Source organism: Halomonas sp. KO116 (assembly GCF_000734975.2).
In the GTDB taxonomy this organism is placed as follows: Bacteria; Pseudomonadota; Gammaproteobacteria; order Pseudomonadales; family Halomonadaceae; genus Vreelandella; species Vreelandella glaciei.
Genome location: NZ_CP011052.1, coordinates 2,010,860 through 2,068,530, shown reverse-complemented (window position 1 = coordinate 2,068,530; position 57,671 = coordinate 2,010,860). Strand labels below are relative to the sequence as shown.

The window sequence follows — 57,671 nt, the reverse complement described above, 5'->3', positions numbered from 1 at the left end:
CGTTTGTTCAGCAACATGATGCCAGTATCATTAAAGAAGCCCTACTGCGCGAGATACTGCGTGGCGGGCAGGTGTATGTGCTGCATAACGAAGTCAAAACCATCGAAAACAGTGCCGAAAAAATTCGTGAGCTGATTCCTGAAGCGCGGGTAGCGGTCGCCCACGGCCAGCTCCCCGAGCGCAGCCTCGAACGCATCATGTCGGACTTCTACCACCGGCGCTTTAACGTGCTGGTGTGTTCGACCATTATTGAAACCGGCATTGATGTGCCCAGCGCCAACACCATTATTATCGAACGTGCCGATAAATTTGGCTTGGCGCAGCTGCACCAACTGCGGGGTCGGGTCGGGCGCAGCCACCATCAGGCGTACGCTTACCTATTAACGCCACCGCCTAAAGCGATGACCCGTGATGCCATCAAACGCCTGGAAGCCATTAGCGCTTCGGACGATCTAGGTGCTGGTTTCACCCTGGCCAGCCACGACATGGAGATTCGCGGAGCAGGCGAGCTACTGGGGGATGAACAGAGCGGCCAGATGGAAACCATTGGCTATACACTTTACATGGAGATGCTTGACCGGGCAGTGAAGGCCATTCGTGCGGGCAAAACACCCAATATCGACGCGCCCTTCAATACCGGCGTGGAAATCAACCTCAACCTGCCCGCGCTGATTCCAAGTGATTATATTCATGATGTTCAGCAGCGCCTGGTGATGTACAAGCGGATTGCCAACACCCAGAGCGATAGCGAACTTACAGAGTTACAGGTTGAGCTAATTGACCGCTTTGGCTTGCTGCCCAATCCGTTGAAAAACCTGATTCGCCAGACCAAGCTGCGCCACCGTGCCGAGCAATTAGGCATCAGCAAAATCGAGGCTGGCGAGAGCCGCGGTAGAGTACTGTTTGATAGCAGCACCCAGGTGGATCCCTTAACCCTGGTGACCCTCATTCAGACGTCACCAAAGCACTTCCGTTTAGATGGCTCTGACACCTTACGATTTGAATTATCAATGGAAAACGTCGACCAACGCTTTCAACAGCTTGAAAACCTACTTAGTACGCTTAATCAAAAAGTAGCGGCGGCGTGACGCTTGGGGCAAACTTGCCAGTAGCCATGCCCTAGTTAACCCACCTTGTGGATTAACATCAGTGACCCAACGACGCGCATCAGCAGTAAATTAACATATTAGGAATGACCATGAACATTCGCGACACCTTTACCCTCTGGGGCCCCACCAGCTTGGCAGTACTACTAGCCGCGAGCTTGGCGAGCCCTGCTTTTGCGCAATCGGCTGACGAGCAAACAGAAAACCCAGTACAAGAACAGTCAGAAGAGCCGACCCAAGAGCAAGCACAGGAAATCAGCATCGATGCTGTGGACAGCGCCGCCCAGGTTGCTGACCAGGACGAGCTGCCCCGTGGCCACTTCCGCCTACCTGAAAAAGGCGATGTCATCGGGGAGCGCTACACCGTCGTTGTCGAAGACCCCAAGCAGACGCTGATCGATATCGCCCGACGCCACAACATTGGCTATGAAGAGATGCGTATGGCCAACCCGGATGTCAGTCTCTGGGTACCCGGCGCAGGTACCGAGGTGGTGATCCCCGCTCAGTACATTCTGCCACCCGCGCCGCGGGAAGGCGTTGTCATTAACCTGTCAGAGCTTCGCCTCTACTACTACCCTGCAGACAAGCCCGGCATTGTCGAAACTTACCCGGTCAGCGTAGGGCGTGAAGAGTTCGCCACTCCCGTGGGCATTACTCGCACCACGGTTAAGGTTAAAGACCCCGCTTGGGCACCGCCATCGTCGATGCGTCGCGAAGCAGCTGAACGAGGTGAGCCGGCACCGTCGGTAGTTCCACCCGGCCCACAGAACCCGCTTGGCGAGCATGCGATTCTACTCGCCATGCCGAGCTACCTGATTCATGGCACCAACCGCCCTGATGGCGTCGGTATGCGCGTCAGCCGAGGCTGTATTCGCATGTACCCGGAAGATATCAAATCGCTCTATGAGCGCTTACCCAGCGGCACTCAGGTCAACCTAATGGATGCACCGTTTAAAGCGGGCTTTGCAGCCGATGGCACCTTGTTTGTCCAGTCTTTCCCGCAGCTGGAAGAGAACGTAGAAGGCTTTGAGCCACTGCTTAATGCCCTTGAACGCGTAACAGCGCTAACTACTGATAGGGACGTTGAAATAGACGCGGATCAGATTCAGCGCGCCGTAGAAGCTCCTGACGGCCAATTTATCGCCCTATATGGCCCTCAGGCTCCCGAGCCAGAACCGGAGCCTGTTGAGCTGATTGACGAGCTTAAGCTCAGCGCCGCCACTGACCCCGATAAAGACGCGTGACCAACCACCTGGCAACAAAAAACCCCGCCAAGGCGGGGTTTTTTGCGTAGCTAGTATCAAAAACTGCTGTTCTGACGCCTCTGCTTACGGCGCCTTGCTTACTACAGAATATTAATTAACTAACTACAGCTTTCATCCAGCAGCTGCTGAGAGAGCCTAGTGACACCCTCGGCAGCCCAAGCAGAATTACTTCTGCATGGAACGCTGGAACATGCGGTTCATTTCTTCACGGTTCTGCTCAGACATCTGCAGAGCAGCCTGCGCATCGCGCTGGGCTTGGTTTGCAGTGTTCATAGCCTGTGAAGCCATGCTGCGTGCTTCTGCAGCGTCAGCTTGTGCAGATTCTGCAGTCATGCGAACTTCTTCCAGCGCGCTGGTAGAAGCACAACCTGCAAGAATTGCCAGAGAAGCGGCAGCAGCAGTCATCTTCAGAGTAGTTTTCAAAGTCATAATGTTCTCCTTGAGTCGTCCTTGGGTACTACATTAAGGGTATGACAAAAATAAGGCTACGCATTTTACTAACGTACTTAGCTTAAATTTGTCTACCTGCGGTGCAGGTTCTTTACAGTGACTTGTTTTGCGATGCTCGCAAGTCAAACGCTGTTTTATAATAGACTACAGCGGTTGTCTATAGCCACTTGTTTAAAACCTCGAACTTCCTTCAACGGCATTAGCTTAACGGATCACTACACGGGTGCCAACACCCACTAGCGATGCCAAGCGATCAATTTGCTCGTTGGTAACGGCGACACACCCTTGAGTCCAATGATAGCGACCATGAATATCGGGGTCCGCGCTACCCAAGCCATGAATCCCAATCGCCCCACCCAGGGCAGTATTTTGCGGTGGATGACCGTTACGTCGGTAGTAGTCGAAGTAATCTTCATAATCGGTTTGGGAATAAATCCCTTTTTCAAGCGCCATGCGTGCATGGGCTGGCGTTGGGAAATCAATCCCCATAAAGGTACGCCACTGGCTTTCGTAATTAAAACGATTGATACGAAACTCACCCTTAGGAGTCACGTTATCGCCACGAACACGCTGAGTCTTCGCCCCTGCACGCCCTAGGGATATGGGTGCATAGCGCTCTACAAGCGCATTACCACGGAACACACTGAGTGTAGCCTCTTGATCATCAATCAGTACCCACAGCTCATTGCTATGGCGCGGCATATGGGCGCGCGTTAGCACTGTTTCGATAAGGTCAGAGGGAGCAGCCTGGCTAGGTGCAGTGACAGCAGCGCTAGCAACCGCTGGCAAGCTCAGCGCCATAGCTAAAAACCGACGGCGATTGATTAAAAACATGGCAGCTCTCGAAACATAGTAGCCTGTGGTTGACCAACTAAACGCATAGAATGGCTGTTATACCTTATTCCCGCATCCGCCGTTAGTAATTTCGTCATAGTGCCGCTTTGGGTCGTCCCGACGCGATGATGCATTCGGCAGTGGCACATACTCATTAAACGCCCTGTAACTCTTCCATACTCGCCATCATGTGGCGTATTTCAGAATTATGCCCTTCCGCTAGCGAATCAAAGAACTCTGCTTCGGGTTCAATTCTCGAACGTGCGGCACGATGCTTATACAACGCCTGCAAACGCTCATGGGCAGTTGTGGCTGTTTTCATGGCATCTTCTATAGAGCCTGTAACGGTTTGCTCCGCAATTTGATCCAGTTCTGGTGGCTCAGGGAATTCGCTCGACTCGTCGAACCACGTCTCCAGCACCTCAGAATGATCCATACCATCATGGAACAAGTCTTCAAGACCCGTTTTCATCTTCAATTCACGGCTGGCGAGATAATCTAATCCCATTTTTAAGCGTTCATTGTCGGCTTTATCAGCGGCCTCGCTGTATTGACGCGCCATTCGCGCGTGAAAGCCTGCCGCCCATTCGACTAAATCTTTAACTTGGTTATAGCGCATCATGATCTCCTTTTCGTGGTGCTTACTTGACCAGCGGGTAAAATCGAGCCTTTTACCACTCCAGGCTGGTTTCACGCAGAGCAGCTATTTCGCGCTTCGCCGCCTGAAGGTTATCCAGCAATTGCTGAGGCAAACTCGCTTGACTATCCACCTTAATCATAGCGGGATTATGAGTAGTACGCCGCGCAGCACCTTCATCGCTATGTAGGCGTTCAAGCTGGCCCGTCAGCCAATTCAACCAACTTTCCGGCTGAGCGTTTAAGTCGCGCAAGCGCTGTAGCTCTGCCAAAGCTGGGCCTTGCTGAGATAACAATACACGCCAGCGATGCTCTGGCAAGCGAGCGTGCTCAGTGACTTCACGTAAAAGCGACTCTAACGCCAGCTCAAAGAGCGCCAACGCGCTCTCCTCCAGTGCCATCTGCCGCGCGGGGGCATGCTCATCCTCCCCTGCGGGTATAATAGCTAACAGCTCCGCTTGGTAGAGCAACTGATTGGTTCGCGAGCGTGCATTCACTTGCGCTTATCCTCCACGTGCCATTTACCAGCCTCAAACATGGCCTTCCAGCCAGTGGCTTTGCCCTCTTCGTCAGTCATCACAAACTGCTCTTTCGTCTTACGCGAATAACGGATTTGAGCGGGGCGACCATCGGGGTCTTCGCTAGGCGCTTTGAGAATAAAATGGTACTTCTCAGGCAGCTCTTCGGCATGCGCTTTCAGCTCTTTCACCAGCGGCGGCCGCGTTTCGCGATTTTTAGGAAATTTGCTCGCCGCCAAAAATAGGCCACTCGCGCCATCGCGCAGCACGTAATGGTCGTCCACTTTTTGACACGCCAGCTCCGGCATCGGGATTGGATCCATTTTTGGCGGTGCCACTTCGCCGCTCTTTAATAATTTGCGAGTGTTTTTACACTCGCTATTGGTGCAGCCAAAATACTTACCGAAGCGACCTGATTTCAACTGCATCTCAGCGCCACACTTATCGCACTCAATCACAGGCCCTTCATAGCCCTTAATCTTGAATTTTCCGCTCTCCACCTCATACCCATCACAATCAGGGCTGTTGCCACAAATGTGCAATTTACGCGTTTCATCAATCAGGTAGTTGTCCATCGCCGTGCCACACTTGGTGCAGCGACGCTTAGCACGCAGCGCATTAGTTTCAGCCTCTTCGCCCGCGTCTTCCGCTACCGCTTCTTCACCTGGGATCAGATCGATGGTGGTCTTGCAGCGCTCTTTTGGCGGCAAATTGTAGCCGCTACAGCCCAGGAACACGCCTGTTGAAGCGGTGCGAATTTGCATATGGCGGCCACATTTCGGACAGTCAATATTGGTGGGCACCGGCTGATTGGGCCGCATACCATCTTCGCTCTCCGCCTTGGCTAGCTCTTCACGAAACTCGCCGTAGAAATCATCTAGCAAAGCCTGCCAGTTACGCTCGCCTTCGGCGACTTCATCAAGACTATCTTCCATGCGCGCAGTGAACGAGAAATCCATCAAATCAGGGAAGGACTCTTTCAGCCGCTCGGTCACGATATCGCCAAGCTTCTCGGCATAAAAGCGGCGGTTTTCAAGCTTCACATAGCCGCGATCCTGGATCGTAGAGATAATCGATGCATAGGTAGAAGGACGACCAATCCCCTGCTTCTCAAGCTCTTTCACCAGGCTTGCTTCGGTGTAACGCGGTGCAGGCTTGGTAAAGTGCTGCTGAGGATCGAGTGCCTCCAACCCCATCGGCGTGCCTTTAGGCAAGTCAGGCAGGCTCTGATCTTCATTTTTACCGCTGGGCTTCATCACCCGTGTATAACCATCAAATTTAAGCACGCGTCCTTTAGCACGCAGCTCATACCCATCAACCTCGACGCTAAGCGTGCTGGACAGGTACTCAGCAGGCGTCATTTGGCAAGCCACAAACTGGCGCCAGATCAGCTCGTAAAGGCGCTCTGCATCGCGCTCCATGCCGGACAGGTCTGATGCTTTGCGTTCAACGCTGGAGGGACGAATCGCTTCGTGGGCTTCTTGAGCACTCTCTTTACTGCTGTAACGATTAGGCGCTTCAGGCAGATAGCGTTCGCCAAACTCTTCGCCGATATAACTGCGCACGCCTTCCACTGCATCTTTTGAAAGATTGGTGGAGTCAGTACGCATATAGGTAATATAGCCCGCTTCATACAGACGCTGGGCCATGGTCATGGTCTTCTTAACAGAAAATCCTAACCGGCCACTCGCGGCCTGCTGTAGCGTAGAGGTAATAAAGGGCGCTGTCGGCTTGGAACTGGTGGGCTTGTCTTCCCGCGAAGTAATCGCAAGTTTGGCTTTTCTAAGCTGCTCAATACGCGCCAGGGTGTCTCTTTCAGAGGTAGGCTTAAAGGCTTTGCCATCCTGACGAACCAGAGCAAAACGCACCAGCTCACCTTCGGGAGAAGCCAAATCCGCGTGCACATCCCAAAACTCTTCAGGAATAAAGGCACGAATTTCGCGCTCGCGCTCAACAATTAGACGCACCGCGACGGACTGTACACGGCCAGCCGAAAGCCCACGCGCCACTTTAGCCCACAGCAAAGGTGAAAGCATAAAGCCCACCACGCGATCCAGGAAACGCCTAGCTTGCTGTGCTTCCACCCGAGGGATATTTAGCGCGCCCGGCGCTTTGAACGCGTCCTGAATGGCATTTTTGGTGATTTCATTAAACACCACGCGCTTATAGCGGCTGTCGTCTCCACCGATAGTCTCACGCAGGTGCCAGGCAATGGCTTCCCCTTCGCGATCCAAATCCGTTGCGAGATAGACAGCGTCAGCTTTCTCAGCCAGCTTCTTTAGCTCGGCAACGACTTTCTCTTTTCCGGGCAGCACCTCATAGCGGGCTTCCCAGCCGTTGTTAGGGTCAATCCCCATCCGCCGAATTAGCTGATCTTGGCTCTTACGCTTCTTATATTCCACCTTCTCTTCCGCCGACATCTTGCGTGTCGCTGCGGCCTGGCGTGCGCGCTCCTTAGGGTCGGAGGCTGCCTTACCTGAGCCGCTGGTCGGCAGGTCACGAATGTGACCCACGCTCGACTTCACGATGAAATCGTTGCCGAGATATTTGTTAATCGTCTTCGCTTTAGCTGGCGACTCGACGATGACCAGTGACTTGCCCATAGTGCTCCACTTTCCTAATGCACGGGCTGTCTAGCACGTGCTCTAAATTCGGTGCCGTATCGCCGGGATGAAACAGCCCATTAACAAAGATACGGATGAAAAAATGCGCCTACCCTACCCCAGCCCTTGGCTAAGCGCCAGTAGCAACCAAGCCGTAGGAAGAATCCGTAGATTTCAGACAAAGAGTAGCTAGACACTAGACTGCCACTGGCATTACGGCAACCCAAAAGGCACACAGACAAACAAAGCGCCCCCACCATATAGGCGGGGGCGCTGTGAGCTAACATACTGTTTTAGCGTTTGTCAGATGGCTTATTACCTTCGTTAGCGCTGTCAGATTTCACTGTTGACTTGGTGCTTTCCTCATCGGCTGCAGAGGGTTTAGTGGCTTTTCCCTCTGCTTTGTCAGGCGCAGCCGAGGGCTCAACAGAAGTTAGCTTAGCTGCTTTTGGCTTAGCTTCTTCTGCATTAGCTTTTGCCTGACTAGCTCCTTCCGATTTAACAGCTTTACCAACCACGCCAGTCGTAGCCGTTTGTGACTTTGTAGATGTTTTCGCCTTTGCCTTGGCAGCGTTAGGAGTAGCAGGTGCTTCCTTTTTGCTAGGCCGCGCCTGATCAAAAAGCGCCTTTATCTGAACAAAGCGATTTGCAGCATGCTCCGAAAGCTCGCCACTGGCGGCAAACACGTGCTCAAGATGGCTAATATAACCATCGATATCGTCGTTGCTATTACCCTTGAGCAAAATAGGCAGTGCATTCAGCGCTTGCTCACGATCCAGCTTCAAGATAAAGAACTGCTCACGCACTAGGCGTTTAAATTCACTCAGCTCTATGCCTGGTTCAAGCTCGGCACGGGAGGCGCGTAACCGCTTAAAGTTACGCTCATCCGTGGCTGGAGCACCGCCGAGCACGTAGATCAGCGAGCGCATCACCGCTTCGTGCGCACCGCCGTGGGTAATCTTCTCGCGCAGCGCTTCCTGACGCTGCTCCATGAAGCGGTGGTGCTCGGGCTCAGCCCCGGGGCGGCGGCGATGCACATGGGCATCGCCATAAAGGCCTACGGCGGCCTGCAACAGCGGCTGGCCGTAAATATCCATAAACATTTTTTCGGTGCTACTATCGCGTAAGTCGCGCACCGCATTGAGGCTTGCAACCAACTGGTCAGAGCCCATGGTTTCAAGTGCTTTAAAAAGATTATCTTGAGACACAGGGTGACGATTTTTACGCACCGCTTCTGCCATTACCGGTAACGGCACGGAAAGCGGGTTACGGTCGGAAAGCAGTTTGTAGCCCAGCCGGATCGGGTGCATACGACGAATAAAGCGGGCAGCTTCCGGCGTCATAATAGCTTTTAGCCAGGGCTGCATAAAAATCCGATACAGCCCCAAATTAATTTCTGATATACGCGCCACGGTGGCAAAGCGACGATCATCCTCAGGCTTGTGCATCACTGCCTGATCTAACTCTTCAAAGTTACGCGGCATAAATTCGAGCAGATAATCACGCTCGAACAGCTCGGCATCTTCGCCCTTTTCCGCCGGGGATATGGAGGTTTCGTACAGCCCAGGCGGGAGTACGTCGATGTAATCCATATTGGCAGTGAATTCGGTATGCTCTTTACGCGACACGCTACCCGAAACAAATATACCTAGGTGGCCGGTAGTATCATGCTGGCAATAGACGATAGTTTGCTCGTTGGCGATGATGTCATCTGTGTTTTCATATAAATCACGAATCCAGCCCAACGCTTGCGGCGGCGGGGTAATATCGTCCCCACGAGAACAGAACACCACGATCGGTGAGCGCACATTCCGTAGGTCGATTCGGCGCCCATCACGAGTCACCAACTGCGCGGTAGAAAGTCGATTGCCCACAAACAGATTATCGACAATATATTGAATTTCTTCACCGCCCAACAGGACGTGACCGCCCCACCAGCGTTCAAAGTCGAGGTATCGGCCCGCTTCTGTATCGATGTTATCGTAAAGGTGATACTGTTTTTTCCAGTACGTATTAGCAGGGTTGAGGCGCTCAAAATTCTGCACCAACCACGCCCCGTCAAACAGGCCATTGCCAATGTCGCTAGTGAGTGCCGTAATCCAACTACCCCCGGTCATACCGCCCGTATAACGCATTGGGGCTTTACCATGCTCGCCCGCCCAATAAGAAAGCGGCGCACCGGCAATAAGGATCGGCCCAAACACATCTGGCTCTAGTGCGGCCGCCATCATGATTTGCCAGCCTGCTTGGCAATTGCCCACCACCATTGGCTTTTCGGTGGTTTCGGGGTGAAGCTCAATTACATGGCGTAGAAATGCAATTTCTGAATCAACTACGTCCTCGACGGTTTGACCCGGCTCAGGAAATGGTAAAAAACCAATAAAGTAGCAGGGATGCCCCGCTTTTAGCGCCACCCCCAACTCGCTGTCTGGCTTAAAGCCACCAATCCCTGGCCCATGCCCCGCTCGCGGGTCGATCACTACGAAAGGACGTTTTTGTAGGTCAGTTTCAGTCCCTTCATGGGGCAGTACGCGCAGCAGTTCATAGTTAGTTGGCCGCGGTAGCGTCCGCCCATCCAGCAGCACTTCGGTATCAAACCCCAACACACTGGGCTTGGTTTGCTCCATATGTTCAAGGTACTGATTACCACGCTCGCGCATAACGTCCAGGTACAAAACGCTACGCTCCATGCTATCGCGCCAGTAACCGAAGGCCGCCCGTCCAAACCCAAATGGGTCGAATAAGGAAGCGATCGGTTCACTACTTGGCAACGCTGTGGAGCCATTTTGTTGCTTTAGCCAGGCGTCAGTAAAAGCGCTGGTGGTTAGCAAAGGATTGGCGAGAAAGTTCATAGGTTCTCCCATGGGGTTGATGCGCCGGCATCAAACCGGGCAGCAATGAGGATGCTGCAATGCAATATAGTTTAGGCCACTACATGCGCGACGTCGATCTTTACCCCTAATATTTACGACCAAGGGGCGACATAACGCTCTTTCAGCAGCGCCAAAGATTCAGTGTTAGCATGCGTTGCGCTGGCGATAAAGCCTGTATTGGGCATTAGTCCTAGCGACATTAAAGAGTGTTCACTACGAGGTTGCTATGTCATCCCCTACTCTGCTCAATCGCCTTACATTTCGGCAACTACAGGTCTTCCAGGCGGTGCACCGGCAACGCTCTTATTCTCGCGCAGCTGAGCAGCTAGGGCTTACCCAGCCCGCGGTGAGCGCACAAATACGCCAGCTTGAGCTGGCGTTGGGGCAGCCACTTTTTAACTACGCGGGCAAAACGCTCCACACGCTTCCCGCCGCAGATACGCTCGCCCATTCGACACGAGAAATTTTTGGTCAGCTTTCACGCCTGGAAATGAACCTATCGGACATTAACGGCAAAATAAGCGGTGAACTTAATATTGCGGCAGTATCCTCTGCGCAATATGTCGTACCTTACTTACTCGCCCGTTTCCGCGCTCACTACCCAGAGGTGCACGTTCGCTTAAAGGTATGCAATCGCAGCCAAGCCCTAGAGCGGTTGACTGAGCAGCAGGATGATCTCGTTATTATGGCGATGGTGCCAGAGGATGATCGCTTAGTAGTGATGCCGATTCTTGATAATGAATTAATCGCTGTGGTTTGGCCGGAACACCCCCTGCTCTCCATGCCGGAGCCCTCCCTGGCAGACTTCGCACGCCACTACGTGTTAATGCGTGAGCCGGGTTCTGGCGTGCGCAATGCCTTTGAACAAATGGCCGCCAATCAGCAGGTCGCCCTTCCCCACTGTATTGAGCTGGGCACCAATGAAGCCATTAAAGGCGGAGTAATGGCCCACTTAGGCGTTGCCGTTCTCCCCCGCTTGGCGGTACAGCTTGAACTTGAGCAAGGGTTACTTTTTGAGCTTGGGCTTCCCGATTTTCCGATCCACCGATCCTGGTGCACGGTGTATGCGCGGGAACGTTTTCCCACACCGGTGGCAGAGCTTTTCTTAAGCTTTATCCGTGAGCACTTACCCGATTATCGCCGCCATTTTCAAGCGCCTTCAAGCCCGTTACCGAGCCACGGCGTCGCTTGCCTGCCAATGCTTGCGCCCTAGGGTCATGCGGTGTCCTGTTGACAGTGAAATATGTTACATTAGTAGCTATTAGCACGATGAAATATCGGATGCACTTCGTATTAATTAATCAGGTATCAATTGGCAGGTCTTGTAAGGGCTTAACGCCCGCAAACGTACTTGGCCTACCGCACAAAAGAGAGGCTCTGTCCCTATGAGCAATATCCCTCCGCAACGCGTGTCTAGCGGTGAAAAATTCCGTAATGAACATGGCATGTCGGTGATCAAGGATGGCATGAAGCAGCGCAAAGCGCAGGCAGAAGCCCCTTCTCTTGAACGCAAGCCCAAGTGGCTGCGCGCACAGATCCCTGGAGGGGAGCGTTTTGAGGCGGTCAAGAAAAACGTCGCCACTCACCGACTGAGCACCGTTTGCGCTGAATCTCATTGCCCCAATATGGGCGAGTGCTGGAGCAACGGTACGGCGACCATCATGCTTATGGGGTCAGTATGCACCCGCGCCTGTCGATTCTGCGCGGTAGATACCGGCAACCCACAAGGCTGGCTCGATCATGAAGAACCTGAAAACACCGCGAAGTCAGTGGAGTTAATGGGCCTTCGTTACATCGTGCTCACCTCGGTAGACCGTGACGATCTCGACGATGGCGGTGCATCGCACTATGCCAACTGTATTAGTGCCATTAAAGCGCGCACGCCTGAAGTAGTCGTGGAAGCCTTAACGCCTGACTTCGATGGCGAGCTGAGTGCTATTGAGCGCGTTGTTGATTCTGGGTTACAAGTATTTGCCCAAAATGTTGAAACCGTTGAACGATTAACAGGCCGTGTACGCGATCGGCGAGCCGGTTATCGTAAAACGCTTGATGTGCTTGCCCATGCCAAGCGCTACCGTCCTGACATCATCACCAAAACCAGTTTGATGCTGGGGCTGGGGGAAACTGACGAAGAGATTTTGCAGACTTTTGATGATCTGCGTGAAATCGGTGTCGATATCGTCACGCTTGGTCAATATCTGCGTCCAACCAAAAATCACTTGTCGGTAGAGCGCTGGGTAACGCCAGAAGAGTTTGACCGCTACCGCGTGATCGGTTTGGAGAAAGGCTTTATGGAAGTGCCTTCGGGCCCGCTGGTGCGCTCCAGCTATCGCGCTGATCGCGTGTTTGAAAAGAACAACCTGGGGCTCGCCTCACCCGCTGCAATTCCTGGTCAGGAACAAGAAGCGAATCCCAACATTATTCCAGCGCTAAACGTAGGATAGGCCTAACTCTAGCGCTATAGAGTTTGCTGAAACGGGGAGCCAGTGGCTCCCTTTTTACAGGGGCTAGCTATCTACACTGACTAATTCACGATTTAGCCGTTTGGCTAGCGCTTTCGCCAACTGCTCTCCGACCCGATGATCACTTGGCAGTGCCGTAAAATCGGCCAACCTCACCATGGGCATACCTGCATAACCGCAGGGGTTAATTCGTAAAAAAGGCGCTAGATCGCCATCGACATTTAATGCCACGCCATGAAAGCTTGCACCACGCCGAATACGTAGACCTAATGAGGCAATTTTGGCCTCACCCGCCGCTGTCATGACATAGACCCCTGGCGCATCGGGGCGCGCACGCGCGCTTACCCCATAGCTGCTTAAAACATCAATTACCGCATTCTCCAATGCAGTAACTAAATCGCGCACGCCAATTTTACCTCGTCGTACATCCAGCAACGGATACAGCACCACTTGCCCAGGGCCGTGGTAGGTCACCTGCCCGCCCCTATCGGTATGTACGACTGGAATGTCACCGGGCAGAAGTAAGTGCTCTGGCTTACCTGCCTGCCCTTGAGTAAACACCGGATCGTGCTCAACCAACCAGAACTGATCAGGGGTATTAGCATCGCGCGTATCGGTCAGCGCACGCATTGCCTCCCAAACCGGAAGATAGGGTTGGCGCCCTAAGGAATGCAGCTTGATTGGCTCGGCGTCGCTCACGCTTACACCACCATATGCACACGACCGGTGGCTTTTAACGCCTCAAACAGCTCTTTAATGTGCTGCTCTCCAGTCGCTCTAATCACCACACGAACCGATTGGAAACGACCATTACGGCTATCAACTACCTGCATTGTCGTGGCGTCGAAATCAGGCGCATGGCGCACAATGACCTGACACACACAGGCAGGAAAGTCTTCGGCGGCATCGCCGACGACTTTTAACGAGTAATCACAGGGAAAAGTGATTTTAGGCGGCTCTTGAACCGCCGGTTGGCGCAAATCACGCAGTCCTTGTGGCGTACCTTTTTTCATAGCAACCCCATCATTGCAAAAAACAAAACCAACGGCTTAAACCTAATCAAACTTTAGTCGGTAAAGTTGCTGATTAGGCCACTAAAGAAGCGCTGCACCTGATCAAACAAACGCTTGAAGAGACCGCCCTCTTCAATGTTTTCCAAGGCCACCAAGCGACGCTCACCGACCACCTCGTCGCCCAGATGAACCTCAAGGGTGCCGACCTCATCACCAATAGCAATCGGGGCCTGAAGATCCGGGTTCAGATTAAGGCGCGCGCGCAGTTCTTCATTACGGTTACGCGGCAAGGTCATAAAGACCTCTTCATCGACCCCCACGCGTAATTCGTTAATATCGCCACCCCACACACGCGGCGTGGCCAAAACAGCACCACGCTCGTAAAGCTTCATGGTCTCGAAAAAGCGGAAACCATAGCTGAGTAGCTTTTGCGTTTCCTGAGCACGCGCCTCATCGGAGGTGGTCCCCATCACAACGGAAATCAAGCGCATATCGTCACGCTTAGCCGACGAGACTAGGCAAAAACCAGCCTCTGTGGTCCAGCCGGTTTTTAGGCCGTCGACCGAAGGGTCACGCCACAGCAAACGGTTGCGGTTGGGCTGGTCGATGCCGCCATAAGAGAAGGTACGCTGGGAGTAAATTTCATAATGTTCGGGATAATCATTAATAATGTGCTGCGATAAGCGTGCCATATCATGGGCAGTTGAGTAGTGCTGCTCGCCCGGCAAGCCCGTGGCATTTTGGAAATTTGTATTATTCATGCCCAGCCGAGTGGCATGCTGATTCATTAGGTCCGCAAAGGGCGTTTCTCCACCGGCTAAATGCTCGGCCATGGCGACACTGGCATCGTTGCCCGACACAATAATAATTCCATGAAGAAGGTCATCTACTGAAACTTGATCACCCACCTCGATAAACATTTTAGAGCCGCCGGTACGCCACGCGTTCTCACTAATATTAATCATGTCAGTCAGATTAATAGTGCCTCGATCAAGCTCACGCTCAACCAAATAGGCTGTCATCAACTTGGTCAAACTGGCCGGCGGAAGGCGTTCATCCGAATTATGCTCCGCCAAAATGCGACCACTGTTGGCATCCATGAGTATCCACGAACTCGCCGCTAACTGAGGGGCCGCAGGAATAATGGTTTGCGGCTGCGGAATTACCGGTTGAGGAACTTGCTGTGCACTGGCAGGCACAGCAACCGTCGCCATTGCAGCAAAAAGGCATAGGCGTGCAGAGCGGCCAATGGATGTAAACACGTTCATAACGTCAGTCTCACTTACTTGAAAGCTTACTTGTAAAGCTTTTTTTAAAAACAAGGCGGCGCGTAAAACGCGCCACAAGAAATAAATAGGGTGCTAATTATCGCACAACAAAGACCTGGGGGAACCCTGCTTGACGCAGCGTTTCACGTGCTTGAGTCTCCTGCCCCGGCCTAATCGGACCTACTTGCACACGGTAGACGTCAGCATCACTCATAATACGCACGTCGTGAGGCTGCTCCCCCTGTAAACGCTGCTGTAACTGCTGAGCGCCTTCTGGATTCCCTAACGCGGCAATTTGTAGATAAACTTCGCCATCTGATTCGCCTTGGCTTGGCGTCGGCTGAGATACCGATTCTCGAGAGGACGCAGCAGGCGCTGAAGCAGTAGGCACTGAGGAATTAGATACTGAAATATTAGACGCCGTTTGCCGGGCAACAGCCGACGGAGCGTTTGAAGCAACTTGCCTCGGCTCTGGAGTGCTTGCTTGTTGGGAAGAACCACTTCCCCCTCGACCACGCTCGGCTAGCCACTGTTCCGGGTTGATCGCTTCAACTTTAACGGAGCCGGTGCCATTGTCGAGAAAGCCCAATCGTGCCGCTGCCGCATACGAGAGATCTATTTCACGGTCACTATGAAACGGGCCGCGATCATTTACCCTGACAATCACCGATTGCCCGTTATCCAAGCTGGTTACCCGAGCAAACGTGGGTAAGGGCAACGAACGGTGAGCTGCCGACATTTTATACATATCGTAAATTTCGCCGTTTGAGGTCGCATAGCCGTGGAATTTTTCACCATACCAAGAGGCCGTACCGCGTTTTTCGTAGCCTGTGGCATCAGGCAGTACATGGTAGGTTTTTCCCCACACCTCATAGGTTGAGCGGTTGCCACCTCGGGAGGGCTGCTCAACGCGCGGCTCTGCATCGGGCACTTTGGTAACATCCGGCGGTTCAAGTGGGTAGGCATCTCCGCTCATGGCGTAACGACCGTCACTCGTAGCGGCCGACGAACTAGGGGCAGCTGCTTGATTGGCCGAGCTAGGCACATCAATACGCTGGGTATCATTGCTAGCACAACCACTGACCAGCGCCAGCAAGGCGATTACCCCGCCAGCACGCCTGGTTATCGTCAGTTTGCTATTCATGCCTCGTCCTCATGCAGCTTATCGTGCAATGTGGCGATCTCTTCCGCCAACTCGGCTACAGCCATGGCATACAGGTGACTATGGTTATAGCGAGTAATCACATAAAAATTATACTCGCCGAACCGATAGTGGGTCTCGCCATCAGCGAACTCAAGCGCCAACGGCGCGACTAACAATTCACTATCTAGAGAATCCTCAGGCATCAGTCCATGCGCGGCCAGTTGAGCGACACTCACTGCAGGAGGCGACGCTTGGTTAAACGAGAACTCCTGTAATAGCTCCCTAGACAATTCGTCTGGCCCACTGGCCTGGTGATAAATATCAGCCCCTGGTTTCCAGTTATGTTCGGCAAAGTAATTAGCGACACTACCAATCGCATCGACTGGGTTTTCCCACAGATCGCGGCGGCCATCGTCATCAAAATCTACCGCATAGGCTTGGTAACTGGTGGGGATAAACTGCGGATAGCCCATAGCACCTGCATAAGAGCCGCGCAGCCCAGTAGGGTCGACCTGCTGCTCGTACGCAATACGTAAAAATGCTGCCAGCTCACCCCGAAAAAAAGCGCCTCTCACCGGATGATGAAACGCCAGCGTGGCTAGCGAATCCAATACACGGTGCTGGCCTTTATGACGGCCGTAGTAAGTTTCAACGCCAATAATAGCGGTAATTATTTCAGCGGGAACACCATAGGTACTTTCGGCTCGCGCCAAGGCGTCAGCATGCGCATCGATAAATTCAACGCCCTCCTCAATGCGCTGCTGGGTCATGAAAATAGCGCGATACTCATGCCACTTTAAACGTCGCTCGGCGGCCCCTTCCATAGCGTCCAATACACTTTGGGTATAATTAGCCTGCCCGAGCGCCTCTTCCAGCCATGTTTGTGGCACCCCTTGCTCAACTAGCTCTTCCATCAGCGCTTGGCTGTCAGCATTTTGCTGAGGTGCAAAGTGCTGTGGGGTAGCTTCATCCTGAGAAGGCTCATCAGCAATTGATATGGGCGTTACCCAGCACATCATGGCTGCCAAAAAATAGCGGCTCGTCTTCCCTTGAACCTTGTTCATTAACTCTCCACTCCTGAGCTCTTTATCCCAAAACGATTAATTCCAGAACCATCTATTCCTGAGTTCTCCATTGCCGAGCAACACAGGCGTCTGAACTATATGTTTGGGCTGGGCAACTTTGCTAGCGCGACAGCAGCCGACGATGAGCATGTATGGACATGAGAATACCGAAACCCGCCAACAAGGTCACGCTTGAGGTGCCGCCAAAGCTAACCAATGGTAGCGGCACACCCACGACAGGCAGAATGCCACTCACCATGCCCATATTGACAAATACATAGATAAAAAAGGTGAGGATGATACTGCCTGCGACTAAGCGGCCAAAGGTATCCTGGGCAGCGCTTGCCATCCATACACCACGACTCACGATTAATAGATACAGGCACAAAAGCACCAGCATACCCACTAAACCAAACTCTTCGCCTAAAACGGCAATAATGAAATCCGTATGCCGTTCTGGCAAAAACTCTAACTGGGACTGGGTACCCTGCAGCCACCCTTTCCCCCACAATCCACCGCTACCTATGGCGGTGGTTGACTGAATGATATTCCAGCCAGAGCCCAGCGGGTCGCTTTCAGGGTTCAAAAAAGTCAACACGCGCTGACGCTGATAGTTATGCATATTCATCCATAACACCGGCACCCCGGCGGCCCCCAGCGCCGCAATAAATCCGATCAAACGCCACGACAAACCTGCCAGCAGAACCACGATAAGAGCAGCACTGGCTACCAGCAATGAGGTTCCCAAGTCAGGCTGAATAGCCGTCAGCACGACGGGTACGCCGATGATAACCCCACACACCAGTATATCGCGCAGACGCGGCGGCAACTCACAGCGATTAAGATAGGCCGCCACCATTAACGGGGCCGCCAGTTTCATCATTTCCGAGGGTTGAAAACGTATGACGCCAGGAATGACCAACCAGCGCTTAGCGCCCATCCCCACATCACCGAATACATCAACGGCCACCAGCATGGCAACCCCAATGCCATAGGCAAGCGGAGCGAAGCGCAAAAAAGTAGAAGGTGAAAATTGGGCGATGGTGACCATCGCCACCAGGGCGATGCAAAACCGTACGCTCTGAGCAATCACGGCATCAATGGATTGCCCAGAAGCGCTATAAAGAACGATTAAACCACTGCTCATCAATACCAGTAGCAAGCCAAGCAGCCAGGGGTCTAGATGGATTCGCTCCCAAATACTTTTACGCCGGGCGATGCCGCTTTCGGGCGGGCGAACAGGGTAACCACGCATAGAGCGCGCTAGATAGTGCCAAGGCATGGGTTAGTTACCCTCCACGTTGGCGTTATCTTCTTCTAACACTTCGCGTACTTCTTCTGCGTCCGGCGCCTCATCCTCGAGTAACCAGGCATCCGTCATAGCGCGCGCCAAATGAGCCGCATGCGTACTGCCGCCGCCTGCGTTTTCAACAATAACGGATACCGCAATCTGAGGATCTTCCAGTGGCGCGAAGGCCATAAACAGCGCGTGGTCACGTAACCGCTCCGCTAACTCATCAGCGTTATAACGTTGATCCTGACCCAGCGAAAACACCTGTGCCGTGCCTGACTTACCGCCCATGCGATACTCAAGGCCCACGCCAGTTCGACGCGCGGTCCCTTCGGTGCCACTAATCACCTTCTCCATACCGCTGAATACTCGATTCCACCAGTTATCATTGGCTAACTGAATGTCATCCAAGGTATCGGGCAGGTCGCGGGGGACAGGGGTATCGCCAATCTGGCGTGCCAAGCGAGGTTTCACCCAGTGGCCGCGATTGGCCAGCGTGGCAGTGGCACTGGCTAACTGCAAAGGCGTCACCTGCCAGTAGCCTTGCCCAATCCCCACGGATAGGGTCTCACCGGGATACCAGGGCTGGTTAAAGCGTCCTCGTTTCCAATCACGTGAGGGCATCAAAGCGCTGCTTTCTCCTTGTACGTCATGGGCCACACGCTGACCAAAGCCAAAATTACTCATCTGTTCATGGAGATTATCGATGCCTAAATCATGTGCCAAGGTGTAGTAGTAAGTGTTATTGGAAACGGCTAGGGAACGCTCCATATCGACACGGCCATGCCCCCAGCGCAACCAGTTGCGGTAACGCCGGGAGTCGTTAGGTAACTGATAATAACCAGGATCATTAATCGTGCTATCCGGGGTAATGACGCCCTCCACCAACCCGGCCAGCGCTAGAAAGGGCTTAATGGTAGAGCCAGGAGGATAATGGCCGCGGATAGCGCGATTAAAGAGCGGTAAATCGAGATCCTCCTGCAAACCACGATAAGAAGCCACATCAATGCCGGTGACAAACTGATTACTGTCAAACCCCGGCGTCGAGACCATAGCAAGAATCTCACCTGTGGCTGGCACGATAGCGACGATAGAACCGCGACGGCCATCTAACAGTTCATAAGCCAGCATCTGGAGCGACTTATCCAGCGTTAATGTCAAATTCTTCCCAGGTACCGGGTCAGTGCGCCCTAGTTCTCGTAATACTCTTCCGCGGGCGTTCGTTTCCACTTTGCGTAAACCCGCCTCACCATGAAGCTCTTCTTCGTAAAAACGTTCAATACCGGTTTTACCGATAAAGTGAGTACCGGCGTAACGACCTGCATCCAGCGTTTCCATCTCTTCAGCATTAATGCGGCCAACGTAACCTAGCGCATGGGCCATTATCTCGGCATCAGGATAAAACCGCAGCGGCTGAGCCTCTATCTCCACCCCTGGTAGGCGGTGGCGGTTAACTGCCAAACGGGCAATTTGGTCTTCACTTAGATCACTGGTAAGCAGCGCTGGTTGGAAAGGTCGCTGGCGCTGGCGTGAGCGCACGTTAAACGCTTCAATCTCTTCTTCAGGCAACTCAAGAAGCTCTACCAGCAACGCCAGCGTTTCATCCAGATTATCGACGCGCTCGCGAACGAGGGTCAGGTTATAGGTTGGACGGTTTTCAGCTAACAGTACGCCATTACGATCGTAAATTAACCCCCGGTTAGGCGGCAGCGGTTCGACGCGAACCCGGTTATTTTCAGAGCGCGTGCTATACATGTCGTGCTGGACGATCTGTAAATAAATAAGCCGCCCCGTTAGCAAGCTGGCAAGGGTCAATACCACCAACACGGCGAGCAGCGCTCTAACACGAAAAATACGCAGTTCTTGCTCGGAGTTTTTTAGCGTGTTGGGGCGCTTGAGCATGGCAACGAAGACTCTCAAATCAAACAAAAGGCGCAACAGGACACAAACAGTAATGGCTTACCATTCAGCCGTTAACGGTGATAAGGGTGACCCACTAATAGTGTCCAGGCACGATAGAGCTGCTCGGCCAGCATAATTCGTACCAGTGGATGTGGTAGCGTCAGTGGTGAGATTGACCAGGTTTTGTCGGCTGCGGCTGAGAGCGAAGGCTCAAGCCCGTCTGGACCACCTACAAGCAGAGCAATATCCCGCCTGCCCATGCGCCAAGCGTCAGCTTCTTGTGCCAACTGCTCGGTGGTCCATGGTTTACCTTTCACTTCCAGTGCTACCACGTATTCGTCGCCACGCAACTTATCGCGAATACGCTGCGCCTCCTGGGCGCGCGCTTTCGCGATATCTGCATTTTTGCCACGCTGGCCGAGGGTAATTTCTTCGATCTCGAGATTGAAATCTCTCGGAAGCCGCTTACGGTAAGTCTCCACGCCCTCTTCTACCCACCCAGGCATTTTACTTCCCACCGCTAACAGCCGGATTTTCATGACATGCCAGCTCGCTCTTGAAAGCGTTCAAGCGACTCACCAATCGCGCCCGAATCCGTCGGCAGATCGGCCCATAGCCGCTCCAAATCATAGAGCGTGCGCGCCTCAGGCATCATGACATGAACCACAATGTCACCCAGGTCGACCAGCACCCAGTCGGCGTTATCACCACCTTCTACGCCCAGAGGACCTAGCCCTGCTGCCTTGGCTTTTTCCACTACGTTTTGCGCCAGAGCAGCGACGTGACGGGTCGACGTACCACTTGCAATCAACATGAGGTCGGTGACCTCGGTTAATTTAGCAACATCTAATTGCGTAATGTCGCGTGCTTTCAGTTCTTCTAGCGCGTCAACCGCTAGATTTTTCAATGTATCGATGTGCATGACTCCTAAAGACAACCTCATGGGGTAATCGGTCAATAAAGCCGGCCATTGTAACGGCTTATTTGACGACTGCCAGCGCTATTCACACTGCTGGTAAAGTCCGTAACGCGCAATAGCCTGTTCAACGGGGGGTGGCACCAAATAGCGCACGCTTTTACCCGCTTCCAGCCGCTTTCGAATATAGGTCGCTGAAATAGCCATTAACGAAGGCAATTCAAGCGACAAAAAGCCCCCACATGACCGCTGCATTAATTCCTCTACGCTATCGACTACCCGATGCTCTACCAGTTCCATTAATGGCGCTGGCAATGGATCGCCATAGCCTGGGCGAGCAATAACCACCAAATGGGCAAACTCAAATATGCGCGCCGGTTGATGCCATTGTGTAAGCCGCAAAAATGCATCGAAACCAATCACCATGACCAGACGCGTATTCTCACCATACTCCGCACGCAGCTCGGCAAGCGTATCGGTGCTGTAGGAGGGGCCGTCACGCAGAAGCTCACGATCATCAGCCAACAAGCCAGGCGTGTCACCGACACCCGCCTTTAAGAGCGCCAACCGCTGCCGCGCTGATACCTGCGGCTGATCCCGCAAGGGGGGCTGCTGAGCAGGTATCATATGTAGCTGATCAAGCGACAGCGCCTCATGCAACTCCACAGCACTGCGTAAATGCCCCAAGTGAATGGGGTCAAAAGTGCCCCCCAACATTCCAATACGCTGAAACTTTAGACTCACACCACCCCCTTATTCACGCACTTGGCCATCACCGAATACGACGTACTTCTGGGTGGTTAAGCCCTCTAACCCTACCGGCCCGCGGGCATGCAGCTTGTCGGTTGAAATCCCAATCTCAGCGCCCAGGCCATACTCAAAACCGTCGGCAAAGCGAGTCGAGGCATTAACGATGACCGAACTCGAATCAACTTCCGCCATAAAGCGTCGCGCCAGTGAATAATCTTGGGTCACAATCGCATCGGTGTGGTGTGAGCCATACTGCTCGATATGGGCGATCGCCTCATCAACACCATCGACCACTTTAATCGCCAGCACCGGGGCTAAGTACTCGGCGTACCAGTCCGCCTCATCGGCTGCGATAGCCTGAGGTAACAGTGCCTGAGTACGCTCACAACCACGCAGCTCCACCTCATGTTCAGCATAGGCACGTGCCAGCTCGGGTAACAGTAAGTCAGCAATCGGGGCATCGACCAGCAGCGTCTCCATGGTGTTACAAGTGCCGTAGCGATGGGTTTTCGCATTGACGGCGATGGCTAAGGCCTTGGCAGGGTCAGCACTAGTATCGATGTAAACATGACAAACCCCGTCAAGGTGTTTGATGACCGGCACGCGCGACTCACGGGTAATACGCTCAATCAGCGATTTGCCACCACGGGGAATAATGACATCGACATATTCCGGCATGCTAATCATTGCGCCCACTGCCGCCCGGTCGGTGGTTGCTACCACCTGAACACTACCCGCTGGCAGCCCTACATCCGCAAGCCCTGCTTGAATACAGGCGCTAATCGCAGCATTTGAGGCGCTGGCTTCTGAACCACCCCGCAAAATACAGGCATTACCCGATTTTAAACAAAGGCTAGCGGCTTCCAGCGTCACGTTAGGGCGCGACTCATAAATAATGCCAATAACGCCTAGTGGCACACGCATTTTGCCAACCTGAATCCCACTGGGCCGGTAACGCATATCACTAATCTCGCCCACTGGGTCTGGCAAGTTCGCCACTTGCTGAAGCCCTTCAATCATGGCGTCAATTCGAGCATCGTTTAACGCTAAACGGTCTAACAGCGCGCTCTCTAAGCCATTCTGGCGACCACGCTGCAAATCCTCAGCATTGGCGTCTAGAATGCAGCCGCGCGCTTCTGCCAAACGCTGCGCCATTGCCATCAGGGCACTGTTTTTCAATCCCGTATCCGCCCGGCGTAGCTCACTGGCTGCGCGGCGTGCCGCCTGCCCCAAAACCTTGACATAGGCGGGCACATCTCCGTCTGATAGGTGCTGATGGGCCTCTTCTTGGAACGGTGTTGAAACGCTCATACTGTCTCCGTACGTCATCGCGCGTGCTAAGGTGAATGATGCCCTAAAATGGTGTCCTGAACAGTGCCAGGGTAACGTGTGCAGCGGTGATGAATCCATAAGCGCCCTGCTGTTAGCTGACGTAAGCGCACAGCCATTTCACGTTTGTACTTATGTTACGCCATTTCAACGTTATACTGAGGATAATGAAGGCGCTAATGTGTGCGTTGTACGTTCTCCGTTATACGCTCACCCGCTTGCTCAGATACTTCTGGTTATTCAGGACGAATAGTAAGTCACCATGCAAAGCAAGTACAAAATACGCCTACTACGTGCCAATCTTTTAGCGGCAGCCGTTGCTTTGGCGCTATGGACGCCCTCTACGCCGCCCGCTGCAGCACTCGTGCTGTGGCTTTCAGTCGGCTGGCTATTTATTACCGCTCTAATGCTCGACTTCAGTCACCGACGCTCGCGAGGGTTGCCATGGCAGCTTGTGCCGGGCGTGCTGCTGGTCGCGTTAATTGCGGCTACTCCTGAACGGCACAGCATTTTGATTTGGGCCTGGGCCGCCATGCTGATGCTGCCACAAAATAATTGGGTGGCGGCGTTTCACCTCAGCGCCGCATTGGTTAGCTCTGTTCTGGTGGCGCCCCAACTGGAAAAGTCTGAATTTATTCTGCTGCTCTGCTGCCTGTTCGTGCTTGGCTTGCTGGCCCTCTCCAGAGCACAGCAGCTTATTGATATGAACGGCTCTATTCGCCAACGCTTACGCTTGATTCCAGGGCTCAATTTATGGGCCGGTGAACAATTACTGCGCGACATTGCCCGCGAACAAACGCGCTGTGAGCGTGAAGGCATTCATGCAGAAGTATTTATACTGCACGTCAAACGTCATCAACTTTGGCCAACCGCACAAAAACTGTGTGAATTAACGCATGATTTTGAAAACGTGTACCGTTTAAGCAGTACGACGCTGGTCACCCTGCTTCTCGCACGTTCACCGAAAGAAGCCACTCAACGACGCAGCTTGCTGCTCGCCGATTTACCCGACAATATCACGAGTGAATACCTTGAATTGATCGATATCGAACCGGCAACCCTATCGGTATGTGAGATGAGTAAGTTACCGGCTGAGCGAGCACGAGAGACGATATGACCGAGCACCATATTCCCAAGCGGTTGATGACGCTCGCCTACGCCGCCAGCATTGCGCTAATGGCGGGTTATGCGCTTTGGCTATATGCCATGGGTGACTACCGCGACCTGCTGATCCCTACGTTCATGACCCTGCTGCTCATGTCAGCGTTACTCATGCATATCGGGCAAGGGCTGAAAAGTTATCTGCCGCGCATCATATTGCTTTGCAGTACTTACTCGGTGGTACTTAGTGCTTTTTACTACCACCCTGGGGCATCGCCCATTTGGCTTGGCCTGCCCGTTACCGCCACTTTTTTATTGTTACCGTTGTGGGCTGCGTTACTGATCAATGTTGCTATTGGCCCCTTATGGTGGCTGCTTCCCTCCGTCGCCGCTGCGCCACCCGCGATTATTGTCGGCTATGCCGCCTTAACGCTGCTCCTTGCGCTACCTCGCTGGGAACACGCCCGTCGCCGTGCTTTACTTCGGGCGACTGACCCAAACGATAGCGACTGCAACGCCTATCACATTGATACGCTGAAAGAACGCTTAAATAGCGAATTCCAGCGTGCGGCCATGCTCAATCAACAGCTAGCGGTGCTAGTAGTGCACTTGCCGCAGCTGGATATGGCCGCAGAGCAATTTGGCCATCGCGCCCAGACGGCTCTATTAGGCGCACTATGTAGCGAAGTGAATAGCCGCTGCCGTGACCATGATGTCCTGGGTCGCGCCGATAACGCTACGTTTTGGCTGGTTCTGCCAGACACCAGTGAAAGCGGGGCACTATTGGTTCGCGAGCGCTTACAGCGAGCTCTTTCTGAGCGCGTGCTGGTGGAAACTGGCCAGCTTGAAGCACGTATTGCGGCCTGCTTACCCAGTCGAGCAGAAAGCTTTGAGCGCTATTTAAAGCGCCTGGAAGCACGCGGCGCGTCACTCTCCAACGTTTAATTTATTGTTAGCCCCCCTCATTTGTCGCCGGAGAAGTATGTGCCGCTAGCCGATATGCTCCTCTCATTAACGCCATCGCCCCTACTACTACTTTGCTTGGTGCTGGTCATTGCATTAGTGGAATCGCTTGCACTTGTGGGCTTGCTAGTACCTGGCGTGGTGTTAATTACCTCAACGGCTTCTATGGCAGGACATCAGGATATTACCTTGGCATGGCTGATTGGTGCGGCCTTTATCGGGGCTGTAATAGGTGACGGCATCAGCTTTTTGCTCGGCTACAGGCATCGCGAACACGTTACCCAGCGGTGGCCACTGTCTCAGCATCCCGAGTGGCTGGGAAGAGGGTCACGCTTCTTTGAGCGCTACGGTATATGGTCGGTTTTTATCGGCCGCTTTGTAGGCCCTGTAAGACCCATTATCCCTTTAGTGGCAGGCATGATGCGCATGCCGCCGCACACTTTTATTTGGGCCAACCTAACCTCGGCGGCCCTGTGGGCACCTGCTTATATTCTGCCCGGCTACTTACTAGGCCGCACTTGGCAGCACCATTTGAATCTACCTCCAGGCCTTGAAGCCGCTTTACTGATACTGGCCGTTATTGTTGTCGCTCTCGCGGTTATTTTTTCATGGGGCCGCCATCAAGCCACACGGCATGGGCGACTTTACCGGATGATCGCCGGTACTGCTCGCCAGCTGCCACTGCTACGGCGCCCCTGGCTTGCAATGAGCCAATCTGGAGATGTCCCATTAGCCTCCCTGCTACTGCTGGTCATAGCACTTGGTAGCCTCTCGGGCTGGACGCTAATGGTTATCGGCGAAAACGGCCCACTGGATATGGATATTTTTATTCATCGGCTGTTTACAGGGCTGCACGGCGATATTGTTTACAGCGTAGGGAATATTTTTGCAAAAATTGGCGACACCTTTGGCGTTATCGCGTTCGCACTGCCGTGGGCGGTGTGGTTACTGTTAGGCAAACGCTGGGATGCCCTACGGCACTGGGGCGGCGCCTTTGCAGGGGTCGCACTGCTTAACATTATTGGTAAAGGGTTGTTTGGACGTGCCCGCCCTGACACACCGGACTACCTGATGGGCTCTTTTTCCTACCCAAGCGCGCATACATCCACCGCTGTGGTGCTATTTGGTCTGACAGCAGCGTTTATTGCAGCCGAAATGCCTCGCCATAAGCGCTTTTTGGCCTATTGGTGTGCGCTTGCGCTTGCACTGCCTATGGCATTATCGAGACTGGTGGTGGGCGTGCACTGGTTTAGCGACCTGGTGGGAGGCGCGCTGTTAGGCTTAGTTGTCTGCGCACTAACCCTGCTGCATTGGCAGCAGCAGCCCCGGCCAAGCCTACGGCCATGCCCCTGGCCTCTACTCAGCGTGGCATCATTGGTACTTCTCAGCGCCCGCGTCGGGCTTTTGCCGCCGGTTTAAAGCACTAACACCGTTTTGTTCAACCAAGGGCAAGCCAGAGCCCAACCCCTATCATCAACGTGCCAGCGATTCGGTTAAGTAAGCGCACATTGCCGCTCTTGCCGAGCACATTACGTAGCGTTTTACCCCCAGTGGCATAGACCAGCATGCTAGCGAACTCAATAGTTAAAATGACCGCAATCAGCAGGCTGAGCTGGCCTGGCAATGGGCGATTACTGTCTAAAAAAGGTGGCAGCAGTACCATAAAAAACGCCCATCCCTTGGGGTTTGCTACCGCGGTCACAAAGCCTTGTGTCGCTAGCTGTAACCGACTGGCTGGTGGGCCAGTATCCAGCTCGCTAGGTATTGCCATTCGTCCGCGGGAACGCCACATCATAATGCCCAAATAGCCTAAATAGGCGCCGCCCACCCATTTGAACAGCACAAATAGTTCTGGCTGACGCAGCATTAGCGCCGCCACCCCAGCACCCGCCGCTGCCGCGACCAAACCGACGCCGAGCAGCTCGCCAATCATCATCCACAGCGTACGCTTAACGCCTTGAGTCATACCCAGCACCATAGCAAGAGTCATACACATGCCTGGGGTAAGCGAGACAAACAAAAACGTTGGTACAAAAACCGAGAGCGTCGCCCACGACATCATAGATTAGTTATCCTTAGTTGATGAGGGGTTAGCAGTGTTTTCTACCTCACCCCAGCGAGGCACCAGCGAATGCTCGATTCCCAGCTGGTTTAGGATACGCGCCACAATAAAATCGATTAGATCCTCAATACTTTGTGGGCGATGATAAAACCCCGGTGCCGCTGGTAAGATGACCACGCCCAGGCGGCTTAACGCCAGCATGTGCTCAAAATGAATGGGGGAAAACGGACTTTCACGAGGCACTAACACCAGCGTACGGCGCTCCTTAATCGCAACATCGGCCGCCCGCTCAATCAGATTATTGCTTGCTCCGGTGGCTACCGCCGACAGTGTTCCCGTTGAGCACGGGCACACCACCATTGCCGATGGCGCACCGGAGCCTGAAGCCACGGGCGCCATCCAATCTTCGCGCCCAAAGCAGCGAATCTGCCCCGGCTGGGCACCACTGCGCTCACTTAGCGCCTGAGCTAACCGCTGAGGCTGCGCTGGCAGTTCGATATCCGTTTCGGTGGCAATCACCATGTGTGCAGCTTTGGAAATCATCACCCACACTTCATGCCCCGCTGCGACCAGCACATCAATCAGACGTAGGCCGTACTGCGCCCCAGAGGCACCGGTAAGTGCGACGGTAACTGGCTTTTTGAATAGCGGTTCAGTTTGATTGGTCACACATGCCCCTCTTTTGCAGCAGCTTCATGGGCAGTCTTCAACGCGGCCAGCAAACGCTCATGCACGCCCTCAAAACCACCATTAGACATCACTACAATACGGTCCAATGGTGACGCTTGCGTGACCACCGCCGCCACCAATGTATCAATGTCATTATGCAGCTGCGCACGCGCCCCCTGAGTGGCTACTAGCTCCTCCATGGACCAATCCAGCCCAACGGGCTGAAACCAAAACACACTATCAGCATCAGCCACGCTCTCAACCAAACGTTCGCGCAGCGCGCCCAAGCGCATTGTATTGGAGCGCGGCTCAATCACTGCCAGCAGCCGCCCCTTGGTGGTCGCCGCGCGTAACCCTTTGAGCGTGGCGGCAATCGCCGTGGGGTGATGGGCAAAATCATCAATGACCTGAATACCATTGATTTCACCGCGCACTTCCTGCCGCCTTCTGGGGGTTTCAAAACGCGCCAGCGCTGCACAGCCACGGACTAAATCAACCCCACACACGTTGGCTGCCGCCAACGCTGCCAACGCATTACGAGCGTTATGCTCACCGGTAAGCGCCCATTCAACGACACCATCTTCGTCTTGGCCGCTTTTATCCTGGCCGGGCTCGCCACCACAATGAAGCACCTGGAAACGGCTGGCATCGTCACGCTCAAGGGTAAGCTGCCATTCACTCGTGGTTTGATCACCAAAATGGGCGACCGGGGTCCAAGCGCCCTGGGCAAGCACACGCTCTAGAGCGGGCTGCTCATCAGCCACTAAGAGTTGGCCTTGGCTTGGCACGGTACGCACTAAATGATGGAACTGGCGCTCAATCGCGGCCAGATCAGGGAATATATCCGCGTGATCAAACTCAAGGTTATTGAGTATCGCGATATGCGGGCGGTAATGAACGAACTTGGACCGCTTATCGAAGAAGGCCGTGTCGTACTCGTCAGCTTCCACTACAAACGGTGCCCGCGGATCGCCTAAACGCGCCGATACACCAAAATTACGAGGGACACCGCCGATCAAAAACCCTGGTGTTAATCCGCCGCTTTCCAATAACCACGCCAGTATGCTCGCAGTGGTCGTCTTTCCATGGGTACCTGCTACCGCAATCACTCGTCGACCAGGCAATACGTGCTCTGCCAACCACTGCGCGCCGGAGGTGTATGGCAGGCCACTATTAAGTAGTGCCTCCACCTCTTCATTACCGCGCGACATAGCGTTACCGACTACCACAAGGTCGGGCACAATACCCGGTGCTAGCGAGAGATTATCCGCGTGGTAACCCTCTTTCAAAATAATACCCGCATCAACCAATTGGGTACTCATGGGCGGATAGACATGCTGGTCAGAGCCACTTACCTGATGACCTAACTCACGCGCCAGCAGCGCTAGGCTTCCCATAAAGGTGCCGCAGATACCAATAATATGCAGATGCATGGCTTTCGCCCCGTTATTCGCCAATAAACTATTCGCAAAGACGTTTAATTAAAAAGCCAAAATATGGCGTAAAAATAGCCAAATAGCCTAGCATGCTGACTCAATTTGCTCATCTACTCATCACTATAAACTGCGATTAACGGGGTCAAAACACCCTTCAAGTGACAAATCCTTTTAGTTGTTGCAGGATGCGGCCACTGTTTATCAATGTTCACCATCACTCTCTTTCCACTCGGCACGCTGACATGAGCCTAATCATCAGCGAAAGGAGCCTTTAGATGCGCATTTTAATCCGCTATTTTTTTCGTGGCGTTCGCTTAGTGCTTGCCCCGTTTATGCTGATTTCTGAAAAGCTCTCTACGCCTAAGTCAGTTGAACGCTCGCCTGAAGAGCAAGCCACTATTGATCAGACATGCCAGCGGCTGGCCCTGTATCAATTTCGCACCTGCCCGTTTTGCATCAAGGTACGCAAAGAGATAGCGCGGTTGGGATTGAACATTGAACTGCGCGATGTCCAGCTTGACCCTGACCATAAGCAAGCGCTCTTGGAAGGCGGGGGAAAAGTTAAAGTGCCCTGCCTCAAAATTATCCATGATGATGGCCGGGAAGAGTGGATGTACGAATCTGACACAATCAATGCCTGGTTACATAAGCAGTTTGACTAACTAACTGCGTTACACCGTCATGTATTACCCGAAACGGGCAGATGTCGGTTTCGGGTATCAAAACTCGATTTTTTGCGCCTCCACATCAAACGCCACATCAATCTCAATGGTCTCTTCCTGACTCGGAGGCTCATCCAGCTGTATTTGTAGCGCCAGTACGCCCTGTATCTTGCCAGCCACGTGAACTCGTTGACTGGCCCGCTCATAGTGCGTCAGCGTTACTTCTACATCGCCCCCTTCAGAGGTGTAGAGCGGCGGTGAGGTCGAGTCCCCCAGCGGGTGTAACACCACGGCGCTGATCAGCTCCCCTTCGTTTATCGTCAGGCTAATAGACAGCGCTTCTTGAGTCTCCCAGGCCTCATCATCAACAAATCCCGTAATATCGATAGTGATATGGTCATCACTTGACTCAATAAATGATGCGTTTGAATCATTGCCATGGCTCAAAATAAACCATTCTCGTAATTCACCATCTAACAAGCCTTTGATCTGAGCCGCCGTTTCCGAGTTGGGTGGCAAATCATGCTCAGAGCCCTGCTCTGCATTGGTTCCAGGCGTTGGTTCAACGGCGACAGCTAGGGTAGGAAGGTACCAAGCCATGGCTGCGACTATGATTTTTTTCCACATACGGCTTCTCCGACTATTCTGGCGTATCTTTTTTCTTACTACTTTCGTCTAATGACAAGCACGTAATGTGCCGCTATTAGCCACGTCATGTAGCAGATGAATGATGCCTGTCATTATTTCGATTGTATGACGCAACAGGCAGTCTCTATGTTGTTAGCCTATGTTATTAAGATAGCTTACAAGCTGACCGTGTCTGTTTTACGGGTATTTCCGCTCTTTAGCGAGGGAAAGCATCTGTAAAACGAACAATAAACAATGACCCAAGGGAACAATTATGACGTTCAAGAAAACCCTACTGGCTTCTGTTATTGGTGCAGTGGTTGCAGGTACGACATTGCTGCCGATGACGGCAAGTGCTGAAACCCTCCGTATTGGTTACTCTGCCGACCCTGAAACGCTCGATTTACATGAACAACTCTCTGGCGGCGTGCTGCGTTTCTCTCACCTTGCGTTTGATCCTCTTGTTCGCTGGACCAAAGACTTCCAGTTTGAGCCGCGCTTAGCCACCGAGTGGGAATAAGTAGACGACACCACTATGCGCATGACGCTGCGTGAAGGCGTTACCTTCCACTCTGGTAACGAATTCACCGCTAAAGATGTGGTATGGACGATTGAACGTCTGAAAGAAAGCCCTGACTACCGCGCTATTTTTGAGCCGGTTGCCAGTGCCGAAGCGGTCGACGACTACACCGTTGAAATCGTTACCACTGAACCTTACCCGCTGTTGCTCAACCTGGCTACGTACATCTTCCCGATGGATAGCGAGTTCTATACGGGTGAAACCGACGACGGTAGCGACAAAGCTGAAATCGTTAAAGCGGGCAATTCCTTCGCTTCGCGCAACGTTTCAGGCACCGGCCCGTTCGTTGTGACTGACCGTCGGCAAGGCGTTCGGGTCGATTTCGAACGTTTCGAAGATTACTGGGATACTGAGAGCGAAGGCAACGTATCCAATATCGTCATGACGCCTATTGCTGAAAACGCCTCTCGCGTTGCGGCACTGCTTTCTGGCGGCGTTGACTTTATTGATGCCGTTCCGCCCAACGATTTAGACCGTGTCCGTGAAGCAGATGGCGTCAATCTGATTGAGATCGACGGTACCCGCATCATTGGCTTCCAAATGAACGAAGAGCGCGTAGAAGCCTTCCAAGACGCCCGCGTTCGCCAAGCGGTTGATCTGGCCATTAATCAGGAAGGCATTGCCGACCGGTTGATGCGTGGCTTCGCTAACCCGGCGGGTCAGTTCTCGCCAGAGGGTTACTCAGGCCACAATCCTGACTTAACGCCACGCTACGATATCGAACGTGCCAAAGAGTTAATGGCGGAAGCAGGTTATGAAGGGGGCTTCAGCGTTGAGATGATCGCCCCCAATAACCGCTACGTGAACGATGCCCAGATCGCTCAGGCAGTCGCCAACATGCTGGCGCAAATCAACATTGACGTTGATCTACGCACCATGCCGCTCGCCCAGTACTGGCCTGAATACGATACCCGTGAATCCGATATGGCAATGATCGGCTGGCACGCCGATACGGAAGACAGCGCCAACTTCTTCCAATACCTCTCTTTCTGTATCGATGAAGAAACCGGCGCGGGTCAGTACAACTACGGCAGCTACTGCAACGAAGAGATTGATGCATTGGTCACCGAAGCGGATAGCGAAACGGATCTGGAAAAACGCAACGAAATGCTGCGTGAAGCCGAAGCCATGCTTTACGAAGACGTTGGCTTCATCATGCTTCACTGGCAGAACCTTGCCTATGCCGCGGCGGATGGTGTTGAGGTTGAGCCGGTAGTGAACGCTATCGACTTCCCTTACCTAGGTGACTTGGTCGTTAAAAGCAGCGACGACTAATCATTTCCATCGCTCACTAGTTGCATAGCGCTAAAAGAGTCACTGCACTATTAACTGCCAGTATGCTTCGCTCCCTAAACATTTAGGGAGCGAAGCCTTTTGTTTGGCAGTTCGAACCTGCAAGCACTTTGAATAACCATGCCCCTACTCTCTTTGATGAACCCTTCACATAGGTGGCGTACGCCATGATTGCCTTTTTAATCAAGCGGCTGATGCACGCGATTTTGGTGATGTTTGTCATCAGCGTGCTGGCCTTCGCCATTCAGGACAACCTGGGTGACCCCGTACAGCAGATGGTCGGCCAGTCAGTGCCGGAAAGCGAACGCGAAGAAATTCGTGAGCGCTTAGGCCTGAATGACCCCTTCCTGGTGCAATACGCGCGCTTCGCTAAAAATGCCGTTCAAGGTGATTTTGGCTACTCCTACTTTTACCGCGAACCAGCATTAGAAGTTATCGCCCGTCACTTACCCGCCACCTTGGAGCTGGTATTTGCGTCGACGCTGATAATTGTGCTGTTTTCAGTCCCTATCGGGGTATATAGCGCCATTAAGCCGCGATCACCGATATCGCGCTTATTTATGGGAGTATCGATCATCGGTATTTCAATCCCCGTGTTTCTTACCGCGATCGTGCTTATTCAAATTTTCGCGATTGGCGTTACCGTAACGCTATTCCCAGAAAGTACCGGCTGGGGCGCCTGGCTGAATGACTTCTTCTCTACCGAAGGCAATATGCCCTCCTTTGGCCGAGGCTATGATCTGGTGAATGTGGTGGGTGACTGGGACACCAATTTAGCCACCTGGAACGGCTTACAGCATCTAGTATTACCGGCCGTCTCCTTGGCCTCTATCATGCTGCCGTTGTTTATTCGCCTTATCCGCGCCGAAATGATGGAAGTCCTGCAGTCGGAGTACGTTAAATACGCCCGCGCCAAGGGTATCTCTATGCGCCGCGTGTATTTTGTTCACGCGCTTAAAAACACCATGCTACCGGTGATTACCGTTGGTGGTGTTCAGATCGGCACCATGGTGGCCTATACCATCCTGACCGAGACCGTTTTCCAATGGCCGGGCATGGGCCTGATGTTTTTGGATGCGATCAACCGCGCTGATATTCCGCTAATCGTGACCTACCTGATGATTGTCGGCGTTATTTTTGTCGTCACCAATACGATTGTGGATCTGATCTACGGTCTAGTGAACCCCACCGTTAAACTGACTGGGAAGCCCGCATGAGCACCACACGTAATTCTTCACAAGCGAGCGCTTCACCCGGCCGCTGGGAGCGCATGCGTGACTCCTATATGTGGTACAGCTTCAAGCGTGACCGCACCGCACAGCTCTGCCTGGCCGTGTTTATTTGTATGGTTATCGCCGCCTTTGCTTCACCGCTGTTGGCGCCGACGGACCCTTACGACCTTGCTCAGATCGATATTATGGCTTCAGAGCTGCCGCCCTTCTGGATTGAGGGGGCCGATGAGCGCTACTCCTTAGGCACCGACGCCCAGGGCCGCGATTTATGGTCAATTGTGCTGTACGGCACACGCGTTTCACTGCTAATCGGCTTTGGCGCGGTCATTTTGCAAGCGCTGCTAGGGGTCACTTTCGGCCTAATGGCGGGCTATCTTGGCGGGCGTATCGACACCCTCTTGATGCGGCTGGCGGATATTCAGCTCTCCTTCTCGACGTTAATGGTCGCGATAGTGGTAGGCGCCTTGGTTAAAGCGACCATGGGCAGCGCCTTCTATAGCCAATACGCAGTGATGATGCTGATCCTGATTATCGGCCTGGCCGAATGGCCGCAGTATGCCCGCACCGTGCGCGCCTCAGTGTTGGCAGAGAAAAACAAAGAGTACGTAGATGCTGCCCGCGTAATGGGGCTGCGCAGCAAGCGGATTATGTTCCGCCACGTGCTGCCCAACACCATGTCGCCGATCTTCGTTATTTCGACCGTACAGATTGCCAATGCGATTATTTCTGAAGCGGCGCTGTCGTTTCTAGGGCTGGGCATGCCGGAAACGCACCCCTCATTGGGCTCGTTGATTAAATCAGGCTTTGACTATATCCAGTCCGGCTCCTGGTGGATCACACTCATTCCTGGTGCGGTACTGGTCGTGCTGGTGCTGTCGATCAATCTACTCGGTGATTGGCTGCGTGATGTCATGAACCCACGACTCTACAAAGGCTGAGGACACCATGGCACTACTTGAAGTCAATAATCTTGATGTCCGCTTTGCGCTGCGCCAGGGTGAAGTCCACGCCTTGCGGGACATTAGTTTCAGCCTTGAGCGCGGTGAGCGTTTGGGCATTGTCGGTGAATCTGGCGCAGGTAAATCCGTTGCGGCTTTTTCGCTGCTTAACTTAATTTCCAAGCCAGGCTTTATTGCCGGCGGCACCGTCAACTTTGACGGCCAAGTGCTCAACCATATGTCTGAGCGCGGCCTGCGTAAAGTGCGCGGCAACCGTGTTTCAATGATCTTCCAAGACCCAATGATGACGCTTAATCCGGTGCTTTCTATTGGCGAGCAGATGGTCGAGTGTTTGAAAGCACACCGGCGCATCTCCTCTAAAGAAGCCCGCGCAATCGCCTTGGATAAGCTGCAACAGGTGCAAATTCCCTCACCGGAAACGCGTTTGGATCAGTACCCTCACGAGCTATCCGGCGGTATGCGCCAGCGGATTATTATCGCCATTGCGCTGCTGCTCGATCCTGACATCATTATCGCCGACGAGCCCACTACGGCGCTTGACGTGACCATTCAAGCCGAGATCATGGCGCTGCTGCTTGATCTCTGCGAGCAGCACAATGTGGGGCTTATTCTGATCACCCACGACCTGGGCGTGGTCAGCCAGGTCACCCAGCGCATGCTGGTCATGTACGCTGGACGCGTCATTGAGCAAGGGCCGACACGGGAAATCATTAATGACCCGCAACACCCCTATACCCAAGGGCTAATCAACGCCTTGCCACAGATGGCAACGCCGGGTGAAAAGCTCAACCAGATTCGTGGCAGTATGCCATCGCTTTCTAACCTGCCAAGCGGCTGCGCGTTTCACCCACGCTGCGATTTTATCAATCGCGTCGATGGTCAGCCCCGCCCCGCCTGCACCCAGCAAGTGCCCGAATTTGTCGAGTCCGGCAATTGCCGCGTGGCGTGCCATATGGTGGCTGAAATGCTTGAAGATCGCCGTTTGAAGGAGGAAACCTCATGAATGCGCACGCTGAGGCCATGACGGAAAACCCTATGCCCACTCCTCGTCAGAACGAAGAGAGTGCTGATTCGTTGCTGCAGATCCGCGATTTGAAAAAGCGCTTCTCCCTCTCGGGTGATTTCCTTGATCAACTGCGCTTCAAGGGCGGCAAGCTGGTACGGCATCAAGAGTATGTCCATGCTATTAACGGCGTGAATCTGGATATCAAACGCGGTGAAGCACTGTGTGTGGTGGGCGAATCCGGCTGCGGTAAGTCCACCGTGGCGCGTACGGTGATGGGGCTTTTGACACCCTCTGAAGGCGAGATTCGCTACGATGGCCAACGTATCGATAATTTAAGCTCGCGTCAGTTGCTGCCGTATCGCAAGCGTATGCAGATGATTTTCCAGAACCCTTATGCATCGCTTAACCCGCGCATGACTATTCAGCAAACCTTGGAAGAGCCGCTGCGCCTGCACCACCCTGACTGGAAGCGGCCAAAAATTCTCGAAAAAGTTGAAGAAGTGATGCACTCAGTGGGTATTGATCCCGACTGGGGCAAGCGTTTTGGCCACGAGTTCTCGGGTGGTCAACGTCAGCGTATCGCGATTGCCCGTGCCCTGGCCGTGGACCCTGAATTCATCGTCGCCGATGAGCCTATTTCTGCCCTCGACGTTTCGATTCAAGCCCAGGTGCTCAACCTGCTGATGGAAGCCCAGCAAGAGCGCAACCTGACCTATCTGTTCATCACTCACGATTTAGCCGTGGTCGAGCATTTTGGCACCCGTGTGGCGGTGATGTACTTGGGTACAGTGTGTGAAATTGCCACGACGGCCACGCTGTTTGAAAAGCCGCGCCACCCTTACACCCAGGCGCTGCTCTCGGCGATCCCGCGCTTAAAGGATGACCGCCCTCAGCATATTCGCTTATCCGGTGAAGTGCCGACCCCGGTTAATTTGCCCAGCGGCTGCGTGTTTCATGGTCGCTGCCCGCATGCAAATGCACGCTGTAAGCAAGAGATCCCCCTTTTGCAAACACAGGATGACGGAACCCGTGTCGCATGCCACGCTGTTGAAGAGGGGCGCCTATGAGTAGGCTCCCCGTTAATATACAGCGAGCCAAGGCGCTGAGAGGTAGAGCATGGAAATTCGCTGGCTAGAAGATTTTATTGCCCTGGCCAGAACGCGGCACTTCTCCCGCGCAGCAGATGATCAACACGTTACCCAGCCCACCTTCTCCCGGCGGATTAAGTTGCTTGAAGAGGAGATGGGCGTAACGCTGATTAATCGTCAAACGCTACCCCTCTCGCTCACGCCCGCTGGTGAGGAGTTTTTAACCCTGTGTGAACAGGTGACCGAACGAGTGCGGCTTACGCGAGACCGGGTGCGTGAAATCAATGCTGGCCAGCAGCGGCGTATTATGGTGGCGGCGCCGCAGAGCCTATTACCGCATTTTTTGCCTGAATGGCTTGCCTCTACAGGCTGGCAAGACCGCGTACAGCCCTATTTGCGGGCTACCGGCTGGGTAGCTAACGACTATTTTCAAGCGTTAGCGCGGGCCGAGTGCGACCTTGCCATCTGCTACTGGCCAATTGGGCGCTGCGATCTGGATATTGATACCAGTGCCTGCACCTACCGGGTAATCGGTCATGAAAGGCTGATTCCGGTGACTGGGTTAAATGCAGAGGGAGAGCCTTGTGCGTTGCTACCAGGGTCGCGCCATCAACCTGCACCTTGGCTTGCTTACCCAAAGCGCGGCTTGCTTGGCTCAGCGGTTAAAGCCCATTTGGCTAGGTTGCCACAGAGCACTTACTTAACGGCGCAGAGTGAAAATCTCTACGCGGCGGGCATTAAAGAGCTGGTGCTGCTTGGCTACGGCATGAGCTGGTTGCCTGAGCGCAACGTGGCCGCAGAGCTTGCTCAAGGTACGCTGGTAAGAGCAGGCGATAGCCGTTGGGATGTGCCGATGGAGCTACGGCTCTATCGCCATCAAAGCCACCACCACGCTGAACTCGACGGTTTCTGGAGTGAACTCGTCACTCCACGCACTTGAAGCCGTCTTTGAGAAAGCTTAATTGAGAAAGGACACGGTTTGCATGTCGAGCACTCTTTTTAACTTGCAACTCGATCACATAGCCCACCTTCAGCGCGCCTATGCGTCGATGTTGACCGAACATGGATTTGATAGCCTAGCGATTTACAGTGGTCATGCCAGCATGCATTTTGCTGATGATCATACGCCCCCCTTTCAGACTTACGGCCATTTCATGCACTGGGTGGGCTTAGCCGATGTACAGCATAGCTGGCTGATTATTCAGCCAGAAAAGCGCCCACAGCTATACTTGTATGCGCCCGCCGATTTTTGGCATTTACCCACTCATCTTCCCGAAGAACCTTGGGTGGCCGCCTTCGATGTTCACTTTTGCAACGACAAAATCACGCCACCCTTGATCGGTAATGCTGCCATTATCGGCGATACTGACCAACTCGAAGCCAGTCATCAGCAGACGATGCAAGCCGAACGTCAGCCTGAGCAGCTGGTGAATTCACTGGATGAATTACGGCTATTTAAAACGCCCTATGAGATCGCCTGTATCCGTGAAGCCAACCGCCTAGCGATAGCGGGCCATCAAGCAGCGCAAGCAGCGTTTATTGGCGCCTCCGGTGAATTGGATATTCAATTGGCTTACTTAGGTGCCAGTCGTCAGCGCGAATCGAACGTACCTTACCAAAATATCATCGGTTTGAATGAGCACGCGGGTGTATTGCACTACCAGCATTACGACCTGAACGCGCCTAAACGGCGTTACAGCCTGCTAGTAGATGCTGGTCGACGGTTTCGTGGTTACTGCGCTGATATTACTCGCGCCTACGCTGGCCCCGATGCCCCCGTTGCGTTTGGCGAACTGATCACAGCCATGCATGATTTAAAAGATGAGCTTGTGAAAGGCGTTGCACCAGGCGTTAGCTTTATTGCCCTACATGAGCAAATGCATCAACAGCTAGCTGAGATATTGGTGGCCCACGGTTTATTCAAAGGCACCGCAGATCAAGCGGTTGCCGAGGGCGTTACGCGGCTATTCTGCCCTCATGGACTGGGCCACTCGCTGGGCCTTCAAGTGCATGATGTTGCCGGGTTACGTCACTCGGATGGGACACCCGCCCCTGCGCCAGAGCAGCACCCAGCGCTACGGCTTACGCGCACTCTGCGCCCTGGCATGGTCGTTACCATTGAACCCGGGCTCTATTTTATCGCCATGCTGCTCGACCCGTTGCGCAACACCTCACTGCCCGTTAACTGGCGGCTGGTCGACCAACTCTCATCCTGTGGCGGTATTCGTATCGAAGATAACGTAGCAGTGACAGAGAGCGGTTTTGATAACTTAACGCCATAAGCCCTCTATAACTTTTTTTGCATCGTCTTGCTAATCGCCTCTCTACAACGCACTACGCCCGGCTCAAAGCCGGGCGTAGTGCTATTTCAGAAGGCTTAGCAAAGCTAAAATCTAGGCAAAGCTAAAATCTAGGTAAAGCTTAGAAGCGGTAAGTAACACCACCGCCAATGGTGACGGGTTCGATGTCAACTTCACCACCGACGTTGATATCTGCGTTCACGTCAGCGTAGCTTGCGTAACCATTGAGCATAATATTATCAGTCACGGCCAGATCAACCCCTACTTGCCCAATAGCGCCGTAGCTTTCATCAACGTTCACACCACTCGGCTCGCCAGAGAAGCGTGTGTAGTTAAGGCCAGCACCAACGTAAGGCTGTACACGTGAATCCAAGCCACCCATCGGGTAGTAATTCACAAGTAGATTAACAGGCAGACGATCAACACTACCCACATCGCCTAAAGCAGAGGTGTTCAGATCGTGCTCGAACTTCTCAGAGCTGTTGAGTTCAACGCCAACCTTATCAGTAAACAGGTAACCTGCACCAAAGGTGAAGCCGCGAGCGCTCTGCACGTTCAGTGAATCACCATTCAGATTGCCATTACCTGACCCCGTATCCGTTTGGGCAACACCACCACGAACGAATACATCGCCAGCGTTATAAGCGAGAGCCGCTTGGCTTGCCAGTGCGAAACCGGCAGCGATTACAGCAGCAGAAATCAGTTTCATATTACTCATAAGGGTCGTCCTCTATGCAGCGCGCAGTTCCTTGCGCTTGCGGATTGCGGTAGTTGCTATCCAACTTTCCTATACAGAGTGTAGTATACGAACACTGTTTCCAAATGTCTTGTGAAATATTGTTATAAGAAAGTGCGCCCTGATAGTTTTTCTATTTATAAAACTCGGTCATAAAGCTCAAACATGAAACTAAGACATAAAATACAGGCATAAAAAAAGTCCCCCGAAGGGGACCCAGGTGGAGCACGCCAGCTCACTCGGTGTGTTGCTACCAGGTGGTAACAACGTGGATGAAGAAGGCAGAGAAGCTAGATAGTGAATGGTGCCTCTCTATTCAATCACCCTTTGCCATATATATTGCGATCTGCGTGCCACTTTTTAAAAAATAACCATAAAACAACAGCTTAATATAATACCACTTGATTCGCATTGATCTTTCTCGCACTGCAACAAATAAAGTGCACCACCATTGCGCAATTTTCAGCCTTTGTGCATCACAAAGAATCATGTGAGTTCGTTAGCGCTTAAAAATCCTCAAGATAGTGGCTAGGGTGTCACGATAATTTTCACTTGGGCTTTGTCGTTTAGCAGCGCCTCAAAGCCCTCCTCCACGATATCCGCCAGTGGAATGCGCTGGGTCACCATGTCCTCGGCGCGGAAGTAGCCTCGCTGCATCAGTGCCATTACCGCGGGGTAAACATGGCGATAGGCAATAATGCCCTTCATGGTGCGCTCTTGGATGACTAGGTCGTTAGGCTGAAAGCTGGCCTCTCCTTCCCAAATACTCACCACCACCACTTCACCCCCTTCGTGGGTGCTATGCAGCGCCTGATTCAGCACGGCAGGAATGCCGGTGACTTCAAACGCCACGTCTACCCCGCCACCACTCAAGACTTGTAGCTTCGCAACCGCATCCTCCTGTTGCGGGTCAACCACAATAGCCCCTAACGCTTCGGCTTTGGCTTTCCGTGAAGGCGCGACCTCAACGGCATATATTTGAGCAGCGCCTGCGGCCTTGAGAGCCTCAATCGTCATCAAGCCAATCGGCCCAGCGCCAAATACTACCGCGCTATCCCCCGCTTTCAGGCAGCTTTGGCGCACCGCATGCAACGCTACCGCCGCAGGCTCGACCAGCGCGCCTTGCTCGTAGCTAAGATCATCCGGCAGCTTATGCACCATATGTTCACCCATGACGGTGAACTCCGAAAAGCCACCGCCCCCGCCAGAGAGGCCATGAAAGCCCAATAGCGGTGTTAAGTTATAGCGCTCCATTAAGTAGGCGCCATCCTTATTGGGTGAGAGAATCGGCTCAATGGCCACGCGGTCGCCTACCTTCACCCGCGTGACTTTCTCGCCGACCTCGACCACTTCCCCAGCGAACTCATGGCCCATGATGATCGGCGCCTGCTCGCCACTGATCGGGTGCGGCTTACCTACCGGAATAAAAATCGGCCCGGCAGCATACTCATGTAAATCACTGCCGCAAATACCACAGGCAGCCACTTTCACCTTCACTTCATGGGAGTCGCTGATAGTGGGAACCGGCACTTGCTCAACGCGTAAATCTTTTGCTGCATACCAAACCGCGGCCTGCATCGTTTGCTGACTGATGGACTGACTCATGGGTTACCCTTCCTTGTTAAGACGTGTGGTGAACCGGCTGCAGGCCATAGACAGGCGTTTCCAGCCCCTCCATGCGTGCCTTTAACTGCAGCGCCAAATAGTGTGAGTAGTGCCGCGACTGGTGCAGGTTGCCGCCGTGGAACCACAGCGCCTCCTGCTGGGTAGGTTTCCACATATTGCGCAGCTCGCCCTCCCAAGGGCCGGGGTCTTTGGTGGTGTCAGAGCCCAAGCCCCAGCACTTGCCCACTTTATCCGCCACTTCCTGGGAGATAAGCCGCGCCGCCCAGCCATTCATGGAGCCATAACCGGTGGCGTAGACGATCAAATCTGCTTCTAGCTCGCTGCCATCGGTGAGTGTGATGGAGTGAGGGTTGATACGCTCGATCCCTACGCCGCTGCGCAGTTTTATATCGCCACTGGCGACCAGATCACAGGCGCCCACATCGATGTAGTAACCCGAGCCCCGGCGCAGGTACTTCAAGAACAACCCAGACTCATCATCACCGAAGTCGAGTAGAAAGCCTGCGTCTTCCAGCTTCTGATAGAACTCGGCGTCGCGCTGTTTGATTGCCTCAAACGCCGGACGCTGAAAATCTGGCAGCACCTTGTAGGGAATCGAGGCAAAAATCAGATCAGCCTTCTCGTGGGTTAAGCCATTAGCCACCGCTTCTTCGGAGTAGAGCGGCCCCAGCACTTCCTCCATCAAAGAGTCCGACTTCACAATATGGGTGGATGAGCGCTGCAGCATGGTCACATCGGCGTCGTGCTCCCAGAGTGCCGCGGCAATATCGTGAGCGGAATTATTGGAGCCCACGATTACGCACTTTTTGCCCGCGTAAGCATCTGGCCCCGGGTGCTGGCTGGAGTGCTGCTGCTCACCTGCAAAGCTTTCCGCGCCGGGAAATGTCGGCACATTGGGCATACCCGACATCCCGGTGGCCATTACCAGCTGTTTCGGGCGTAGCGTGATCTCTTCGCCGTTGCGCTTAACGTTAACCACCCACTCGCCTGCGGCGTCGTCATAGCGTGCATTCTGACACTCAGTGGAGCTCCAATAATTGAGCTCCATCACCTTTGTGTACATTTCCAGCCAATCGCCCACCTTGTCTTTCGGTGCAAACACCGGCCAGTTCTCCGGGAAGGGAATATAGGGTAGGTGGTCGTACCACACCGGGTCGTGCAGGCAGAGAGATTTATAGCGCTTGCGCCAGGAGTCACCGGCTCGCTCGTTGCGCTCGATAATAATGGTCGGCACGCCCATCTGCTTCAGCCGCGCGCCCAAACCAATACCGCCCTGGCCGCCGCCAATAACAACGCAATACGGCTGCTGCGTGTAGCCAAGCTCTGCCTCTTCGCGCTCCCGTGACTCTAACCAGGTTTCACGCTGCTTATTGGCCCCGTGCTCGGCCCCTTTTGGGCGGTTGTGGTTACGCGGCTCGGGAAAGTCGTGCAGTGACTGCATGGTGGTTAACAGCGTCCAACATTTGCCGTCTTTAAGGCGCAAGTAGCCTTTGCCGCTGGCGACCGCTGTCTCAAAGGTAAACCACGCCTCACTGGTGTCGCCGTTCTGGGCAGCTTCGCCTTCTAGCTGCCAGTTCGAAGGACGCACGTTCTCCAGGGTGGCATTGAGCATGGCCTGAATAGCGTCTTTTCCCTCACAGGTTTTTAAATTCCAGGTAAAGGTTACAAAGTCGCGCCAGTAACACTCCTCATTAAATAGCGACAAAACACGCTGAATATCCTGGCCTTGCAGCGCTTTATCAAAATCACTCAGCCACCCTTGAACAGTGGCCGTGGCGGTTTGCTGGGTTTGTGCCGATATCTCGGACATAGCGAGAACTCCATCGTTTGTTATTGTTGAATTGCTGGTGAGACACTCAACTCTAAGCACCCGCCGTGCCAATCATTTCAGATAAACCACAAGCATATGAAAAATATGAATAAATTTAAAAAAACAGTTGTCGATTAGGCGTTGCCTAAGGCGTACACCTGTCACATCTAGTTGTAAACAACGTTACAGGTGTAACGCACGACTAACGGCGTAATAGCGCTGCGTTGACACCCACGCCAGAGCGCATAGGCTGGAAGGACAATAACAAGCCCCACGGTGAACCACGCCATGCCCACTCAATCGTCCCAGCCCGCACGGCTGCCATCCGTCCAACGCCAGCATATCGAGCATATTTTCCAGCTCGGCGAAGGCTTGGAAATGCCACAGCTACCCGCCCAGCAGACTATTCGACGCTCCTGGCTGCGCTGCCTAAACGAGTACCAACTCGATCCCACTCAGCCACGCCCAGCCCGGGTGGTGCCTCAACAAATCCTGATCGAGCACCGGGAATCCGTGGATGAACTACTGCACGTGGCAAGAGCCGGGGTTGACCAGCTTTATCAGCAAATTGCGCAACTAGGCTACGTGCTACTGCTCACCGACCACCGCGGGATAACCGTCGAGTTTCGTGGCGACCCCAACCAAGACCAGCAATTGCGCAAAGCGGGCCTTTATCTCGGTGCCGACTGGGACGAACGCTTCGCGGGTACCTGTGCCGTGGGCACTTGCCTGCACGACCGCCAAGCGATTATTTGCCACCGCCAGGAGCACTTCGACGCCTCGCATATTTCGCTTACCTGTACTGCCGCGCCCATCGCCGACCCCCAGGGCAACGTCATGGCCGTGCTGGATATCTCTGCGCTGCAATCGCCTACCCAGCATGAGAGTCAGAACTTCAGCCTTTCGCTGGTGACGCTCTACGCACGAATGATCGAGGACGCCTATTTTCTCCAGCGCTACCGTGACTGCCTAATGGTGCGCCTGGATACCTCGCGAGAGTTTGTGCATGTAAATGGACGCGGACTCATCGCTATTGAAGAGAACGGGCAAGTGATTGCTGCCAACGCAGTGGGCCGTGATCTGATAAGTGAACACCAGCGCCGTTGGCCACCCTGGTCAGCCCATCACACCCCAATGCTGGGGGAGCTATTCGAGTGCGAGATCGCCGATGTGCTCAGCATTAATAGCGCCACCGACGATCAACTGCGTGCTTTTCGCGCCAGGGTCGACAACACGATTTACTTTATTGGCTTGTTGGAGCCACGCCGTCCTCGACTTGCTCAGCAAGCGCAATCGCTCCCCTCCAGCCTGCCGGAAGCACTGGTACGCCTCGGTGCCGACGACCCAGCCATGCGCAAAGTGCAGAAGCTGGCTGAGCGGCTGCGCAACGAAGCCAGCGTCAATGTACTGATTAGCGGTGAAACCGGCACCGGCAAAGAGGTCGTTGCCCGTGCCCTGCATGACAGCGGCAACCGATCTAAAGGCCCCTTTATCGCGGTAAACTGTGCCGCCATTCCCGAAGCGCTGATCGAAAGCGAGCTGTTTGGTTACGAGCCCGGCGCCTTTACCGGCGGGCGCGCCAAAGGTATGCGCGGGCTGATCCCCCAGGCCCACGGCGGCACACTGTTTTTAGATGAAATCGGCGATATGCCGCTGGCCCTGCAAACCCGCTTGCTGCGCGTGCTGGCAGAACGGGAAGTCATGCCACTGGGTGCCAATACGCCCGAGAAGGTCGATATTCGGGTGATTACCGCCACTCATCGCAATATCGATGCGATGATCCAGCAAGGTGAGTTCCGCGAAGATCTCTATTACCGCCTTAACGGGGCCCAACTGCGCCTGCCCGCGCTACGCGACCGCGCCGATAAGCTCTACGTTATCCGCCGTGTATTTGACGACATCATCCAAGAGCGAGCCTCCAACCAATCACCGCGCCTGCGGGCCGATGCCATCAGCGCCCTGCTCGCCTATGCCTGGCCCGGTAATATCCGCCAGCTAAAGAATGCGCTGGCGTTTGCACTGGCCACCTCAGAAAGCGACGAAATCACCGTACATGACCTACCCGAGCAGTGCCTAAGCCAGCGCATCACGCGGCAGGCAACTTTCCAGCCTGCAGACGCTGGTCGCGACACTGATCACACATTGCTGGAAATGCTCAAGGAGCAGCACTGGAACATTAGCGCGGTAGCCCGCGCTCTCGGGGTTTCGCGGCCTACCGTGTACCGGCAAATGCAGCGCCAAGGCATAGTGCCGCCAAATTGGCAGGGCTAAGCGCAAATGTGTTAATCCGCTAGTTGGCCTTGGGGTTTACCCTCACGTACACTTGTTTGAACTCGTTTATCCATTTATAAACCCGCTTTCGACAAGCCGAGGCTCTCCCATGGCGTTTGACTCCACTTCTTCCTATATCGCAACCGATGCGCTTAAGCAGGCGGTGAATGCTGCCGTGGTGCTCGAACGACCGCTATTGATCAAAGGCGAGCCGGGCACCGGCAAAACCCTGCTGGCCGAAGAACTGGCCGAGTCTCTTGATACCCAGTTGATTACCTGGCATATCAAATCCAGCACCAAGGCGGCCCAGGGTTTATACGAGTACGATGCCGTCAGCCGCCTGCGTGACTCTCAGCTAGGCGTTGAAGGTGTAGAGAATGTCGCTAACTACATCAAGCCCGGCAAGCTGTGGGAAGCCTTTACCGCCAACGAGCGCGTGGTGTTATTGATCGACGAGATCGACAAGGCCGATATCGAATTTCCCAACGACCTGCTCCAAGAGCTGGATCGTATGGAGTTTCACGTTTACGAAACTGGCGAAACCATCCGCGCCGAGCAGCGCCCGATTATCATCATCACCTCGAATAATGAAAAAGAGCTGCCGGATGCGTTCCTGCGCCGCTGTTTTTTCCACTACATCGAGTTCCCCGACCGCGAGACCATGCAGGCGATTGTCGATGTGCACTTCCCGGATATCGCCTCCCGGCTTGTCAGCGAAGCCCTAGAGGTATTTTTCGAGCTGCGTAAAGCGCCAGGCCTTAAGAAAAAGCCGTCAACGTCTGAACTGGTCGATTGGCTCAAGCTACTGATGGCTGACGATATTGCTCAAGAAGCGCTCTACAACCGCGACCCGGCCAAAGCGCTGCCGCCGATGGCCGGCGCCCTGGTCAAAAACGAGCAGGACACCCAGTTGCTCGAGCGCTTGGCGTTTATGATCCGTCGTCAGAAAGGCACAGGCCGCTAAGCCATGTTTATCGGCCTATTCGAAACGTTAAAGCGCGCGGGCGTGCCCGCCTCACTGCGCGAGCTTTTAGATCTTCATGCTGTAGTGGAACGCGGCGTGGTGTTCGCCGACATGGAGGCCTTCTATCAGGTGGCCCGCACGGTGATGGTCAAAGACGAGCGCCACTTTGACCGCTTTGATCGTGCCTTCGCCGCCTGGTTTAAAGGCCTCGAGGACATGGACGCCGCTATTGAAGCGCTAATCCCCGATGACTGGCTGCGACGGGAGTTTGAGAAGCAGCTGACCGACGAAGAGAAAGCCAAGATTGAATCTCTGGGTGGCCTTGAAGAACTCATCGAAACGTTTAAAAAACGCCTGGAGGAGCAAAAAGAGCGCCACGCGGGGGGCAATAAATGGATCGGCACCGGTGGCACTAGCCCTTTCGGGGCCTACGGCTACAACCCAGAGGGCATTCGTATTGGTCAGGATGGCTCGCGCCACCGCCGCGCCACCAAGGTCTGGGACGAGCGACGCTTTCGGGATTACGATGATTCGCTGGAGCTAGGCACCCGCAATATCAAGATGGCGCTGCGGCGGCTGCGCAAGTTTGCCCGCCAGGGCGCGCAGGACGAGTTCGATGTGGATAGTACCATCCGCGAAACCGCCAAAGATGCCGGGCTACTCAACGTGCAGATGCGCCCAGAGCGCCATAACGCGGTGAAGGTGCTGCTGTTTTTGGATGTGGGCGGCTCGATGGATGACCATATTCGCGTCTGCGAAGAACTGTTCTCTGCCGCCCGCTCAGAGTTCAAGCATCTGGAGCACTACTACTTCCATAACTGCCTTTACGAAGGGGTTTGGCGAAACAATATGCGTCGGGGTAACGAGCGGATCCCGACCATGGATGTATTGCACACCTACGGTGCGGATTACCAGGTAGTGATTGTCGGTGACGCGGCCATGTCGCCCTATGAAGTCACACACCCCGGCGGTAGCGTAGAGCACTTTAACGACGAAGCGGGCGGCGTGTGGCTTAAGCGTTTATGCGAAACGTTTCCTCGCCTGGCGTGGCTTAACCCGATGCCGCCCCGGGCCTGGGAGTACACCTACTCGACCCAACTGATCCGCGAGATCATCGATGACCGCATGTACCCCATGACCATGGAGGGCCTGGAAACCGCCATGCGCGAGCTAGCAAAGAAGTAGTCTAATTATCCGGCTATTATCTGGCCATGCGCGTCAGCACATCGTGGTGAGTCAGCTTGCGATGCAAAATGGCCATCACGATGTGCCCTACTATCAGCGCCAGCAGTGTCCAGCCCAGCTCACCGTGGAGCAAACCGCCGAGATCCGTCATCCAGGTGATCTCCTCGCCCTCAAAACCTGACATCAGATTAATTCCAAACATCTCAAGCGAACGGCCCGAACCGTACTGGCGAATAAGTGCAATCGTCGGAATCGCGATCATCAAGCCGTAGAGTGCAAGATGGCCCAGCTTTGCCATAACGCTCACCGATGGCGGGCGACGCGACGCATTGGCTAACGCCCATATCGTTCTCAGTACGACTAAGGTCAGTAGCAATACACCCACTGGGTAATGGGTTCCCCAGAAGAACGCTTCAAAGGGTGTGTCCGGAAAAAGCCAGTGCGCCGTGGCACTCGTAAACTGCCAAGCAAACAGTAGCGTCATCCCCCAATGCAACAAGCGGCTAATCGCACCGTAACGTTGACTGTTATCCATTATCGGTAATGCCACGCAGCTTCTCCCTTCTTTTAATAAGCTAGTCGTGATGCTTATTTTATTGGGGCAACACGTAAATAACATGGCAACAACGTGCAACTTGGTTGCACAAACTGGAACGCAACGTTTCCTAAGGGCTATTAAAGCGACTGCGGGAAATCGTTTAAGCCCTTCAAAAAGGCCTGCTTGGCAGCCTCAAACGCCTTAGGGTCATGTTTAAAGCGACGCAGGATAAGCGCTTCATCCAACACCAGGGTAGGCGCCAATTCGCGAATACTCTTGGCAGGATGGCGAGCGCCCAAGCCAATACGCTTTCCATCCACCCCGCCGAACCAGCGCTTAATGCCACTTTTTTGATAGAACGCTTCTTGTTCGGCGTTATCCACTTCGACACGTAGCGGCGCTTTCAGAGTAAGTTCGCTGATTAACCGCTGCTGAGCATCTGCCTGGTCAAGCGCGCAGGCGTGAGTCACCGCCATGCCCTCACCCTCCTCGTCCAGCACTAGCAGCGCCAGCGCTTGAGGTTTACCCTGCCCATCAACAGCAGCAAACAGCCGCGCTGCTTCTTGCGGAAAAAACACACTGCAGGTCCCGGTGAACACGACCAGCGGCGTAAGACCCGCCTCTTGTCCGTAAACCTCAGCGCATAATCGCGCCAGACAGGCGTTGCGCTGGGCTTCTGCGTTAACGTGTACGACCTTCATTTGAATCATCCTCACCGACTAAAAACCCGCAAGCCTAGAGCAAACATCACCGTTTTGACAGCGCGACGTGCCTCACCACAACGTCCATTCATTTTTACTGATACTGAACACTACTGTTAACAATCTGTCGAAGAGAATTGTAAGCGTGAACATCACTTAGAAGGAGCTAGTATGCCCACTTTTATGAATGACCCTACCATGCCCACACCAAGCTTTCCCGGTAGCCACATGGTAGTCGATGATCACTATGTGTTTATTTCAGGACTGACCGTTGACGATCTCTCTAACGGCCACGCCGTCAAAGGCGACGTTAAAGAAGAGACCCGCCTTGTGATGCGCGCGCTATCGCGCATGCTTGAAATGGAAGGCGGCAGCTTAGCGGACATAGTGCGGGTGGATATCCACCTCACGGATCTACACGCTATCCAAGACATGGACAGTGTTTACGCGGAGTACTTTGAACCTGGACGCTACCCTGCCCGCACCTGCACCGAATCCCCTAACCTCTACGGTGGAAGCAGTATTGAAATCACTGTGATGGCGAAGCGCCAGCTTCAATCAGAGCAATAACCGCCTCAATATCAATGTGGGCTTCCAGCATATCGGCTAAACGATCAAGCTCACGTTCACGGTGAGCCTGATAATCGCTCTGCTCCCCATTAACCAGGCCCAACTGTTTCAGTAGGGCTTGGCAGGCCTCTCGGTGATCAAATAAGCCATGCAGATAAGTACCCATGATTTGGCCATCCTCACTAACCGCACCTTCAGGTAGACCGTTTATCTCAAATAGCGGCGAACTAAGCGCCTGACCTTCACTAACGCCGTTATGAATTTCATAGCCAGTAACTGAAGCGCCATCGGCTACCACTATCCCGCTCACGTTGCGCAACTGCTTGCCAGCGACCATGCGCGTTGTGAGAGCTAGAAATCCCAATCCTGCTACGGTTCCTGGTTTTCCCTCCAAACCTTCTGGGTCATCTACCCATTCGCCCAGCATCTGAAAGCCACCGCAAATACCCAGCACTTTGCCGCCATAGCGCAAATGACGCTGGATTGCCTTATCCCAGCCCTGGCGTTTCAGCCAGTCAAGATCACTGGCAGTACTTTTACTTCCGGGCAGAATGATCACATCGGCGGCGGGTATTGGTTGCTCGGCCCGGATAAACGACAACGAGACCTGGGGGTGTAGCCGCAGAGGGTCAAAGTCAGTGTGATTACTGATGCGCGGTAGCGCGGGAACGATCACGTTAAGCGTTTCATTGGCCTTTTTAGCGTGGGTTAAACCAATGCTGTCTTCGGCATCGAGTACCAGCCCCTGCAGATAAGGCAATGTTCCAAACACGGGTTTTCCCGTGCGTTCCTCCAACCACTCAAGTCCAGGATTTAAGAGCGCAATATCTCCCCGAAAGCGGTTGATAATAAAACCCTTGGTGCGCGCCTGTTCGCTCTCACTCAACAGCGCCAGCGTACCTACCAGTTGGGCAAATACACCACCGCGGTCAATATCGCCTACTAACAAAACCGGGCAGTTAACCGCTTCGGCAAAGCCCATATTGGCGATATCGCCCTCGCGTAGATTGATTTCAGCGGGGCTGCCAGCGCCTTCAGCAATAATCACGTCAAAACGACTTTCTAACGCTTGCCACGCGGCCATTACGCTCTCTTGAGCGGTACGTTTGAAAGCGTGGTAATCCAGCGCGTCCATATGGCCATGTACCTTGCCACGTAAAATCACCTGGGCGCCGCGATCGGTTTCCGGCTTTAGCAGTACCGGATTCATATCGCTGTGGGGTGCTAAATAGCAGGCTTGTGCTTGTAAGGCCGTGGAGCGACCAATCTCGCCACCATCGCTGGTCACGGCGCTATTCAGCGCCATGTTCTGGGGTTTGAACGGCGCCACTGATATACCACGCCTTGCCAGCGCGCGGCAGAGCGCAGCCACCACAGTGCTTTTACCTGCATCCGAGGTGGTGCCTTGAATCATCAGTGTGGCCATAAAGAGTCTCGCCCAGGTGAACAAGGTCGAGACTGTAGCGGGAGGTGATAAACGGCGCAATGTGTCTATCCGTTTCCAGACATATCGATCATCGTACGACCACTATCTAGCTCTACCCATGCCCTTTTCCGTTTTACGTCACTAATCGGTTAATTGATTAAGACACGCGTGATAAACCGCCAAATCATCAGCCGAAAAACAGCAGAATGTCACCGACTCAACGCTTGGGTACTTCTTCAACACCGTTTTAACCGTTGAGACGGCTATCGCCGCGGCCTGCTGGATGGGAAAACGGTACACGCCGGTGCTGATACTTGGGAAAGCCACTGTGTCAGCATTCACGGTAGCCGCCAACGCTAAAGACTGCCGATAGCAGGAGGCAAGCAGTGCCTCCTCGCCTTGTTCTCCGCCCTTCCACACCGGGCCAACCGTATGGATGACATAGCGGGCCGGTAACTCAAAACCATCCGTCAGCTTGGCTTCTCCTGTCGCGCAGCCGCCTAGCTCCTTGCAGGCTGTCAGCAGTTCAGGCCCCGCAGCGCGATGGATAGCGCCGTCAACACCGCCACCCCCAAGTAGTGAGGTATTCGCGGCGTTCACAACTGCATCGACCTTCAGGCGTGTTATATCCGCTTGAATGGCGTTGATGTTCATAAAAATCTCCTTCTTTACTTCATCTTTACTTCGCGACTGCGTTAGAGAGAAAGTTCTACTTCAGGGGTTGAAGCACTCAATTGCGCCAGCTCCCAGGCTTGCACCATCCGCTTTTTCTCAACACCCCACCGGTAGCCACCAAGCGCACCGCTTTGCTGAATCACCCGGTGGCAGGGAATCCACAGCGCGATCGGGTTAGCGCCTACGGCATTACCTACTGCACGGGAGGATTTTGGCGTGCCTAATGCCCTAGCGATATGCGAGTAACTGGCCAGCTGGCCTTCGGGAATAGTGAGTAGTGCCCGCCACACGGCAATTTGAAAATTGGTGCCCGTCACGTGCAATGACAAAGCAGCCGGCGCCTCTTCTGACTTGGCAAAAATCGCCTCCACCGCATAGCGCGTGGCAACTCGGTTAGGGTGGAAGGTGCTGCGCGGCCACTCCATGGCTAGCTTTGTCAGCAGTTCTTCTTCACTGGTGGTATCGATAAAGCCCATGCGACAAATACCACGGGGCGTCATTGCCACAAACATGCTGCCAAGAGGCGTTTCATGAACCCCATAAGTAATCTCAACGCCCTCACCCTGGCGCTTATACTCCCCAGGCGTAACGGCCTCTAGCTGAACAAAGTGATCATAAAGCCGTGAGCCGCCGCTGAGCCCCAGGGTATGAGCAATATCCAGCAACGAAGTAGAGGAGTGCATCAACTGTTTACCCCGCTCCAGCGTTAGCGCCTGTAAAAATCGTTTAGGGCTAATCCCCACATAACGACAAAACAGCCGCTGGAAATGGAAGGCACTAATATGAACGTGAGCGGCCACTGTTTCCAAATCAGGCTGCTCAGTGGCATTGGCAACCATGTAGGTCATGGCCTTTTCGATACGCGCATAATCGTTCATGTTTATCTCTCTAGCCGTTTCAGGCTAATTATGGGCTTATCATGGCAGCCTAAGCGCTCAAGGCCCCGTTGCCGACCCGTATCTTGCTCAATGCATAGTGGGCAAATACCTATTGTTTTAGCGTTATTATTTCGGTGATGCAAAAAAGACAATCTACTTGTTTTCCGCTAGGGTGAGGCCCCGCCTCTATTGACAGTGCACACTAAGCCCATGCAAGACTTAATTGATGACATTGCCGCCGCCATGGCGAAAGCAGAGGAACGTGGCAAGGTCGCAGACTATATTCCCGAACTTGGCCATGTTGACCCACAACAATTTGCCATTTCGCTCGCCACCGTCGATGGCCAAGTATATTCGGCGGGCTGCGCGACCACCCCCTTCTCAATCCAAAGCATTTCCAAAGTTTTTACGCTGACGATCGCGCTAGGCCAGATGGGCGACTCACTTTGGACAAAAGTGGGCCGTGAACCCTCGGGCGACCCCTTCAACTCTATCGTGCAGCTTGAACACGAAAGCGGCAAACCGCGTAACCCGTTTATCAATGCCGGTGCCATTGCGGTGGTTGATGCGATCATGATGGGCCATGAACCCAAAGAGACGCTGGGTGAAATTCTCAGCTTTGTGCGCTATATCGCCGATGACGACAGCATTTGCTTTGACCATGCGGTAGCCGCCTCAGAAATGGCACACCGCGACCGTAATGCTTCATTAGCGCATTTCATGAAAGCCTTTGGTCACCTTCGCCACGACGTCGATAAGGTGCTAGGCACCTACTTTCATCAGTGTGCTATTGCGATGAGCTGTGAGCAGCTCGCTCATGCTGGCCTGTTCCTGGCTTCGGATGGCGTCAATAAACCCAGCAACATTCGGGTCGTCGCCCCTCAGCGGGCACGGCGTATCAATTCACTGATGATGATGTGTGGGCACTACGACGCCTCAGGGGAGTTCGCCTTTCGGGTGGGCCTGCCCGGCAAAAGTGGTGTGGGCGGCGGCATACTGGCCATCGCCCCAGGCCACGGCGCCATTGCCGTTTGGTCACCAGGATTAGACGCCTACGGCAACAGCTTGCTAGGCACCCAGGCGCTTGAAATGTTTGTACAGCACACAGGCTGGTCGGTATTTGGGCATTAAAAGCAAAGAGTTAAAGGCAATGGTTTAATCATTCACCTCAATTTTGTTCAATACCGCCAACAGGAACCATTACAAACTCCTTGCACTACCAAGGAGAATGACAATGAGCGCTACACTACTGCTGCCTACACTTCTGCCCATGACTGCATTTGCTCTTGCTGCGTCTATTTCGCCGGGGCCGGTCAACATCGTTTGTTTGAGTAGCGGTACGCATTACCCTATCGCTAAAGGGCTTGTTTTTGTAACCGGCGCCACGCTGGGTTTTGTCGCACTGTTTTTAGCCATCGGCGCTGGCCTTTACTCCCTGCTGAGTGTGGTGCCACTGCTGGAAACGTTTTCACGCTGGGCAGGCATTCTGTTTTTACTCTATCTCAGCTATCAACTTTTACAGCACGATGGGCGCTTGCAGGAGCGAGCCGGCGTCAAAGCCCCAGGGTTTATGACAGGCGCCATGATGCAGTGGCTCAACCCCAAGGCGTGGCTGGCGTCTGCCGCTGGCATTGGTGCCTACACCAGTGCTGATGCCCCCTATCAGCTATGGCTGTTTGCCGGTCTCTATTTGCCTATTTGTTGGATATCGCTAGCCAGTTGGGTATACGCAGGCGCTTTTCTGAAACCCTATGTTCATCGTCCTATCATCTTACTAACGGTTAACCGCGCACTCGCTATCTGCCTGGCGGCTAGCGCTATTGTCTTACTGGTTGAGTAGCGGGTAGCGGTACTGGTTGGGTGTCGCTCCTACCAGCCGCTTAAACGTTCTTTGAAAGTGTGGCTGATCATTAAAGCCAGTGTTCATAGCTGCTTGAACAATAGGCTGCCCGTGCTTTAGCGCTATCTGTCCCTTCTGGATCCGCTGGTTAATCAGGTAGGCATGAGGCGTTAGTCCGAAGTGCTGTTTGAAGGCGCGAATCAGGTGCCCAGCGCTATAGCCCGACTGCTGACATAGCCGCTCAAGCGATATATCGGAAGCATAATTGGCACGTAAATAAGCCGCGACATACTCTAGCGTGCTGGGCGCTTGAGGCAATGCGGCGGGGGATTCTTGAGCAAGTACTTGCAGCGTGGCAGACAAGTACTCGACTAACGCCGTTTGCTTATCGCCAATGTCGCGTTGTTCGTCCAGCAAACAAGCGGCCATATCGCAGTACCCGGCATAAAGCGCTGGCTGGGTAATGACGGCGGTAGCGATATCTTGCCAGTACGGCGTATTCAACAGGCCCAGTTGGTAACGCAATTCACTCAGCCACTCGGTATCGACGTAGAGCATCATGTACGCCCAGGGCTGGTTCTCGACGGGGTTGCAGGCATGCACCCAATGGGGATTCATCATAACGATATCTCCCGCACTAATCTGATGTGTCGCATCGCGATAGCAAAAGGTGCTTTGACCAGAGGTAACCGCCCCCAGCGACCAATGCGTATGGCTATGAGGTGCATAGCAAACTTGTCGCGCGTCGCTGATCTTGCGCAGTTCCACATATGGCATCCGTATATCGCGCCAAAAGACAGGTGTCGATGTATTAGATGTGGTAGCTGACGACTTGTTAATTGACAAAGGTGCACTCATGGTTTGCTCGTATTAATAAAAATAGCGACTCGTCTTTTTTGCAGAAACTACACTGGACAATAGCACAGCACACGCACAGTATGGGCCGCCAAAAAGCTCGAGATGAACTAGTTTGCATAGGAATTCGCAACGCCATATCAAGTCAGGAGGACACCATGGCTAATAGTATGAAAAACCCCGATCACCGTGATGCGATTACGCTTTTCGCCCGCATGGGCTACGCCTCCCGCGGCATCGTTTATGTGTTAGTGGGTGGCCTTGCCGCGCTGGCAGCCTTTGGCCAAGGTGGCCAAACAGAAGGCAGCCGCGGTGCATTAGAAAGAGTCCTCACCGCCCCCTTTGGAAAAATACTATTAGGTGTCATCGCAGTGGGTTTGGTTGGCTACGCCATGTGGCGCACCATTCAAGCGGTCAAAGACGCCGACCATCACGGCAACGGTGCTAAAGGCTTAGCTATTCGTGCAGGCTTATTAGCGAGTGCGATTACCCATACGCTATTGGCCTTTTTTGCCGCCACGCTCATCTTCCAATTTACGGGCTCTTCCGGGGGGTCAGGCGGTGGCTCACAGGGCGTGGCAGGCTGGTTGATGCAGCAGCCTTTTGGCCGTTGGCTGGTAGGGGCCGTTGGCTTGGTCATGATTGGTGTCGGCATCTCCCATGCCTTCAAGGGTTATAAGGCCAAATTTGACAAGCACTTTGCGATGCCACCCCAAACCCAAAAGTGGGCTTATCCCATCTGCCGTTTTGGCTTAGTCATTCGCGGGATTGTATTTGTCATCGTAGGTAGTTTCTTTCTGATTGCCGCTTATCAGTTTAACCCTGACCAAGCAGGCGGTACGGCTGAAGTATTTAGTGCGCTGCGCAGCCAAGCATACGGTCAATGGTTGCTGGCCATTGTCGCTATCGGGCTCTTCGCGTTTGGCCTATACAGCCTATTAGCGGCTATTTATCGCCGCATTAATCCAGAGATGTAGCGCCCCCTAATGGCCAATACAACGCGAACCAAGCAGTGGTTTGAGCGTATTAACGGCTCAAAGAACATGCTGTGGTTACTCGGCACCCTCTCCTTTTTGGAAACGATTATCCTGCCCATTCCGCTTGAGCTGGTGCTGATCCCGCTGATGGCAGCCAACAAACAACGTATCTGGCTTTTAGCGACGGTCACTACCGCAGGTTGCTTAATTGCATCGCTGGTCGGCTATGGCGTTGGCATGCTGCTTTTTCAGTCGATAGGTACTTGGTTTATTGAATTCATGGGCATGGAACAGAGCTATCAGTCGTTCCAAACCTTCTTCGATCAGTATGGTTTTGCCGCGATTTTAGCCATTGGTATTCTGCCCATTCCCTTTCAGGTCGCGATGATTACCGCAGGCCTTTCCGGCTACCCAGTCCTACTCTTCGCGCTAGCGGCGTTAATTGCCCGCGGCCTGCGTTACTTCGGCCTCGCCTGGCTCGTTCACCGCTTTGGCAGCCGAGTGCTGCTGTTATGGAAGCAACAAGCCCTAGTAACCAGCCTAGTGGCGGGTGTAGTGGTGCTGGCGGTGGCGCTGGGAATGCAGGCTTTGGCGGGGCTGATTGCTTAACCGGCGGTTGAAATATCCAGCCCCACCTTAGCAATGCGCGTTTGGCATTGGCTTACGCATCATCCTGCGTCTTACCAGGCGTTGCTGCCGTATGCTTGGCCTTCATATCTTTGAAGGCCTCCATGATGTCCATGGGTAGCGGGAACACAATCGTCGAGGCGTTTTTGTTGCTCATGTCGCTCATGGTTTGCAGGTAGCGAAGCTGTAGCGCGGCCGAGTTTTCCTGCATCACGTTGGCGGCCTCCACCAGCTTTTTAGACGCCTGAAGCTCCCCTTCGGCGTGTATCACCTTGGCGCGACGCTCGCGCTCCGCTTCGGCTTGGCGGGCAATGGCGCGAATCATGCTCTCATCCAAATCCACATGCTTGATTTCAACATTGGCCACTTTGATACCCCAGGCTTCAGTTTGGGTATGAATGATTTCCTGGATATCGTCGTTGAGTTTATCCCGCTCGGAGAGCATCTCATCCAGGTCATGCTTACCCAGCACGGAACGCAGCGTGGTCTGCGCCAACTGGCTGGTCGCTTGGGTGAAATTCTCGACTTGAATGATCGCCTTTTCAGGGTCGACCACGCGGAAGTAAAGCACCGCGTTGACCTTAACGGTG

At 53.7% G+C, this 57,671-nt stretch carries 53 protein-coding genes and 1 pseudogene (2 of these 54 running past the window's edge); 23 read left to right on the top strand and 31 right to left on the bottom strand.

Annotated elements, in window-relative coordinates; all coding sequences use genetic code 11:
• Both mfd and KO116_RS09555 read left to right on the top strand, forming a co-directional pair.
• On the top strand, window positions 1-1,088 hold the end of the coding sequence (gene mfd, locus KO116_RS09560; protein WP_200897143.1) for a transcription-repair coupling factor. The gene continues 2,362 nt to the left of window position 1, outside the view; the window shows 1,088 of its 3,450 coding nt (coding positions 2,363-3,450); its start codon lies off the left edge, out of view; it ends in the stop codon at window positions 1,086-1,088.
• 110 nt (window positions 1,089-1,198) lie between these two features.
• Window positions 1,199-2,350, top strand: coding sequence for a L,D-transpeptidase family protein (locus KO116_RS09555; RefSeq protein WP_035557264.1), 1,152 nt, complete (start codon window positions 1,199-1,201; stop codon window positions 2,348-2,350).
• Window positions 2,351-2,536: 186 nt separating this feature from the next.
• On the opposite strand, the gene KO116_RS09550 is transcribed toward KO116_RS09555, so the two are convergent.
• From KO116_RS09550 to KO116_RS09525, 6 genes are all read right to left on the bottom strand, one after another.
• Complete coding sequence (locus KO116_RS09550) at window positions 2,537-2,800, bottom strand: Lpp/OprI family alanine-zipper lipoprotein (protein WP_022523170.1); 264 nt, start codon at window positions 2,798-2,800, stop codon at window positions 2,537-2,539.
• 225 nt (window positions 2,801-3,025) lie between these two features.
• On the bottom strand, window positions 3,026-3,655 hold the full coding sequence (locus KO116_RS09545; protein WP_035557261.1) for a L,D-transpeptidase family protein: 630 nt from the start codon (window positions 3,653-3,655) through the stop codon (window positions 3,026-3,028).
• Between the two features lie 154 nt (window positions 3,656-3,809).
• On the bottom strand, window positions 3,810-4,274 hold the full coding sequence (locus KO116_RS09540) for a hypothetical protein (protein WP_035557258.1): 465 nt from the start codon (window positions 4,272-4,274) through the stop codon (window positions 3,810-3,812).
• Window positions 4,275-4,326: 52 nt separating this feature from the next.
• Entirely contained in the window at window positions 4,327-4,788 is a 462-nt protein-coding gene (locus KO116_RS09535; RefSeq protein WP_035557255.1) for a DUF6586 family protein, read from the bottom strand.
• Entirely contained in the window at window positions 4,785-7,412 is a 2,628-nt protein-coding gene (gene topA, locus KO116_RS09530) for a type I DNA topoisomerase (protein ID WP_035557252.1), read from the bottom strand. The genes KO116_RS09535 and topA overlap by 4 nt, the downstream gene beginning before the upstream one ends.
• A gap of 293 nt (window positions 7,413-7,705) precedes the next feature.
• Window positions 7,706-10,264, bottom strand: a complete 2,559-nt coding sequence (locus KO116_RS09525) for a DUF3141 domain-containing protein (RefSeq protein ID WP_035557248.1) — start codon at window positions 10,262-10,264, stop codon at window positions 7,706-7,708.
• A 247-nt stretch (window positions 10,265-10,511) separates the two neighbouring features.
• Here KO116_RS09525 and KO116_RS09520 point away from each other — a divergent pair, with 247 nt between their 5' ends.
• A complete protein-coding gene (locus KO116_RS09520) occupies window positions 10,512-11,498 on the top strand; it encodes a LysR family transcriptional regulator (RefSeq protein ID WP_035557245.1) in 987 nt (328 codons plus the stop codon).
• A 172-nt stretch (window positions 11,499-11,670) separates the two neighbouring features.
• Entirely contained in the window at window positions 11,671-12,729 is a 1,059-nt protein-coding gene (lipA, locus tag KO116_RS09515) for a lipoyl synthase (RefSeq protein WP_008956605.1), read from the top strand.
• Window positions 12,730-12,792: 63 nt separating this feature from the next.
• Here the strand turns inward: lipA and lipB are convergent, their stop codons facing one another.
• The 11 genes from lipB to KO116_RS09460 all read right to left on the bottom strand — a co-directional run bounded on the left by lipB (window position 12,793) and on the right by KO116_RS09460 (window position 23,406).
• Window positions 12,793-13,446 carry a lipoyl(octanoyl) transferase LipB gene (gene lipB / locus KO116_RS09510; protein WP_035557241.1) on the bottom strand — a complete coding sequence of 218 codons (654 nt, stop codon included), beginning with the start codon at window positions 13,444-13,446 and terminating at the stop codon, window positions 12,793-12,795.
• Between the two features lie 2 nt (window positions 13,447-13,448).
• Entirely contained in the window at window positions 13,449-13,760 is a 312-nt protein-coding gene (locus KO116_RS09505) for an HP0495 family protein (RefSeq protein WP_035557238.1), read from the bottom strand.
• Window positions 13,761-13,813: 53 nt separating this feature from the next.
• A complete protein-coding gene (locus KO116_RS09500) occupies window positions 13,814-15,028 on the bottom strand; it encodes a D-alanyl-D-alanine carboxypeptidase family protein (protein WP_035557236.1) in 1,215 nt (404 codons plus the stop codon).
• 97 nt (window positions 15,029-15,125) lie between these two features.
• Window positions 15,126-16,172 carry a septal ring lytic transglycosylase RlpA family protein gene (locus KO116_RS09495; protein WP_035557234.1) on the bottom strand — a complete coding sequence of 349 codons (1,047 nt, stop codon included), beginning with the start codon at window positions 16,170-16,172 and terminating at the stop codon, window positions 15,126-15,128.
• Window positions 16,169-17,236, bottom strand: a complete 1,068-nt coding sequence (mltB, locus tag KO116_RS09490) for a lytic murein transglycosylase B (RefSeq protein WP_035557231.1) — start codon at window positions 17,234-17,236, stop codon at window positions 16,169-16,171. Before mltB ends, KO116_RS09495 begins: the two co-directional genes overlap by 4 nt.
• Before the next feature lie 121 nt (window positions 17,237-17,357).
• Entirely contained in the window at window positions 17,358-18,518 is a 1,161-nt protein-coding gene (gene rodA, locus KO116_RS09485) for a rod shape-determining protein RodA (RefSeq protein WP_035557229.1), read from the bottom strand.
• Between the two features lie 3 nt (window positions 18,519-18,521).
• Entirely contained in the window at window positions 18,522-20,429 is a 1,908-nt protein-coding gene (gene mrdA, locus KO116_RS09480; RefSeq protein ID WP_035557226.1) for a penicillin-binding protein 2, read from the bottom strand.
• A gap of 71 nt (window positions 20,430-20,500) precedes the next feature.
• Window positions 20,501-20,968 (bottom strand): 23S rRNA (pseudouridine(1915)-N(3))-methyltransferase RlmH, encoded by a 468-nt coding sequence (gene rlmH / locus KO116_RS09475; RefSeq protein WP_035557224.1) that lies wholly within the window; start codon window positions 20,966-20,968, stop codon window positions 20,501-20,503.
• Window positions 20,965-21,351 carry a ribosome silencing factor gene (rsfS, locus tag KO116_RS09470; RefSeq protein ID WP_035557221.1) on the bottom strand — a complete coding sequence of 129 codons (387 nt, stop codon included), beginning with the start codon at window positions 21,349-21,351 and terminating at the stop codon, window positions 20,965-20,967. Before rsfS ends, rlmH begins: the two co-directional genes overlap by 4 nt.
• 78 nt (window positions 21,352-21,429) lie before the next feature.
• Window positions 21,430-22,089 (bottom strand): nicotinate-nucleotide adenylyltransferase, encoded by a 660-nt coding sequence (nadD, locus tag KO116_RS09465; RefSeq protein WP_035557219.1) that lies wholly within the window; start codon window positions 22,087-22,089, stop codon window positions 21,430-21,432.
• Window positions 22,090-22,098: 9 nt separating this feature from the next.
• Entirely contained in the window at window positions 22,099-23,406 is a 1,308-nt protein-coding gene (locus KO116_RS09460; protein WP_035557217.1) for a glutamate-5-semialdehyde dehydrogenase, read from the bottom strand.
• Between the two features lie 280 nt (window positions 23,407-23,686).
• Between KO116_RS09460 and KO116_RS09455 the strand changes: the two genes are divergently transcribed.
• Genes KO116_RS09455 through KO116_RS09445 form a run of 3 tightly spaced genes read left to right on the top strand, consistent with a single transcriptional unit; the run spans window position 23,687 to window position 26,907 of the window.
• Window positions 23,687-24,541: a hypothetical protein gene (locus KO116_RS09455; RefSeq protein ID WP_035557214.1), complete on the top strand. Its 855-nt coding sequence runs from the start codon at window positions 23,687-23,689 to the stop codon at window positions 24,539-24,541.
• Window positions 24,538-25,470, top strand: coding sequence for a diguanylate cyclase domain-containing protein (locus KO116_RS09450; protein WP_008956618.1), 933 nt, complete (start codon window positions 24,538-24,540; stop codon window positions 25,468-25,470). Before KO116_RS09455 ends, KO116_RS09450 begins: the two co-directional genes overlap by 4 nt.
• Window positions 25,471-25,509: 39 nt before the next feature.
• On the top strand, window positions 25,510-26,907 hold the full coding sequence (locus tag KO116_RS09445; RefSeq protein WP_035557212.1) for a bifunctional DedA family/phosphatase PAP2 family protein: 1,398 nt from the start codon (window positions 25,510-25,512) through the stop codon (window positions 26,905-26,907).
• Window positions 26,908-26,926: 19 nt separating this feature from the next.
• Here KO116_RS09445 and KO116_RS09440 read toward each other — a convergent pair whose 3' ends face one another.
• From KO116_RS09440 to mpl, 3 genes are read right to left on the bottom strand one after another with little or no spacing between them, the layout of a single operon-like run.
• Complete coding sequence (locus tag KO116_RS09440) at window positions 26,927-27,550, bottom strand: LysE family translocator (protein WP_200897142.1); 624 nt, start codon at window positions 27,548-27,550, stop codon at window positions 26,927-26,929.
• Between the two features lie 3 nt (window positions 27,551-27,553).
• Window positions 27,554-28,219 carry a flavin prenyltransferase UbiX gene (locus KO116_RS09435; protein ID WP_035557210.1) on the bottom strand — a complete coding sequence of 222 codons (666 nt, stop codon included), beginning with the start codon at window positions 28,217-28,219 and terminating at the stop codon, window positions 27,554-27,556.
• The gene (gene mpl / locus KO116_RS09430; RefSeq protein WP_035557208.1) at window positions 28,216-29,652 is read right to left on the bottom strand and encodes a UDP-N-acetylmuramate:L-alanyl-gamma-D-glutamyl-meso-diaminopimelate ligase; all 1,437 of its coding nucleotides are present in this window, start codon (window positions 29,650-29,652) and stop codon (window positions 28,216-28,218) included. Before mpl ends, KO116_RS09435 begins: the two co-directional genes overlap by 4 nt.
• A 278-nt stretch (window positions 29,653-29,930) precedes the next feature.
• Here mpl and KO116_RS09425 point away from each other — a divergent pair, with 278 nt between their 5' ends.
• Window positions 29,931-30,317: a glutaredoxin family protein gene (locus KO116_RS09425; protein WP_008956417.1), complete on the top strand. Its 387-nt coding sequence runs from the start codon at window positions 29,931-29,933 to the stop codon at window positions 30,315-30,317.
• A 57-nt stretch (window positions 30,318-30,374) separates the two neighbouring features.
• Here KO116_RS09425 and KO116_RS09420 read toward each other — a convergent pair whose 3' ends face one another.
• A complete protein-coding gene (locus KO116_RS09420; RefSeq protein WP_035557206.1) occupies window positions 30,375-30,944 on the bottom strand; it encodes a hypothetical protein in 570 nt (189 codons plus the stop codon).
• Window positions 30,945-31,218: 274 nt separating this feature from the next.
• Here KO116_RS09420 and KO116_RS09415 point away from each other — a divergent pair.
• The 7 genes and pseudogenes from KO116_RS09415 (at window position 31,219) to pepQ (ending at window position 39,384) form a co-directional block, all read left to right on the top strand.
• Window positions 31,219-32,799 (top strand): annotated as a pseudogene (locus tag KO116_RS09415) (ABC transporter substrate-binding protein).
• A 185-nt stretch (window positions 32,800-32,984) separates the two neighbouring features.
• Window positions 32,985-34,034: an ABC transporter permease gene (locus KO116_RS09410; protein ID WP_035557203.1), complete on the top strand. Its 1,050-nt coding sequence runs from the start codon at window positions 32,985-32,987 to the stop codon at window positions 34,032-34,034.
• Entirely contained in the window at window positions 34,031-34,987 is a 957-nt protein-coding gene (locus tag KO116_RS09405; protein WP_035557198.1) for an ABC transporter permease, read from the top strand. The genes KO116_RS09410 and KO116_RS09405 overlap by 4 nt, the downstream gene beginning before the upstream one ends.
• 7 nt (window positions 34,988-34,994) lie before the next feature.
• On the top strand, window positions 34,995-36,011 hold the full coding sequence (locus KO116_RS09400) for an ABC transporter ATP-binding protein (protein ID WP_035557195.1): 1,017 nt from the start codon (window positions 34,995-34,997) through the stop codon (window positions 36,009-36,011).
• Window positions 36,008-37,081, top strand: coding sequence for an ABC transporter ATP-binding protein (locus KO116_RS09395; protein WP_035557192.1), 1,074 nt, complete (start codon window positions 36,008-36,010; stop codon window positions 37,079-37,081). Before KO116_RS09400 ends, KO116_RS09395 begins: the two co-directional genes overlap by 4 nt.
• A gap of 49 nt (window positions 37,082-37,130) precedes the next feature.
• A complete protein-coding gene (locus tag KO116_RS09390) occupies window positions 37,131-38,042 on the top strand; it encodes a LysR family transcriptional regulator (RefSeq protein WP_035557189.1) in 912 nt (303 codons plus the stop codon).
• 43 nt (window positions 38,043-38,085) lie between these two features.
• Window positions 38,086-39,384 carry a Xaa-Pro dipeptidase gene (pepQ, locus tag KO116_RS09385; RefSeq protein WP_035557187.1) on the top strand — a complete coding sequence of 433 codons (1,299 nt, stop codon included), beginning with the start codon at window positions 38,086-38,088 and terminating at the stop codon, window positions 39,382-39,384.
• 139 nt (window positions 39,385-39,523) lie between these two features.
• Here the strand turns inward: pepQ and KO116_RS09380 are convergent, their stop codons facing one another.
• The 3 genes from KO116_RS09380 to KO116_RS09370 form a co-directional block, all read right to left on the bottom strand.
• The gene (locus KO116_RS09380) at window positions 39,524-40,120 is read right to left on the bottom strand and encodes an OmpW/AlkL family protein (protein ID WP_008956408.1); all 597 of its coding nucleotides are present in this window, start codon (window positions 40,118-40,120) and stop codon (window positions 39,524-39,526) included.
• A 546-nt stretch (window positions 40,121-40,666) separates the two neighbouring features.
• On the bottom strand, window positions 40,667-41,743 hold the full coding sequence (locus KO116_RS09375) for a 2,3-butanediol dehydrogenase (protein ID WP_281372579.1): 1,077 nt from the start codon (window positions 41,741-41,743) through the stop codon (window positions 40,667-40,669).
• 16 nt (window positions 41,744-41,759) lie between these two features.
• Window positions 41,760-43,574 (bottom strand): NAD(P)/FAD-dependent oxidoreductase, encoded by a 1,815-nt coding sequence (locus KO116_RS09370; protein ID WP_035557184.1) that lies wholly within the window; start codon window positions 43,572-43,574, stop codon window positions 41,760-41,762.
• A gap of 288 nt (window positions 43,575-43,862) precedes the next feature.
• Between KO116_RS09370 and KO116_RS09365 the strand changes: the two genes are divergently transcribed.
• The 3 genes from KO116_RS09365 (at window position 43,863) to KO116_RS09355 (ending at window position 47,994) form a co-directional block, all read left to right on the top strand.
• Entirely contained in the window at window positions 43,863-45,845 is a 1,983-nt protein-coding gene (locus tag KO116_RS09365; protein WP_035557182.1) for a sigma-54-dependent Fis family transcriptional regulator, read from the top strand.
• Window positions 45,846-45,954: 109 nt separating this feature from the next.
• Window positions 45,955-46,809 carry an AAA family ATPase gene (locus KO116_RS09360; RefSeq protein ID WP_035557178.1) on the top strand — a complete coding sequence of 285 codons (855 nt, stop codon included), beginning with the start codon at window positions 45,955-45,957 and terminating at the stop codon, window positions 46,807-46,809.
• 3 nt (window positions 46,810-46,812) lie between these two features.
• The gene (locus tag KO116_RS09355) at window positions 46,813-47,994 is read left to right on the top strand and encodes a vWA domain-containing protein (RefSeq protein WP_035557175.1); all 1,182 of its coding nucleotides are present in this window, start codon (window positions 46,813-46,815) and stop codon (window positions 47,992-47,994) included.
• Window positions 47,995-48,010: 16 nt separating this feature from the next.
• On the opposite strand, the gene KO116_RS09350 is transcribed toward KO116_RS09355, so the two are convergent.
• Window positions 48,011-48,544: a cytochrome b gene (locus KO116_RS09350; protein ID WP_035557172.1), complete on the bottom strand. Its 534-nt coding sequence runs from the start codon at window positions 48,542-48,544 to the stop codon at window positions 48,011-48,013.
• A gap of 125 nt (window positions 48,545-48,669) precedes the next feature.
• Window positions 48,670-49,233, bottom strand: a complete 564-nt coding sequence (locus KO116_RS09345; protein ID WP_035557170.1) for a hypothetical protein — start codon at window positions 49,231-49,233, stop codon at window positions 48,670-48,672.
• A gap of 171 nt (window positions 49,234-49,404) precedes the next feature.
• On the opposite strand from KO116_RS09345, the gene KO116_RS09340 reads away from it, so the two are divergent.
• Complete coding sequence (locus KO116_RS09340; protein WP_035557167.1) at window positions 49,405-49,803, top strand: RidA family protein; 399 nt, start codon at window positions 49,405-49,407, stop codon at window positions 49,801-49,803.
• Here KO116_RS09340 and KO116_RS09335 read toward each other — a convergent pair.
• The 3 genes from KO116_RS09335 to KO116_RS09325 all read right to left on the bottom strand — a co-directional run bounded on the left by KO116_RS09335 (window position 49,763) and on the right by KO116_RS09325 (window position 52,782).
• Entirely contained in the window at window positions 49,763-51,229 is a 1,467-nt protein-coding gene (locus KO116_RS09335) for a cobyric acid synthase (RefSeq protein WP_035557165.1), read from the bottom strand. The two genes, KO116_RS09340 and KO116_RS09335, sit on opposite strands and share 41 nt — an antisense overlap.
• A 141-nt stretch (window positions 51,230-51,370) precedes the next feature.
• Window positions 51,371-51,883 carry an O-acetyl-ADP-ribose deacetylase gene (locus tag KO116_RS09330; RefSeq protein ID WP_035557161.1) on the bottom strand — a complete coding sequence of 171 codons (513 nt, stop codon included), beginning with the start codon at window positions 51,881-51,883 and terminating at the stop codon, window positions 51,371-51,373.
• Between the two features lie 41 nt (window positions 51,884-51,924).
• Entirely contained in the window at window positions 51,925-52,782 is an 858-nt protein-coding gene (locus KO116_RS09325) for a bifunctional transcriptional activator/DNA repair enzyme AdaA (RefSeq protein ID WP_035557159.1), read from the bottom strand.
• Window positions 52,783-52,992: 210 nt separating this feature from the next.
• Here KO116_RS09325 and KO116_RS09320 point away from each other — a divergent pair, with 210 nt between their 5' ends.
• Window positions 52,993-53,913, top strand: a complete 921-nt coding sequence (locus tag KO116_RS09320) for a glutaminase (protein WP_035557157.1) — start codon at window positions 52,993-52,995, stop codon at window positions 53,911-53,913.
• Between the two features lie 103 nt (window positions 53,914-54,016).
• Entirely contained in the window at window positions 54,017-54,622 is a 606-nt protein-coding gene (locus tag KO116_RS09315; protein WP_035557154.1) for a LysE family translocator, read from the top strand.
• Here KO116_RS09315 and KO116_RS09310 read toward each other — a convergent pair.
• The gene (locus tag KO116_RS09310; RefSeq protein WP_045812110.1) at window positions 54,608-55,399 is read right to left on the bottom strand and encodes an AraC family transcriptional regulator; all 792 of its coding nucleotides are present in this window, start codon (window positions 55,397-55,399) and stop codon (window positions 54,608-54,610) included. The two genes, KO116_RS09315 and KO116_RS09310, sit on opposite strands and share 15 nt — an antisense overlap.
• A gap of 236 nt (window positions 55,400-55,635) precedes the next feature.
• On the opposite strand from KO116_RS09310, the gene KO116_RS09305 reads away from it, so the two are divergent.
• Together KO116_RS09305 and KO116_RS09300 are read left to right on the top strand one after the other, a co-directional pair.
• The gene (locus KO116_RS09305) at window positions 55,636-56,454 is read left to right on the top strand and encodes a DUF1206 domain-containing protein (RefSeq protein WP_035557152.1); all 819 of its coding nucleotides are present in this window, start codon (window positions 55,636-55,638) and stop codon (window positions 56,452-56,454) included.
• 9 nt (window positions 56,455-56,463) lie between these two features.
• Window positions 56,464-57,063 carry a YqaA family protein gene (locus KO116_RS09300; protein WP_035557150.1) on the top strand — a complete coding sequence of 200 codons (600 nt, stop codon included), beginning with the start codon at window positions 56,464-56,466 and terminating at the stop codon, window positions 57,061-57,063.
• Between the two features lie 52 nt (window positions 57,064-57,115).
• Here KO116_RS09300 and KO116_RS09295 read toward each other — a convergent pair whose 3' ends face one another.
• A protein-coding gene (locus KO116_RS09295; RefSeq protein WP_035557148.1) for a slipin family protein crosses the window boundary here: on the bottom strand, window positions 57,116-57,671 show its 3' portion. 233 nt of this gene lie beyond the right edge of the window; 556 of the gene's 789 nt are visible here — the last part of the coding sequence; the start codon falls outside the window, past its right edge; its stop codon occupies window positions 57,116-57,118.

Coding starts and splice junctions, on each gene's coding strand:
- KO116_RS09555 (WP_035557264.1), top strand. CDS start 1,199: ATGAACATTCGCGACACCTTTACCCTCTGGGGCCCCACCAGCTTGGCA.
- KO116_RS09550 (WP_022523170.1), bottom strand. CDS start 2,800: ATGACTTTGAAAACTACTCTGAAGATGACTGCTGCTGCCGCTTCTCTG.
- KO116_RS09545 (WP_035557261.1), bottom strand. CDS start 3,655: ATGTTTTTAATCAATCGCCGTCGGTTTTTAGCTATGGCGCTGAGCTTG.
- KO116_RS09540 (WP_035557258.1), bottom strand. CDS start 4,274: ATGCGCTATAACCAAGTTAAAGATTTAGTCGAATGGGCGGCAGGCTTT.
- topA (WP_035557252.1), bottom strand. CDS start 7,412: ATGGGCAAGTCACTGGTCATCGTCGAGTCGCCAGCTAAAGCGAAGACG.
- KO116_RS09525 (WP_035557248.1), bottom strand. CDS start 10,264: ATGAACTTTCTCGCCAATCCTTTGCTAACCACCAGCGCTTTTACTGAC.
- KO116_RS09520 (WP_035557245.1), top strand. CDS start 10,512: ATGTCATCCCCTACTCTGCTCAATCGCCTTACATTTCGGCAACTACAG.
- lipA (WP_008956605.1), top strand. CDS start 11,671: ATGAGCAATATCCCTCCGCAACGCGTGTCTAGCGGTGAAAAATTCCGT.
- KO116_RS09505 (WP_035557238.1), bottom strand. CDS start 13,760: ATGAAAAAAGGTACGCCACAAGGACTGCGTGATTTGCGCCAACCGGCG.
- KO116_RS09500 (WP_035557236.1), bottom strand. CDS start 15,028: ATGAACGTGTTTACATCCATTGGCCGCTCTGCACGCCTATGCCTTTTT.
- KO116_RS09495 (WP_035557234.1), bottom strand. CDS start 16,172: ATGAATAGCAAACTGACGATAACCAGGCGTGCTGGCGGGGTAATCGCC.
- mltB (WP_035557231.1), bottom strand. CDS start 17,236: ATGAACAAGGTTCAAGGGAAGACGAGCCGCTATTTTTTGGCAGCCATG.
- rodA (WP_035557229.1), bottom strand. CDS start 18,518: ATGCCTTGGCACTATCTAGCGCGCTCTATGCGTGGTTACCCTGTTCGC.
- mrdA (WP_035557226.1), bottom strand. CDS start 20,429: ATGCTCAAGCGCCCCAACACGCTAAAAAACTCCGAGCAAGAACTGCGT.
- rlmH (WP_035557224.1), bottom strand. CDS start 20,968: ATGAAAATCCGGCTGTTAGCGGTGGGAAGTAAAATGCCTGGGTGGGTA.
- rsfS (WP_035557221.1), bottom strand. CDS start 21,351: ATGCACATCGATACATTGAAAAATCTAGCGGTTGACGCGCTAGAAGAA.
- KO116_RS09460 (WP_035557217.1), bottom strand. CDS start 23,406: ATGAGCGTTTCAACACCGTTCCAAGAAGAGGCCCATCAGCACCTATCA.
- KO116_RS09455 (WP_035557214.1), top strand. CDS start 23,687: ATGCAAAGCAAGTACAAAATACGCCTACTACGTGCCAATCTTTTAGCG.
- KO116_RS09450 (WP_008956618.1), top strand. CDS start 24,538: ATGACCGAGCACCATATTCCCAAGCGGTTGATGACGCTCGCCTACGCC.
- KO116_RS09440 (WP_200897142.1), bottom strand. CDS start 27,550: ATGATGTCGTGGGCGACGCTCTCGGTTTTTGTACCAACGTTTTTGTTT.
- mpl (WP_035557208.1), bottom strand. CDS start 29,652: ATGCATCTGCATATTATTGGTATCTGCGGCACCTTTATGGGAAGCCTA.
- KO116_RS09425 (WP_008956417.1), top strand. CDS start 29,931: ATGCGCATTTTAATCCGCTATTTTTTTCGTGGCGTTCGCTTAGTGCTT.
- KO116_RS09420 (WP_035557206.1), bottom strand. CDS start 30,944: ATGTGGAAAAAAATCATAGTCGCAGCCATGGCTTGGTACCTTCCTACC.
- KO116_RS09410 (WP_035557203.1), top strand. CDS start 32,985: ATGATTGCCTTTTTAATCAAGCGGCTGATGCACGCGATTTTGGTGATG.
- KO116_RS09405 (WP_035557198.1), top strand. CDS start 34,031: ATGAGCACCACACGTAATTCTTCACAAGCGAGCGCTTCACCCGGCCGC.
- KO116_RS09400 (WP_035557195.1), top strand. CDS start 34,995: ATGGCACTACTTGAAGTCAATAATCTTGATGTCCGCTTTGCGCTGCGC.
- KO116_RS09395 (WP_035557192.1), top strand. CDS start 36,008: ATGAATGCGCACGCTGAGGCCATGACGGAAAACCCTATGCCCACTCCT.
- KO116_RS09390 (WP_035557189.1), top strand. CDS start 37,131: ATGGAAATTCGCTGGCTAGAAGATTTTATTGCCCTGGCCAGAACGCGG.
- pepQ (WP_035557187.1), top strand. CDS start 38,086: ATGTCGAGCACTCTTTTTAACTTGCAACTCGATCACATAGCCCACCTT.
- KO116_RS09380 (WP_008956408.1), bottom strand. CDS start 40,120: ATGAGTAATATGAAACTGATTTCTGCTGCTGTAATCGCTGCCGGTTTC.
- KO116_RS09375 (WP_281372579.1), bottom strand. CDS start 41,743: ATGAGTCAGTCCATCAGTCAGCAAACGATGCAGGCCGCGGTTTGGTAT.
- KO116_RS09370 (WP_035557184.1), bottom strand. CDS start 43,574: ATGTCCGAGATATCGGCACAAACCCAGCAAACCGCCACGGCCACTGTT.
- KO116_RS09365 (WP_035557182.1), top strand. CDS start 43,863: ATGCCCACTCAATCGTCCCAGCCCGCACGGCTGCCATCCGTCCAACGC.
- KO116_RS09360 (WP_035557178.1), top strand. CDS start 45,955: ATGGCGTTTGACTCCACTTCTTCCTATATCGCAACCGATGCGCTTAAG.
- KO116_RS09355 (WP_035557175.1), top strand. CDS start 46,813: ATGTTTATCGGCCTATTCGAAACGTTAAAGCGCGCGGGCGTGCCCGCC.
- KO116_RS09345 (WP_035557170.1), bottom strand. CDS start 49,233: ATGAAGGTCGTACACGTTAACGCAGAAGCCCAGCGCAACGCCTGTCTG.
- KO116_RS09340 (WP_035557167.1), top strand. CDS start 49,405: ATGCCCACTTTTATGAATGACCCTACCATGCCCACACCAAGCTTTCCC.
- KO116_RS09335 (WP_035557165.1), bottom strand. CDS start 51,229: ATGGCCACACTGATGATTCAAGGCACCACCTCGGATGCAGGTAAAAGC.
- KO116_RS09330 (WP_035557161.1), bottom strand. CDS start 51,883: ATGAACATCAACGCCATTCAAGCGGATATAACACGCCTGAAGGTCGAT.
- KO116_RS09325 (WP_035557159.1), bottom strand. CDS start 52,782: ATGAACGATTATGCGCGTATCGAAAAGGCCATGACCTACATGGTTGCC.
- KO116_RS09320 (WP_035557157.1), top strand. CDS start 52,993: ATGCAAGACTTAATTGATGACATTGCCGCCGCCATGGCGAAAGCAGAG.
- KO116_RS09315 (WP_035557154.1), top strand. CDS start 54,017: ATGAGCGCTACACTACTGCTGCCTACACTTCTGCCCATGACTGCATTT.
- KO116_RS09310 (WP_045812110.1), bottom strand. CDS start 55,399: ATGCCATATGTGGAACTGCGCAAGATCAGCGACGCGCGACAAGTTTGC.
- KO116_RS09305 (WP_035557152.1), top strand. CDS start 55,636: ATGGCTAATAGTATGAAAAACCCCGATCACCGTGATGCGATTACGCTT.
- KO116_RS09300 (WP_035557150.1), top strand. CDS start 56,464: ATGGCCAATACAACGCGAACCAAGCAGTGGTTTGAGCGTATTAACGGC.